The sequence below is a fragment of the Agrobacterium sp. AGB01 genome, from assembly GCF_014851585.1.
GTDB lineage: Bacteria > Pseudomonadota > Alphaproteobacteria > Rhizobiales > Rhizobiaceae > Agrobacterium.
On the sequence record NZ_JACVAB010000010.1, the window covers coordinates 57,672 to 114,686 of the forward strand.

General features: G+C 54.7%; 56 protein-coding genes and 2 tRNA genes (2 of these 58 running past the window's edge). 27 read left to right on the forward strand and 31 right to left on the reverse strand.

Annotated elements, in window-relative coordinates; genetic code table 11:
• On the reverse strand, positions 1 to 1,013 hold the 5' portion of the coding sequence (locus IB237_RS25020; RefSeq protein ID WP_192491463.1) for a M20 family metallopeptidase. It extends 421 nt beyond the left edge of the window; 1,013 of the gene's 1,434 nt are visible here — the first part of the coding sequence; it begins with the start codon at positions 1,011 to 1,013; the stop codon falls past the left edge of the window.
• A 213-nt stretch (positions 1,014 to 1,226) separates the two neighbouring features.
• On the opposite strand from IB237_RS25020, the gene pdxY reads away from it, so the two are divergent.
• Both pdxY and IB237_RS25030 read left to right on the forward strand, forming a co-directional pair.
• Positions 1,227 to 2,102, forward strand: coding sequence for a pyridoxal kinase PdxY (gene pdxY, locus IB237_RS25025; protein WP_192491464.1), 876 nt, complete (start codon positions 1,227 to 1,229; stop codon positions 2,100 to 2,102).
• Positions 2,103 to 2,263: 161 nt separating this feature from the next.
• On the forward strand, positions 2,264 to 2,905 hold the full coding sequence (locus IB237_RS25030) for a carbonic anhydrase (protein WP_192491465.1): 642 nt from the start codon (positions 2,264 to 2,266) through the stop codon (positions 2,903 to 2,905).
• 26 nt (positions 2,906 to 2,931) lie between these two features.
• Here IB237_RS25030 and IB237_RS25035 read toward each other — a convergent pair whose 3' ends face one another.
• Positions 2,932 to 3,747 (reverse strand): lytic transglycosylase domain-containing protein, encoded by an 816-nt coding sequence (locus IB237_RS25035; RefSeq protein WP_192491466.1) that lies wholly within the window; start codon positions 3,745 to 3,747, stop codon positions 2,932 to 2,934.
• Between the two features lie 196 nt (positions 3,748 to 3,943).
• Entirely contained in the window at positions 3,944 to 4,978 is a 1,035-nt protein-coding gene (locus IB237_RS25040; RefSeq protein WP_192491467.1) for an aspartate-semialdehyde dehydrogenase, read from the reverse strand.
• A gap of 499 nt (positions 4,979 to 5,477) precedes the next feature.
• Between IB237_RS25040 and IB237_RS25045 the strand changes: the two genes are divergently transcribed.
• Positions 5,478 to 7,364 carry an MFS transporter gene (locus IB237_RS25045; protein WP_192491468.1) on the forward strand — a complete coding sequence of 629 codons (1,887 nt, stop codon included), beginning with the start codon at positions 5,478 to 5,480 and terminating at the stop codon, positions 7,362 to 7,364.
• Between the two features lie 89 nt (positions 7,365 to 7,453).
• Here the strand turns inward: IB237_RS25045 and IB237_RS25050 are convergent, their stop codons facing one another.
• Positions 7,454 to 8,449 (reverse strand): nucleoside recognition domain-containing protein, encoded by a 996-nt coding sequence (locus tag IB237_RS25050; RefSeq protein WP_246788301.1) that lies wholly within the window; start codon positions 8,447 to 8,449, stop codon positions 7,454 to 7,456.
• Between the two features lie 121 nt (positions 8,450 to 8,570).
• Here IB237_RS25050 and IB237_RS25055 point away from each other — a divergent pair, with 121 nt between their 5' ends.
• Positions 8,571 to 9,023, forward strand: coding sequence for an Lrp/AsnC family transcriptional regulator (locus IB237_RS25055; RefSeq protein ID WP_192491469.1), 453 nt, complete (start codon positions 8,571 to 8,573; stop codon positions 9,021 to 9,023).
• Positions 9,024 to 9,034: 11 nt separating this feature from the next.
• On the opposite strand, the gene IB237_RS25060 is transcribed toward IB237_RS25055, so the two are convergent.
• The 6 genes from IB237_RS25060 to rutA form a co-directional block, all read right to left on the reverse strand.
• Entirely contained in the window at positions 9,035 to 9,559 is a 525-nt protein-coding gene (locus IB237_RS25060; protein WP_192491470.1) for a flavin reductase, read from the reverse strand.
• A gap of 116 nt (positions 9,560 to 9,675) precedes the next feature.
• Complete coding sequence (locus IB237_RS25065) at positions 9,676 to 10,266, reverse strand: malonic semialdehyde reductase (RefSeq protein WP_192491471.1); 591 nt, start codon at positions 10,264 to 10,266, stop codon at positions 9,676 to 9,678.
• On the reverse strand, positions 10,250 to 11,071 hold the full coding sequence (gene rutD / locus IB237_RS25070; RefSeq protein ID WP_192491472.1) for a pyrimidine utilization protein D: 822 nt from the start codon (positions 11,069 to 11,071) through the stop codon (positions 10,250 to 10,252). The genes IB237_RS25065 and rutD overlap by 17 nt, the downstream gene beginning before the upstream one ends.
• A gap of 5 nt (positions 11,072 to 11,076) precedes the next feature.
• On the reverse strand, positions 11,077 to 11,466 hold the full coding sequence (rutC, locus tag IB237_RS25075) for a pyrimidine utilization protein C (protein ID WP_192491473.1): 390 nt from the start codon (positions 11,464 to 11,466) through the stop codon (positions 11,077 to 11,079).
• Positions 11,467 to 11,501: 35 nt separating this feature from the next.
• Positions 11,502 to 12,242, reverse strand: coding sequence for a pyrimidine utilization protein B (rutB, locus tag IB237_RS25080; RefSeq protein WP_192491474.1), 741 nt, complete (start codon positions 12,240 to 12,242; stop codon positions 11,502 to 11,504).
• Entirely contained in the window at positions 12,239 to 13,330 is a 1,092-nt protein-coding gene (gene rutA, locus IB237_RS25085) for a pyrimidine utilization protein A (RefSeq protein ID WP_192491475.1), read from the reverse strand. Before rutA ends, rutB begins: the two co-directional genes overlap by 4 nt.
• Before the next feature lie 357 nt (positions 13,331 to 13,687).
• On the opposite strand from rutA, the gene IB237_RS25090 reads away from it, so the two are divergent.
• Both IB237_RS25090 and IB237_RS25095 read left to right on the forward strand, forming a co-directional pair.
• On the forward strand, positions 13,688 to 14,272 hold the full coding sequence (locus IB237_RS25090) for a GNAT family N-acetyltransferase (protein WP_192491476.1): 585 nt from the start codon (positions 13,688 to 13,690) through the stop codon (positions 14,270 to 14,272).
• A complete protein-coding gene (locus tag IB237_RS25095; protein ID WP_192491477.1) occupies positions 14,269 to 14,718 on the forward strand; it encodes an HIT family protein in 450 nt (149 codons plus the stop codon). The genes IB237_RS25090 and IB237_RS25095 overlap by 4 nt, the downstream gene beginning before the upstream one ends.
• Positions 14,719 to 14,781: 63 nt before the next feature.
• On the opposite strand, the gene IB237_RS25100 is transcribed toward IB237_RS25095, so the two are convergent.
• Entirely contained in the window at positions 14,782 to 15,396 is a 615-nt protein-coding gene (locus IB237_RS25100) for a biliverdin-producing heme oxygenase (protein WP_192491478.1), read from the reverse strand.
• Between the two features lie 272 nt (positions 15,397 to 15,668).
• Between IB237_RS25100 and IB237_RS26470 the strand changes: the two genes are divergently transcribed.
• Positions 15,669 to 15,797 carry a hypothetical protein gene (locus tag IB237_RS26470; protein ID WP_256435733.1) on the forward strand — a complete coding sequence of 43 codons (129 nt, stop codon included), beginning with the start codon at positions 15,669 to 15,671 and terminating at the stop codon, positions 15,795 to 15,797.
• A gap of 279 nt (positions 15,798 to 16,076) precedes the next feature.
• Entirely contained in the window at positions 16,077 to 16,664 is a 588-nt protein-coding gene (locus IB237_RS25105; RefSeq protein WP_192491479.1) for a hypothetical protein, read from the forward strand.
• A 224-nt stretch (positions 16,665 to 16,888) separates the two neighbouring features.
• On the opposite strand, the gene IB237_RS25110 is transcribed toward IB237_RS25105, so the two are convergent.
• Together IB237_RS25110 and IB237_RS25115 are read right to left on the reverse strand one after the other, a co-directional pair.
• Positions 16,889 to 16,964 (reverse strand) — tRNA-Ala (locus IB237_RS25110).
• A 151-nt stretch (positions 16,965 to 17,115) separates the two neighbouring features.
• Positions 17,116 to 17,499, reverse strand: coding sequence for a TIGR02300 family protein (locus IB237_RS25115; RefSeq protein ID WP_192491480.1), 384 nt, complete (start codon positions 17,497 to 17,499; stop codon positions 17,116 to 17,118).
• 226 nt (positions 17,500 to 17,725) lie between these two features.
• On the opposite strand from IB237_RS25115, the gene cmk reads away from it, so the two are divergent.
• Together cmk and rpsA are read left to right on the forward strand one after the other, a co-directional pair.
• A complete protein-coding gene (gene cmk / locus IB237_RS25120; RefSeq protein ID WP_192491481.1) occupies positions 17,726 to 18,361 on the forward strand; it encodes a (d)CMP kinase in 636 nt (211 codons plus the stop codon).
• A gap of 164 nt (positions 18,362 to 18,525) precedes the next feature.
• Positions 18,526 to 20,226, forward strand: a complete 1,701-nt coding sequence (gene rpsA, locus IB237_RS25125; protein WP_192491482.1) for a 30S ribosomal protein S1 — start codon at positions 18,526 to 18,528, stop codon at positions 20,224 to 20,226.
• A gap of 110 nt (positions 20,227 to 20,336) precedes the next feature.
• On the opposite strand, the gene IB237_RS25130 is transcribed toward rpsA, so the two are convergent.
• The 4 genes from IB237_RS25130 to IB237_RS25145 form a co-directional block, all read right to left on the reverse strand.
• On the reverse strand, positions 20,337 to 21,944 hold the full coding sequence (locus tag IB237_RS25130; RefSeq protein WP_192491483.1) for a hypothetical protein: 1,608 nt from the start codon (positions 21,942 to 21,944) through the stop codon (positions 20,337 to 20,339).
• A gap of 319 nt (positions 21,945 to 22,263) precedes the next feature.
• Positions 22,264 to 22,575 carry a hypothetical protein gene (locus tag IB237_RS25135; RefSeq protein ID WP_192491574.1) on the reverse strand — a complete coding sequence of 104 codons (312 nt, stop codon included), beginning with the start codon at positions 22,573 to 22,575 and terminating at the stop codon, positions 22,264 to 22,266.
• Positions 22,576 to 22,623: 48 nt separating this feature from the next.
• A complete protein-coding gene (locus IB237_RS25140; RefSeq protein ID WP_192491484.1) occupies positions 22,624 to 23,892 on the reverse strand; it encodes a hypothetical protein in 1,269 nt (422 codons plus the stop codon).
• 160 nt (positions 23,893 to 24,052) lie between these two features.
• On the reverse strand, positions 24,053 to 24,679 hold the full coding sequence (locus IB237_RS25145) for a ribonuclease D (RefSeq protein WP_192491485.1): 627 nt from the start codon (positions 24,677 to 24,679) through the stop codon (positions 24,053 to 24,055).
• A gap of 176 nt (positions 24,680 to 24,855) precedes the next feature.
• Between IB237_RS25145 and IB237_RS25150 the strand changes: the two genes are divergently transcribed.
• Together IB237_RS25150 and IB237_RS25155 are read left to right on the forward strand one after the other, a co-directional pair.
• Complete coding sequence (locus IB237_RS25150; protein ID WP_192491486.1) at positions 24,856 to 25,425, forward strand: nucleoside 2-deoxyribosyltransferase; 570 nt, start codon at positions 24,856 to 24,858, stop codon at positions 25,423 to 25,425.
• A 64-nt stretch (positions 25,426 to 25,489) separates the two neighbouring features.
• Positions 25,490 to 26,242, forward strand: coding sequence for an SDR family oxidoreductase (locus IB237_RS25155; protein ID WP_192491487.1), 753 nt, complete (start codon positions 25,490 to 25,492; stop codon positions 26,240 to 26,242).
• 458 nt (positions 26,243 to 26,700) lie between these two features.
• Here IB237_RS25155 and IB237_RS25160 read toward each other — a convergent pair whose 3' ends face one another.
• Positions 26,701 to 27,000 (reverse strand): hypothetical protein, encoded by a 300-nt coding sequence (locus IB237_RS25160; protein WP_192491488.1) that lies wholly within the window; start codon positions 26,998 to 27,000, stop codon positions 26,701 to 26,703.
• Between the two features lie 595 nt (positions 27,001 to 27,595).
• Entirely contained in the window at positions 27,596 to 28,759 is a 1,164-nt protein-coding gene (locus tag IB237_RS25165; protein ID WP_192491489.1) for a M20 aminoacylase family protein, read from the reverse strand.
• A gap of 201 nt (positions 28,760 to 28,960) precedes the next feature.
• Between IB237_RS25165 and IB237_RS25170 the strand changes: the two genes are divergently transcribed.
• The 3 genes from IB237_RS25170 to IB237_RS25180 all read left to right on the forward strand — a co-directional run bounded on the left by IB237_RS25170 (position 28,961) and on the right by IB237_RS25180 (position 32,556).
• Positions 28,961 to 30,025: a D-alanyl-D-alanine carboxypeptidase family protein gene (locus IB237_RS25170; protein ID WP_192491490.1), complete on the forward strand. Its 1,065-nt coding sequence runs from the start codon at positions 28,961 to 28,963 to the stop codon at positions 30,023 to 30,025.
• Between the two features lie 26 nt (positions 30,026 to 30,051).
• A complete protein-coding gene (locus IB237_RS25175) occupies positions 30,052 to 31,248 on the forward strand; it encodes a GTP-binding protein (protein ID WP_192491491.1) in 1,197 nt (398 codons plus the stop codon).
• 159 nt (positions 31,249 to 31,407) lie between these two features.
• A complete protein-coding gene (locus tag IB237_RS25180) occupies positions 31,408 to 32,556 on the forward strand; it encodes a GNAT family N-acetyltransferase (RefSeq protein WP_246788303.1) in 1,149 nt (382 codons plus the stop codon).
• 47 nt (positions 32,557 to 32,603) lie between these two features.
• Here IB237_RS25180 and IB237_RS25185 read toward each other — a convergent pair whose 3' ends face one another.
• The 5 genes from IB237_RS25185 to IB237_RS25205 form a co-directional block, all read right to left on the reverse strand.
• The gene (locus tag IB237_RS25185; RefSeq protein WP_192491492.1) at positions 32,604 to 34,220 is read right to left on the reverse strand and encodes an ABC transporter ATP-binding protein; all 1,617 of its coding nucleotides are present in this window, start codon (positions 34,218 to 34,220) and stop codon (positions 32,604 to 32,606) included.
• Positions 34,213 to 35,070: an ABC transporter permease gene (locus IB237_RS25190; RefSeq protein ID WP_246788313.1), complete on the reverse strand. Its 858-nt coding sequence runs from the start codon at positions 35,068 to 35,070 to the stop codon at positions 34,213 to 34,215. The genes IB237_RS25185 and IB237_RS25190 overlap by 8 nt, the downstream gene beginning before the upstream one ends.
• Positions 35,071 to 35,153: 83 nt before the next feature.
• Positions 35,154 to 36,068: an ABC transporter permease gene (locus tag IB237_RS25195; RefSeq protein ID WP_192491494.1), complete on the reverse strand. Its 915-nt coding sequence runs from the start codon at positions 36,066 to 36,068 to the stop codon at positions 35,154 to 35,156.
• 68 nt (positions 36,069 to 36,136) lie between these two features.
• Entirely contained in the window at positions 36,137 to 37,609 is a 1,473-nt protein-coding gene (locus IB237_RS25200) for an ABC transporter substrate-binding protein (RefSeq protein WP_371815411.1), read from the reverse strand.
• A 112-nt stretch (positions 37,610 to 37,721) separates the two neighbouring features.
• Complete coding sequence (locus IB237_RS25205; RefSeq protein ID WP_192491496.1) at positions 37,722 to 38,630, reverse strand: DMT family transporter; 909 nt, start codon at positions 38,628 to 38,630, stop codon at positions 37,722 to 37,724.
• A gap of 245 nt (positions 38,631 to 38,875) precedes the next feature.
• Between IB237_RS25205 and IB237_RS25210 the strand changes: the two genes are divergently transcribed.
• From IB237_RS25210 to IB237_RS25225, 4 genes are read left to right on the forward strand one after another with little or no spacing between them, the layout of a single operon-like run.
• Positions 38,876 to 40,045 (forward strand): exo-alpha-sialidase, encoded by a 1,170-nt coding sequence (locus IB237_RS25210; RefSeq protein ID WP_192491497.1) that lies wholly within the window; start codon positions 38,876 to 38,878, stop codon positions 40,043 to 40,045.
• Positions 40,042 to 41,004 carry a 4-hydroxythreonine-4-phosphate dehydrogenase PdxA gene (gene pdxA / locus IB237_RS25215; protein ID WP_192491498.1) on the forward strand — a complete coding sequence of 321 codons (963 nt, stop codon included), beginning with the start codon at positions 40,042 to 40,044 and terminating at the stop codon, positions 41,002 to 41,004. Before IB237_RS25210 ends, pdxA begins: the two co-directional genes overlap by 4 nt.
• Positions 40,991 to 41,902, forward strand: coding sequence for a dihydrodipicolinate synthase family protein (locus tag IB237_RS25220; RefSeq protein ID WP_192491499.1), 912 nt, complete (start codon positions 40,991 to 40,993; stop codon positions 41,900 to 41,902). The genes pdxA and IB237_RS25220 overlap by 14 nt, the downstream gene beginning before the upstream one ends.
• A gap of 12 nt (positions 41,903 to 41,914) precedes the next feature.
• The gene (locus IB237_RS25225) at positions 41,915 to 43,039 is read left to right on the forward strand and encodes an iron-containing alcohol dehydrogenase (RefSeq protein WP_192491500.1); all 1,125 of its coding nucleotides are present in this window, start codon (positions 41,915 to 41,917) and stop codon (positions 43,037 to 43,039) included.
• Between the two features lie 87 nt (positions 43,040 to 43,126).
• Here IB237_RS25225 and IB237_RS25230 read toward each other — a convergent pair whose 3' ends face one another.
• Together IB237_RS25230 and IB237_RS25235 are read right to left on the reverse strand one after the other, a co-directional pair.
• On the reverse strand, positions 43,127 to 43,852 hold the full coding sequence (locus tag IB237_RS25230; RefSeq protein WP_192491501.1) for a FadR/GntR family transcriptional regulator: 726 nt from the start codon (positions 43,850 to 43,852) through the stop codon (positions 43,127 to 43,129).
• Positions 43,852 to 44,907, reverse strand: a complete 1,056-nt coding sequence (locus tag IB237_RS25235; RefSeq protein ID WP_192491502.1) for a four-carbon acid sugar kinase family protein — start codon at positions 44,905 to 44,907, stop codon at positions 43,852 to 43,854. Before IB237_RS25235 ends, IB237_RS25230 begins: the two co-directional genes overlap by 1 nt.
• A gap of 750 nt (positions 44,908 to 45,657) precedes the next feature.
• On the opposite strand from IB237_RS25235, the gene IB237_RS25240 reads away from it, so the two are divergent.
• Entirely contained in the window at positions 45,658 to 46,428 is a 771-nt protein-coding gene (locus tag IB237_RS25240; RefSeq protein ID WP_192491503.1) for a helix-turn-helix transcriptional regulator, read from the forward strand.
• Positions 46,429 to 46,552: 124 nt separating this feature from the next.
• Here the strand turns inward: IB237_RS25240 and IB237_RS25245 are convergent, their stop codons facing one another.
• A complete protein-coding gene (locus IB237_RS25245) occupies positions 46,553 to 46,897 on the reverse strand; it encodes a hypothetical protein (protein ID WP_192491504.1) in 345 nt (114 codons plus the stop codon).
• 506 nt (positions 46,898 to 47,403) lie between these two features.
• Between IB237_RS25245 and IB237_RS25250 the strand changes: the two genes are divergently transcribed.
• Genes IB237_RS25250 through IB237_RS25270 form a run of 5 tightly spaced genes read left to right on the forward strand, consistent with a single transcriptional unit; the run spans position 47,404 to position 52,867 of the window.
• On the forward strand, positions 47,404 to 48,426 hold the full coding sequence (locus tag IB237_RS25250) for a UDP-glucuronic acid decarboxylase family protein (protein ID WP_192491505.1): 1,023 nt from the start codon (positions 47,404 to 47,406) through the stop codon (positions 48,424 to 48,426).
• Between the two features lies 1 nt (position 48,427).
• A complete protein-coding gene (gene galE / locus IB237_RS25255) occupies positions 48,428 to 49,411 on the forward strand; it encodes a UDP-glucose 4-epimerase GalE (RefSeq protein WP_192491506.1) in 984 nt (327 codons plus the stop codon).
• Positions 49,408 to 51,378: a glycosyltransferase family 2 protein gene (locus IB237_RS25260; RefSeq protein ID WP_192491507.1), complete on the forward strand. Its 1,971-nt coding sequence runs from the start codon at positions 49,408 to 49,410 to the stop codon at positions 51,376 to 51,378. Before galE ends, IB237_RS25260 begins: the two co-directional genes overlap by 4 nt.
• Positions 51,375 to 51,884, forward strand: coding sequence for a DUF995 domain-containing protein (locus IB237_RS25265; protein WP_192491508.1), 510 nt, complete (start codon positions 51,375 to 51,377; stop codon positions 51,882 to 51,884). The genes IB237_RS25260 and IB237_RS25265 overlap by 4 nt, the downstream gene beginning before the upstream one ends.
• A gap of 17 nt (positions 51,885 to 51,901) precedes the next feature.
• Positions 51,902 to 52,867, forward strand: coding sequence for a glycoside hydrolase family 26 protein (locus IB237_RS25270; protein WP_192491509.1), 966 nt, complete (start codon positions 51,902 to 51,904; stop codon positions 52,865 to 52,867).
• Positions 52,868 to 52,950: 83 nt separating this feature from the next.
• Here IB237_RS25270 and IB237_RS25275 read toward each other — a convergent pair whose 3' ends face one another.
• Positions 52,951 to 54,261, reverse strand: coding sequence for an MFS transporter (locus tag IB237_RS25275; protein WP_192491569.1), 1,311 nt, complete (start codon positions 54,259 to 54,261; stop codon positions 52,951 to 52,953).
• A gap of 240 nt (positions 54,262 to 54,501) precedes the next feature.
• Positions 54,502 to 54,586 (reverse strand) — tRNA-Leu (locus IB237_RS25280).
• 265 nt (positions 54,587 to 54,851) lie between these two features.
• Here IB237_RS25280 and IB237_RS25285 point away from each other — a divergent pair.
• Positions 54,852 to 55,367: a disulfide bond formation protein B gene (locus tag IB237_RS25285; RefSeq protein ID WP_192491510.1), complete on the forward strand. Its 516-nt coding sequence runs from the start codon at positions 54,852 to 54,854 to the stop codon at positions 55,365 to 55,367.
• A gap of 16 nt (positions 55,368 to 55,383) precedes the next feature.
• Here IB237_RS25285 and IB237_RS25290 read toward each other — a convergent pair whose 3' ends face one another.
• Together IB237_RS25290 and IB237_RS25295 are read right to left on the reverse strand one after the other, a co-directional pair.
• Positions 55,384 to 55,941 carry an HNH endonuclease gene (locus IB237_RS25290; protein WP_192491511.1) on the reverse strand — a complete coding sequence of 186 codons (558 nt, stop codon included), beginning with the start codon at positions 55,939 to 55,941 and terminating at the stop codon, positions 55,384 to 55,386.
• Positions 55,942 to 56,041: 100 nt separating this feature from the next.
• Complete coding sequence (locus IB237_RS25295) at positions 56,042 to 56,686, reverse strand: DNA-3-methyladenine glycosylase (RefSeq protein WP_192491512.1); 645 nt, start codon at positions 56,684 to 56,686, stop codon at positions 56,042 to 56,044.
• Between the two features lie 81 nt (positions 56,687 to 56,767).
• Here IB237_RS25295 and gluQRS point away from each other — a divergent pair, with 81 nt between their 5' ends.
• Positions 56,768 to 57,015, forward strand: partial view of a tRNA glutamyl-Q(34) synthetase GluQRS gene (gluQRS, locus tag IB237_RS25300; protein WP_246788305.1) — the 5' portion only. The gene runs 649 nt beyond the window's last position; the window shows 248 of its 897 coding nt (coding positions 1-248); the start codon lies at positions 56,768 to 56,770; its stop codon lies beyond the right edge, outside the window.

The window sequence follows — 57,015 nt, forward strand, 5'->3', positions numbered from 1 at the left end:
TTGCGGATTTCCGTGGCAAAGGCACGGTCCTGCTCATCAAACTCAGGCACGCCCAACTGCTCCCATATATCCTGCATGACATCCATTAGTGGCGTGTTGGGCAAAAGATTGGAAACGGCACTGATCACCCGGCTCTCGACCGAGGTTTCCGTCATCAGCGTTGCGCCTTTTGCAACATTTTTGACACGCTCGATCAGCGACAGCATACCGTCGAGTTCCGGCGCACGCACCACATAGCGCACCTTGGCGCGTGCCTGCACCACATTGGGGGAAATGCCGCCCGTATCCAGCACTGCGTAATGGATGCGGCAATCAGACGGCATATGTTCACGCAGATAATTGACCCCGACATTCATTAATTCCACCGCATCAAGCGCGCTGCGTCCCAGATGAGGGTTTGCGCCAGCATGTGCAGCACGCCCCTTAAAGGTAAAGTCGACGCGGGAATTGGCCAGTGTCGTACTACGCTGAACGCCCGCAAAATCGCTGGGATGCCAGCAGACGGCAACATCGACATCATCAAACACACCGGCCCGCACCATAAAGGCCTTTGCCGCGCCACCTTCTTCTGCCGGGCAACCATAATAACGCACGCGGCCGGCAATACCTGTGTCCGCCAGCCAGTCCTTCAACGCAGTCGCCGCCAGCAAGGACGCCGATCCAAGCAAATTGTGGCCGCAACCATGGCCATTGGCACCTTCGGTTTCAGGATCGTGGTTGGTGGCGCCCGCCTTCTGGCTCAAACCGGCCAGCGCATCATATTCACCCAGAAACACAATGACCGGGCCACCTTTTCCCGCTTCGCCCATCAACGCGGTTGGAATACCCGCCAGATCGGCCGTGACGTTGAAGCCCTGTTTTTCCAGCATGCTGCGGTGTGCGGCGGCCGATGCCGTCTCCATGTAACAGGTCTCGGGTGTTCCCCATACGGTGTCGCTAAGCTCTATGAAGTCCTGCTTTTTATCCTCCACAATCTGCCAGATACGTGGACGGTTGGAATCTTGCTGCGTCATGCTGAAATACTTTCGTGACAGTCCCGGAATAGGTGCTGGGCGTGACCATAGCTTTTGATTGTAAAATGAAAAGTGTCGCTTCAGGCCAGCCATGCGTAAACAACGGTGGAATATAATAAATTGCTATGCCATGAGAGGCGGCAATGAATGCTAAAGCCTGACAGAAGTGGCGCACCATCGCCGCTCCCGGGCTTCGATTGGAATGTGAGTGTCATGTCTGAAACCGTAAACGGCAGCGTCATCGCCATATCCAGCCAGGTCATGCGCGGTTCCGTCGGCAACCGCGCCGCGGCATTTGCCCTTGAAACACTGGGCTTTCCGGTTTGGTCCGTTCCCACCATTGTCATGCCATGGCATCCCGGCCAGGGACCTTCCACCCGGTTGCGTTTTCCCGACGCGGATTTTGAAAAGGCGATGGACGATCTGGCCAATGCGCCATGGACCGGTGAAGTCAAAGCTGTACTAACGGGCTATTTCGGTAGCGCTGCGCAGGTGAGAGCCGTTGCGCGACTGATAAAGACGCTGCGGGAAAAGAACCCGGACCTGATTTACGCCTGCGACCCCGTCATGGGCGACAAGGGCGGGCTTTATGTGCCGCTGGAAACCGCGCACGCCATTCTGGACGAGCTTATTCCACTTGCCTCGATTGCCACCCCCAATCGTTATGAGCTTGCCTGGATGAGTGGTGCAGACCTTGAAACCAATGCCACCATTATGGATGCGGCTCTGGCGCTTGGCCCTGCACGCATGCTGGTTACTTCGGCAGTGCCGATGATGGCAGGCGGTATCGGCAATCTGTTCCTCAGCGGTAAAGCCGCCTTGCTGGCTGAACACCGTTCGATCGACAATGTGCCAAACGGCCTGGGCGATTTGCTGGGCGCGCTGTTTCTGGCGCGGGTGCTGCAGGGCATGAGCGATGAGAAGGCCCTGCAACTGGCAACGGCCAGCGTTTTTGAGATACTGGCACGCACCATGAAACGTGGCATGAATGAACTGACGCTGGAAACCGACGCCTCAAGTCTTTCTACGCCCATGGCCATGGTACAAATGCGCCACCTGATGCATCCCGGCCGGCTGAAACAAAAATAACAGCTACTCGATCTGCCAAAAAGGTGTAGATCGAGCTCATTCAGAAAATGCGAAAATACAAAACCATGCGCATTTTTCGCAATCGGGCCTGTCCCTTGCTGCTTCGGGACAGACCTCACCAACTGATTGATATTCAGTCAAAGGAAGGATAATTCGAACCCATGCAGAATTTCCCCCCATCTCTTCTGTCTGGCTACAGAAACTTCATGAGCGGTCGCTACAAGGACGAAAGCGAACGTTATCGCGCCCTGGCTGAAACCGGTCAAAAACCTCAAACACTCTTTATTGCCTGTTGCGACTCCCGCGCTGCGCCCGAAACGATTTTCGATTGCGGCCCGGGAGAACTGTTCGTGATGCGCAACGTGGCTAACATGGTCCCGCCATTTGAACCCGACGGCCAGTACCACGGCACATCCTCGGCCATTGAATATGCCGTTCAGGTCTTGAAGGTGAAGGACATTGTTGTGATGGGTCACGGCCGCTGCGGCGGCATCCAGGCGGCTCTCGACCCCAATCTCGCACCCTTGTCGCCAGGCGACTTTATCGGCCGCTGGATGGGCCTTGTGAAGCCCGCTGCCGAGCAAATCCAGAGCAACGATATCATGACGGCTGGCGAGCGCCAGACCGCACTTGAGCGCGTCTCAATCCGCAACTCCATCAACAACCTCATGACCTTCCCGTTCCTGAAAACCCAGGTCGAAGCTGGCAAAACAAAAATTCACGGCGCATGGTTCGACATCTCGACCGGTGAACTGTGGATCATGGACAGCAAAACGGGCGACTTTCGCCGCCCGGATGTGTGATTGAACTGAAGTGGTGACGGCCAGACTTACTGGCCGTCGATCGCCTGACCAATATGGGCAATCGCCTGCTGGTAAACGCTTGCAGCATTCCAGCCCTGAATGGCGGCATAGCTCGGCTGACCGGGCTGATAACCGGCACCACGAACCCAACCGTGACCCTTGAGGAAGTTTGCCGTCGAGGCAAGTGCATCGGCGCGCGAACCAACCAGATCAACGCGACCGTCACGGTCAGCATCAACGCCGTAACGAACCACGTTCAGCGGCAAGAACTGCGTCTGGCCAATTTCGCCGTGTGCTGCACCCTTGGCACTGGTCGACAGTGAACCCTTGCCGACGAGCTGCAGAGCCGCATAAAGCTGCTCTGTGAAATATTCAGACCGACGGCAGTCATAAGACAGGGTCGCAACAGCGGACAGCGTGTGCTGGTTGCCCATGAAGCTGCCAAAACCGGTTTCCATGCCCCAGATCGCAATCAGCGGGCCAGCAGGAACACCATAAGTCTTTTCAAGCTGCGCAAACAGCGCGGCATTGTTGCGCTTCATGGTTTTGCCACGGGAAATGATTGTTGCGCCGCCACGCTTCTGCATGAACTGGTCGAAGGAAAGCTTGAAGCTGTGCTGGCCACGGTCAGCGCGAATGGTAGCGGTATTGTAGGTCACATTGGCAAAAGCGCGGTCAAGAACCGACTTGCTGACACCCTTGGCAGCGGCTTCACTCTTGAAGGCATCAACCCACTGCGGAAAACCAGCAGACGTATTGCCACATTGCGCAGCCATTACAGGCGCAGCCACCAAACCGGCAAACATCGCCACACCAAGGGAAAGTACCTTCATTGCCCGCATCAGAAATTCGTCCTCGATTGTTACTTCAGGGGAACTTCGCCCCTGACAGCGCACGGCCTTGTTGCCGCGTATAAATTGTAAAATGCCTGCTCATGGAAGAAGCGGCAAATAAACTGGCCGTGATGCGGCTAATTTAAAACCCGCCTCTTCTTAACTGAACAGGCGGGTTATATTCAACGTTTCTTACGAAAAAGTATCAAGCAGCAGCTTTGCGTGGCTTGATAAGGCCACGGTTGACCAGAAGCTCGGCAATCTGGATCGCGTTAAGGGCTGCACCCTTACGCAGGTTGTCGGAAACAACCCAGATGTTCAGGCCGTTTTCAACGGTTGCGTCTTCACGGATACGCGAGATGTAAGTCGCATCTTCACCAGCGCTTTCGACCGGCGTGATGTAGCCGCCGTCTTCATGCTTGTCGATAACGAGGCAACCTGGCGCTTCGCGCAGGATGTCACGGGCCTGATCGGCAGTGATCTCGTTTTCGAATTCGATGTTGACGGACTCAGAGTGACCGATGAACACAGGAACGCGAACAGCCGTGCATGTGACCTTAATCTTTGGATCAAGCATCTTCTTGGTTTCAGCCAGAACCTTCCACTCTTCCTTCGTGTAACCGTCTTCCATGAACACGTCGATGTGCGGGATAACGTTGAAGGCAATACGCTTGGTGAACTTCTTGTTCTCGACTGGGTCAGCCACGAACACTGCGCGGGTCTGCGTGAACAGTTCGTCCATCCCTTCCTTGCCAGCGCCGGAAACGGACTGATAAGTGGACACGACAACACGCTTGATCTTGGCAAAGTCATGCAGCGGCTTCAGCGCGACAACGAGCTGCGCTGTCGAGCAATTTGGGTTGGCGATGATGTTCTTCTTGCCAAAAGTATTGATGGCATCCGGGTTTACTTCCGGCACGATCAACGGAACTTCCTGATCATAACGCCATGCGGAAGAGTTATCGATGACGACGCAACCCTGTGCGCCAATCTTCGGAGACCACTTCTTGGAGATGTCGCCACCAGCCGACATCAGGCAGATATCGGTGTCGGAGAAATCGTAATTTTCGAGATTGGAAACCTTCAGCGTACGGTCACCGTAGGAAACTTCCGTACCCTGGCTGCGTGCCGAGGCCAGCGCCACAACTTCATCTGCTGGAAACCCGCGTTCTGCGAGGATATTGAGCATCTCGCGACCGACATTACCGGTGGCGCCTGCGATTGCAACTTTGAAACCCATAATCAAGCTCTCTTTCTTCTCTCCTCTTTTTGGTGAGGGGGAACCGCATTGCTGCGATTTCCTGTTCCCCAGCCAAACCGGGGAGAGAGCGGTGGCCAGAGACGTCAGACGGTTTTAATCGTCGTTTTGGCCATAATTCGGATAGAATAAGAAAAGCGTGGTAAAGCCCCGGCTTCATCAGCCGGTCTGTTGCATGCAGCAATGTCACAGACATTTAAATGCAAGGTCGCTCTCCCTTTCGAGGCAAGCTATTAGATGGTTTAGCGGTTCTGTCAAGGCTGTATCGGCTGAAAACTGGTCGCGAAACGCCTGTCGTCAGGCAAAAGCTGCGGCACTTTTGCACAAGCAAATTAGACTAAAGTCATAATGCGAAAGCATCGCTCTTCCTCTCGTTAATTTTCTGTCAATCTATTCACTGGTGCATCGTGCCTTTTGAGGCAACCCGGAGGAGAGTTGGGTTCACGCGATGCGACCATTTTACATCTGTGGAGGACAGAAAATGGCAAACGCAGCAGCCGTAAGCGGCTCGTCCCGTCCAATGACGGGAGAGGAGAAGAAGGTGATTTTCGCCTCTTCCCTCGGAACAGTTTTTGAGTGGTACGACTTCTACCTTTACGGTTCGCTGGCCATCTATATCGGCGCGACCTTCTTCAGCCAGTATCCGGAAACGACGCGCAATATCTTTGCGCTTCTTGCCTTTGCCGCTGGCTTCCTCGTTCGCCCGTTCGGCGCGCTGGTGTTTGGCCGCCTCGGCGATCTGGTCGGTCGTAAATATACCTTCCTCGTCACCATCCTCATCATGGGCGTTTCCACGTTCCTCGTCGGTGTTCTGCCGGGCGCGGACACCATCGGTATCGCCGCTCCAATCATCCTGATCATCCTGCGCATGCTGCAGGGCCTGGCACTGGGCGGTGAATACGGCGGTGCTGCCACCTATGTGGCCGAACACGCTCCGAACGGACGTCGCGGTTACTTCACCTCATGGATCCAGACAACAGCGACACTTGGTCTGTTCCTGTCGCTGGTCGTCATTCTTGGCGTGCAGTTTGCCGTTGGCAAGGAAGCCTTTGCTGCCTGGGGCTGGCGCATTCCGTTCCTTCTGTCCGTCGCACTTCTGGGTGTTTCGGTCTGGATTCGTATGAAAATGAACGAATCCCCCGCCTTTAAAAAAATGAAGGACGAAGGCAAGCAGTCCAAGGCGCCGTTGACGGAAGCTTTTGGTCAGTGGAAGAACGCCAAGATTGCCATTCTGGCGCTGATCGGTGCAGTTATCGGTCAGGCTGTGGTTTGGTACACAGGCCAGTTCTACGCACTATTCTTCCTGCAGAGCATTTTGAAGGTTGATGGGCAATCGGCGAACATCATGGTCGCCTGCGCGCTGATCCTCGGCACCGGATTCTTCGTCCTGTTCGGTTGGCTGTCCGACAAGATCGGCCGCAAGCCGATCATCATGGCCGGCCTTCTGCTGGCGATGCTGACTTACTTCCCGCTGTTCAAGACCCTGACATGGGCCGGTAACCCGGCATTGGCACAGGCGCAGCAGGATGTTCGTGCAACGGTGACTGCCGCACCGGGCGACTGCAAATTCCAGTTCAACCCAACCGGCACTGCCAAATTCACCACCTCATGCGATATCGCAACGGCGTTCCTGACACGCAACTCCGTACCTTACGATGTTGTGATGACAGCTCCGGCCGGTACTGCAGCAACGGTTGCCGTCGGTGGCGCCACGATCAACAGCTATGACGCTGTTGCAGCGGGCGATCAGGCAACGGCACTGAGCAACACCTTCCAGAAGCAGGTCAACATTGCTCTTCACGATGGTGGTTACCCGCTGGTCCGTGGCCCTGCAAAGGTGGCTGATGCCAAGCTGGATGCCTTCATTGCAGCCAACCCGGAACTCAATCTCAATGCAGAAGCGGTTCGCGCTGGCGAAAAAGCCGTGGTGCCGGCCGACAAGTTGGTGGCTGACAAGCTGGCAACGACGGCAGAACTGAACGGCGCACCGGAAATGGCGGTTTACACCATTGCCGGTGGTGGTGGCTTCACCATGGTTTCCGACCCGGCCGCGGTGAACTGGACAGTCATTATCGCTGTACTGACGGTTCTGGTGATCTATGTGACCATGGTCTACGGCCCGATTGCCGCTTTGCTGGTCGAGCTGTTCCCGACCCGCATTCGTTATACCGGTATGTCGCTTCCATACCATATCGGTAACGGTTGGTTCGGGGGTCTGCTTCCAGCAACGGCTTTCGCGATGAGCGCGGCCAAGGGCGATATCTATTATGGCCTCTGGTACCCGATCATCTTTGCAGGGATCACGCTGGTCATCGGCCTGCTGTTCCTACCGGAAACCAAGGACCGCGATATCCACGCGATGGATTGATCACCTTACACGACCAAAAGAAAACCCGGCGCAAGACGCCGGGTTTTTATATCTGCCCTTATGTCAGGACACAGTCCTTGAGCGACCTTTCATTGTATTGGCAGCGATTGGCTTTGCACCTCACCGCTTTGCATCCTGAACATCTGCGCAAAAAACTGTTCATCCGACAGGCGACGAAGCACCGCCGCAATCATCGCCGTTACCACCACCGCAAACACCACGCGCCCAACAAGAATGCCGTAAACGTCAGCACCAAGCGAAATCATGATCAGCGTATCCTCGATCACACTATGCGCGAAACCCATAAAAACGCAGGACAAAAAGATCTGACGCGGAGATACCGTTCCCGACCGGGCCTCACGGATCAGCAAGCCGGCACCATAAGAAATTCCAAGGAATAGTCCGACAGCCGTCAGATGGCCTGCCTCGCCTCGGATACCGGCAAGCCGCAACACCGGCTCAAGGGCTTTCATCATCCATGCCATCACCCCCGTCACTTTCAGCAGTTCAAGTGCCCAGAACAGCGCAAAAAGGATGACGAACATCAAGACCATGGTTTCGCCAAGGCTCCAGAAATATTCGCTCCATAGCGGCGTGACGCTGAGCGGGATCCAGGCCGGATTGACCGGAGCCGACAGCCAGTCCATGGCCTGCAAAACATGATGCAGAAGAAACGCGTAGAGCAGACCGCCTGCAACACGTAGCACGGTGGTGGCAACCATGCCAGGACCAGCCTTCTGGATAATCTTCTGCTCGATAGGCAGACCGTGCGCAAACAGGATCAACGCTGAGAAGACGGTGATATCCGCGACAGTCAGCGACGAGACCGGAACAAGCGCAAAAATAAGCGGCACCGCGCCCCAGATCCCGACCAGCATTGCCGTCAGCCATGCCAGACCAAGTTCATTGGGCAGGCCAACCAGGCTCATCACAGGGGAAAAGGCCGGTGCGACCGCCTCGATCACCCCCATGCGCGATAGAAGCTCCGTCAGAATGGCGATGGGAACGGTAATCCGGACAAGCAGCCAATAAATGTCGATGGTATCGCGCGTTTTTAGCATGAAGGTTGATAGCAGTGGCTGCATCAGAGGCTCCTTTGACTGTGCCTTGATCTGCTACCGCAGGACCATTCGAATTTTTGGTCAAAGATTGCAACTTCGTGCAATTTTATTGCAAATCCATTTTTATGAGCCTTATGCTGCCAGCATGGACAAGATCGATCAGAAACTACTCAACCTCATGCAACGCGATGCATCACGGACCAATGTCGAGATGGCCGACGAGGTGGGTCTTTCGCCGTCCAGCTGCCTGCGGCGGGTGCAGCGCCTCCACAAATCGGGGATCATCGATCGCATCGTGGCGATCCTCAATCCCTCGAAAGCCGGACGTGGCATCAAGGCATGGGTGACGGTTGAGCTAAAACTGCATGGCGAACAGCATATGCGCCGGTTTCTGGATCTTGCATCTGCGGAGACCGCCGTGACACAGGCCTATGCCGTTACCGGTGAAGCGGATGTCGTGCTGATGTTGCGACTGCGCGATATGGAAGAGTTCGATGCACTCTGTGAGCGGCTGTTTCGGGATCAAACCAATGTCGCAAGGTTCTTCACTATGGTCGTCATCCGCACGGCAAAAGAAGAAACCGCCATCCGTCTCTAAAGGACGCTGGGTTACAGCGTCCGGTAACTGCGGTTGAAATAGAGCAGCGCTTCACCTTGACCGTTATGGCGAATGCATTGCACATCGCAGATCAATATATCGTGGGTGCCACCATCATGAATGTCACGCACCACGCAATCCAGCGAAACCATGGCACCGTCAAGCACCGGTGATCCAGTTTCAAGCCGTGACCAGACACCGGCTGCGAAACGTTCCGCCATCGGTGTTTTTCCGCCAAACAACGCACTGAGGGTCTGATGCTCCGACGTCAGCGTGTTGATGCAGACAACGCGGTTTTTGATAACCGAGGAATGGGCGGACGAGGCCCGGTTGATGCAGACCAACATGGTTGGAGGATTGTCTGAGACGCTGCACACCGCCGTTGCGGCAAAGCCAGCCATGCCCCCTTCCCCGTCTGTTGTCACGATATTAACCGCTGCGGCCAGATGCGACATGGCATTGCGAAATGCCAAACTGTGCTCAGCCGAAGATGGTGTTGTATCCTGCGTGGTCACGGTCAGAATTTGTGCCTGCATCGGTTCATCCTGCTTTCACAACAACAGGCCCGAAATCGTATTTCAAAGGACCTGATTTCAATTTTGAAAATCGCTGCGCCAGTACCGTCGGAAACGAGCGCAGCGACGCTGTACGATCACGCCAGCATGCATGCCTCTTCAAAAGACAGGCGCGGCAATCGGCCGAACAATTTCGAAGGATCACCGTGGCCGAGATTGATCAAGAAGTTGGATTTCCAGCTTGTCCCGGCAAAAAATGTCTCATCGACCTTTGCCTTGTCGAAACCGGACATCGGCCCCGTATCCAATCCCAGACTACGCGCCGCCAGGATGAGATAACCTGCCTGCAAGGTTCCATTGCGGAAGGCGGTTTCCTCTGCAACGGCAGGGCTCGAGGTAAACCAGGACTTTGCATCCGCATGCGGGAAGAGTTCCGGCAGTTTCTCAAAGAACTGCTCATCGATTGCGGCGATCACCGTGACCGGTGCTGCCATGGTCTTTTCCAGATTGCCCGAAGACAAGGCCGGACGCAGCTTTTCCTTAGCCTCAGCCGAGCGCACGAACACAAAGCGCGCTGGCGAGCAATTGGCCGATGTTGGCCCCATGCGTGTCAGTTCGTAAATTTTTTGCAGTTCCGCATCGGTCACCGGCTGATCGCTCCAGCCATTATGGGTCCGTGCTTCGGTAAACAGCGCAGCCAGCGCGTTGCTATCAAGTGGCAATGTCATGACGTTCCGTTTCCGTTTTGATTGCTGCTTTATCCTGCAACAGGAAAGCCAGCATATCCTTATTGAAGCGTGTCGCTTCGGTGATGTTGACCGCATGGGCACCGAAGTCGGTAAGCAAAAGCTTGGCGTTGGGCAAGCCATCGGCAAGCCTTATAGAGCGCGTGTAGGGCACAAGCAGATCATCTTTTGTCGCGGTCACCCAGGTCTCAGTGTCGATCGCACCAAGTCGGTCATCGATATCGAATGCCCGCAGTGCCGCAATGCGCCGCAACACATTGGCCTTGCCCTGAAAATGGGCGATGCCGTGCGCTTCATCTGCAGCCATTCGCTCCGCATGTTCACTCATCCACACGGCTGGATAGAGAAAGAGCGGCTGCGCTTTCACAAACGCCTCGACACCGGAATTTTCCAGAAGCGAAATACGCGCATCGAAACACCGGCCCGAATGCGGATCCGCTTTGCTCCACGCATTGATCAGCAGAAGCTTGTCAATCATGCCAGGCTGGCGCAGTGCCAGCTCAAGTCCAATAAGACCGCCCAGCGCATGCCCCATGAAATGAAACCGCGTCAGCTTCAATGCATCGGCAATCTGCAGCACATCATCAACCATGGCGGAAATACCGCCCTGTTCGGGCACCTCTCCGCCGGTGCGACCCGTACCACGATGATCATAGGTCACAACGCGGAAATGTTCGGCAAGATCATCTATCTGTGGTGCCCAATAGCTGCCTGATCCCCCCAGTCCGGAAGACAGGAGGATCGTTTCGACATGAGCGCCCTGTTGGCCGTGAACCTCGAAATACATCGGGCCTATTTCCCACCAATATGGGCAACGGTTGCAATTTCCACCAGCGCATCTGGTTTGACCAGGCCGCACTGAATGCAATAGCGGGCCGGTTTGTCACCCGGGAAATATTCGGCATAGACCGTGTTGACGGCCTGATAATTTGCCCAGTCGGTGATGAAGATATGGTTCATCGTCACATCGTCCATGGTGCCACCGGCTGTCTCAATCACCGACTTGATGGTTTCCAGCACATGGCGCGTCTGCGCGCCGGCATCGCCCACATGCACAACATCGTTGTTCTTGTCGAAAGGCAGGGTGCCGGACACATAAACAACGCCATCAGCAAGAGTGCCGGGTGAATAGGGAGCAATCGGCTTCTGGGTGCCTTCCGGGACAATAATCGATTTCGGCATTTCAATTCTCCTCTTGGAACAGGTGATGACGAAGTTTAGGCGTTTTCCGGTGCAGCCTGCGAAATGACGGCGCAGAAATCATTGACCGTCGCGACCCAGCCGAAAAACTTTTCGATGTTGTAGACCGTGGCCTGCTGAATGAAGTCAGGGCCGAGATGATGGGTGGCGTCTTCCAGCATCACCCCGAAATATTCGAGGTGGAACGCATCTCGGAGCGACGATTCAACACAAACATTGGTGGCAATGCCGACGAAAACCAGGTTGCGAATGCCCCTTGACCGCAGCACGCTGTCCATATTGGTGTTGAAGAATCCGCTGTAACGGGTCTTTGGCACAAGGATGTCGCCCGGCTGGGGTTGCAGCTCGTCGACAATGGCGTAGTCCCAGGTGCCTTTGGCCAGTAACTTGCCCTGCAGATCCGGCCGCGCCCGCATGGTTTTCAGGGCATTGGACTTGTGCCAGTTGGGAGAACCCGGGCCACCCGCCTCGACATAGTCCTTGTCCCAACCATTCTGGAAATAGATCACCTGCACCCCGGCAGCCCGCGCCGCATCCAGCGTTTTGCCAATATTGGCAATGGTGGATTTGGCACCGGAAATATCAAAACCGGCCAGATCGACATAACCGCCTTCGGTTGAATAGGCATTTTGCATGTCCACCACCACGACAGCGGTTTCCGATGGCTTGAGTGTGATCGGCTCTGGTCGCGCCGGCAGCGTTACACTTTGTGTGCGGCTTTTTGGGGCGACATATCCTGCAACGACGGGCTCACTCATTCTGCAGCCTCCAGTGCAGGCTTGATGTGCTGGCGGCATTTCATTAGCGGCTGGATTTTGGTGCCAAAATCCTCAACGCCCTTCACAAAGTCATCGAAGGTCAGCAACACTCCGCCGGTCCCCGGCACGGTTGGAACCTCATCCAGCATCCTGGCCACCGTCTCATAGGACCCGACCAGCGTGCCCATGTTGATATTCACGGCAGAGACCGGGTCGGCCATCTGCCGAATATTGGTATCGGAGCCGGATTTGGTATCGGCAGCCCCCTGCAAACCGAGCCAGGAAATGGCCTCCTGATCAGCACCGGCCTTGTAATGTTCCCACTTGGCGCGAGCGGCCTCATCAGTTTCATCGGCAATCACCATGAACAGCACAAAGGATGACACATCACGGCCAGTCTTGGCGGTCGCTTCTATCAAACGTTCAGCGGCAGGTGCAAAAGCGGTGGGAGTGTTAACGCCAACACCAAAGCAGAAATTGTAATCGGCATATTTGGCGGAAAATTCCATGCCGGCATTGGATGAACCAGCACAGATGACCTTCATGTCAGCCTGTGGACGCGGGCTGAGACGGCAATCCTCCATCTTGAAGTAGTCACCCTTGAAGTCACTCTGGCCATTTTCCCACAACTCCCGCAGCACGGTGGCGTATTCGCCGAGATAGTCATACCGTTTGGAGAAATATTCATCGCCCGGCCACATGCCCATCTGGGAATATTCCGGCCTCTGCCAACCCGTAACCAGATTGAGACCAAAACGGCCATTGGAAATGCTGTCGATGGTCGAGGCCATGCGTGCGACGATCGCCGGTGGCATGACCAGCGTTGCTGCCGTCGCAAACAGTTTGATCTTCGTTGTGACCGCAGCGAGACCGGACATCAGCGTGAAGGATTCCAGATTGTGATCCCAGAATTCCGTCTTGCCGCCAAACCCGCGCAGCTTGATCATCGACAGCACGAAATCGAGGCCGTATTTTTCGGCCTTGAGCGTAATTTCCTTGTTCAGCTCAAAAGTCGGTTTGTACTGCGGCGCATTTTCAGACAGCAGCCAGCCATTGTTACCGATAGGAATGAAAACGCCGATTTCCATGTCAACACTCTCCTGTGCCAATGCCTCAAGGGCGAGAATTCTTGACAAAAGAGAAGCAGGTTCCGTGCCAGATTATAAAATCAATATATTTCAATAATTTGGACAATTGGTATTTCAGATTTTTTATCAGAAGATAAAATTTTTATCATTTGATAAAATATTTCCGCCCAATAAATCGCCCGAGGCCATTATTTAGGCATCCATCAGAAACCAGTCCGCCGCTACTCAATAAGCGTAGAAATCCGGCGCTTAAAAGCTGGTGATGCAAGCCTCAACAACGCGCCTGCAGGACGTGCACTTGTTTGCTTCATTCGCAGCACCCAGATAGCGTCTGACATTTATTGCATGCGAGTATCAATGAACGCCACACCCCATCCGCCCATCCGTACCGAACGCCTGACATTGCGACAATTCGCCAGAGATGATCTGGCCGCCTACAGCGCCTATCACACACGCGCTGATGTCTATCGCTTCCTCTACACCGCACCACCTGCGGCAGAAGCGCTGAAAGCCCAGTTTGAAGCAGTGCTGTCAGCACCTTTTGCAAATGATGGTGACACGCTGCGTCTGGCCGTGACGCGGTCCCAGGACGGTGCTCTGATCGGTGAAGTTCTTTTGAAAATTGCCAACAAAGCTGCCTTGCAGGCGGAAGTCGGCTACATCTTCAACCCCGCCTTTGCCGGTAAGGGATATGCAACGGAGGCTGTGCGCGCGATCATTGATCTGGGATTCGACCAGCTCGGCTATCACCGCATTTTTGCCCGTCTAGACACACTCAATCATGGATCGATTGGCGTCGTTGAGCGGCTGAAGATGCGCAAGGAAGCGCACCTCATCCAGAATGACCGGTTCAACGACACCTGGGGTGATGAGTTCATCTACGCCATGCTGAAATCCGAATGGCAGACCTCAAACGCCCAAGATGCGAGGAGTAATCGATGAACCTCATCGAAGAACGGGTGACCATGGCGCGCGCCGGTACAAACCCGTTTGTTATTTCCCGCCTGACCTCCGGATGGCTGGTGATTGGCGATGTGCAGCCACTTCCCGGATATTGTCTACTGCTGGCCGACCCAGTTGTTCCCAGCCTCAACGTACTCGACGCCAGACAGCGAATGGAATTCCTTCATGACATGGCTATGGTCGGCGACGCATTACTCGCGGTGACTGGCAGCGACCGCGTCAATTACGAAATATGGGGCAATACCGAACCCGCCCTGCACGCACACATTATGCCACGCTATGCGACAGAGGCCGATGGCAAACGTCAGCGGCCGGCCTGCATGGGATACTCCTGGAGCGATTCCCCCTCATCATCCGGTGATGAATATAAAGACCTCAAGGACAAGCTTCGGGCCTATCTGGAGCAGAAATATCAGACGGTCTGAGACCCAGATAGCAAAAGGGCGGGAAATCCCGCCCTTTCAAACATCAGAATTCTTCAGTCCAAATCAGCCGAGCTTTTCAACAGCATAAGCATGCACAGCGCGGAATGCATCCGACGCTGCAGCAACTGCGCGCTCTTCTTCTTCCTCGGTCAGCGCGATCTCATCGAGCGCTGCGGTAAATGTACGCCAATGCAGTCCACGCCCCTCTGGCGCACCAGCCAGGTGACGTGCGCCGAATTCCTCGTTCAAGCCAAGTTTGGCAGCATCCTTCAAAAGGAAGGCGGCGCCGAGATTGGAACCCTCGACCACATACAGCCAACCCATGGCTTCCGGCAGATCAAATGCACCACCCTTGGCGAAACGTGGCTCAGCAGATGGCACAGGAACTTCAAGCCCAAGATCGGCTAGATCCTGCCTGATAAAGTCAAGACGGCGGCGACCCAATAGGTCCGGCAACATGCCATCCAGCTTTTCATTGTAGAAAAATGCATCCAGATCGCGGTGGAAAAGATACTGCGTCTGCACAAACTTGCCGAAATTTTCGCGGCTGGCAAAAGGTGCTGCACCGGTAATGAACTTGTCGAGGACCTCATGCGCTTCACGGGTCGCAGCCTTCATGCGCTTGGTGCGGCTTGCTTCTTTTTCCTGCCCAGCGGCAGCTGCCTGCGTGATGTCCATAAGGTGTCCCTCTCAAATAAGCGTGTTCCGCAACGCAATAAATCATGAGCCTATTACTCCATTTAGAATAAAAGGCAAACCCGCATGCGGTTGCAGAGACGTTTCTCACCCGTTTTTGGCGTTCATCCTGCATTCACATTGCAAATCGCACATTCCCGCCCGGTCACACCGCCTATGTGGCCTTGCGAGACCCGGTCGGGGGACCAAAGCTAGATTGGGTCTCGCAGAAGACAGCATGCCGTCACACCAATAAAATATAAGGGAGGACGCTTGTGACGTACGAATGGGACACGCGGAAAGCCCGCAAAAATCTTGCATTTCGAATCTGCACAAAAATGCTGGCTGCCATCGTCATCACAGCCATGCCGGTTGGCATCATGCTGTACACGATCGCGCATTGATTTTCTTTATATCGAGAAGTTTTGAAGTTCGCCTGGGAAGATTTGGTTGAGCTAAGCGAAATCGAACCGCTGACCTCTTGCATGCCATGCAGGAGGTCATGCTTACCTCCAGTTTCCCTACCTATCCTCCATCACCCAAAAACGCTTTCATTTCAACGAATCCGGGTAAACATCATTCGAGATGTTTACCCTAGTTGTCGGAATTTATCGAACCGACTCGACAGTTATCTCAGCCCATGAGCAAATAAGGCACCCTGACACAATCGCGCTGGTGGTCTCATGAGAACTGTTCTCTCCGCTGTAATGATCGTCTGTATGGCGGCTTTGCCCGCTCGATCCGAAACCATCCTTTGGAAAGACGTCGGGAATTGGACGATCCGCATGGACCCCTCCATGGGTAATGCCTGTTACGTCTCTACCAGTTACGAAGACGGTACAATTCTCCGACTGGGGTTTAACTTTTTAGGCAATACGGGCAGGCTCTATTTTTCACTTGGCAACGCGAAATGGAAATCTCTGGAGGTTGGAAAGGATTACCCGATCCGAATTCAATTCGACAAGGAATCCCCATGGGAAGCGACCGCCTCGGTGATAGAGATCGACACGATTCGCCATTTGCACATCAACACTCAGAACACAAATTTTGCCCAGGAGTTTAGCAGGAAGCTCGGGGTTAGCGCCTATTACGCAGGCAAGGAGATTACCTCATTGAGGTTGCGGGGCTCTTCTAAGGCAATAAATGAGATGCTTGCCTGTCAGGACGTAACCAGTCAACTCATCACCAAAAAGAACCAAAAACAAAAAGAAGAAGACCCCTTCGCTGGTGACCCGCAAGTCAAAGCCTCGGATGACCCTTTCGAACTCTAGTTCGACTAAGCGCTGGCGGTTTCAGCCCCCTCACGGAATTTGTAGATGACTGGCACGTGTCAATGCGCTGCCTGGGCGGTGATGATATACCAGACTGCACCGCACCCCGGTCGTTATGACTAGGGGCATAAACCCGAAATTGCTACGCCGCGCTTCCCGATTCATAGTTCGAGAGTCCACAAAATCAGTTAAGTTTGTAATGCCTGCATTTCACTGGGAAGATTTGGTGGAGCTAAGCGGGATCGAACCGCTGACCTCTTGCATGCCATGCAAGCGCTCTCCCAGCTGAGCTATAGCCCCATCAAGGGTTCCGGTTTTTCATCCGGTTCCGGGAAACCGAAGCGGTTTGTTTCCGTTCGGTGGCGGCTTATTACTTCCGCTGTTGGAAGATGGCAAGCCAAAAAATTCACCCGATGACATTTTTCTGTCATCGGGTGATTTATCAACAGGATCAGACTTCTTCGTCGTCGCCAGTCACACCGATGATGCCGGACATATCGTCATCGTCATCATCTTCGTCGGCTTCGAGGAATGTGTCGTCGTCGTCGTCCAACTCGACGTCATCGTCACCGATATCTGGAATGTCATCGCCGCTGTTGTCGCCATCAGCATCTTCCAGCGACACAAGTTCGACTTCCGTGTTTTCGGTATCGACTTCTGCCACATCCTCTTCTTCTGCCTGCTCCAGCTTGGCTGCTGCTGTGCTTTCCTCGAAGAAGGACAGCGGCCAGGACTTGCCGGTGTAAGGAGAAACGATCGGGTCACGGTTGAGGTCGTAGAACTTCTTGCCGGTATCCGGGTCTACGCGCTTGGTTCCAAGTTCCGCTTTTGCCACTGTCAAAGCCTCAATTTTTTTGAATGAGTTCGGTCTGTACGCCGTGGTTCCGGCAGTAGACGATAAAATTTCTAGCCGGTCCCCATAATCGTTGCAGTGTTTCCTGTCAAAGATAAACTTCAATTACCGCATCATCGACAAGTTTTCGGCACGAACGGGATGAATGCAAGCCTTCTTTATGATATCGCCCCCTCAACAGACAAAATGCCATCAGGATAACTGCAGCATGACCTTTACCATTGCCATCGACGGACCGGCCGCAGCAGGCAAGGGCACTCTTTCGCGCCGCATTGCAGAAACATACGGGTTCCATCATCTCGATACTGGCCTCACCTACCGTGCCACAGCAAAGGCCCTGCTCGATGCCAACCTGCCGCTGGATGATGAGGCGGTTGCCGAGAGGGTTGCCTTGAACCTGGATCTCAGCGGGCTCGACCGCTCCGTATTGTCGCGCCATGAAATTGGCGAGGCTGCATCCAAGGTTGCCGTTATGCCAGCTGTGCGCCGTGCACTGGTTGAGGCACAGCGCAAGTTTGCGACAAAGCAGCCGGGAACCGTGCTGGATGGTCGCGACATCGGCACTGTTGTCTGCCCCGCCGCACCAGTGAAGATTTATGTGACAGCCTCGGCAGAGGTCCGGGCAAAACGCCGTTACGACGAAATTTTGGCCAATGGCGCGGCAGCAGATTACGACGCCATTTTTGACGATGTGAAAAAGCGCGACGAACGCGACATGGGCCGCGCCGACAGCCCTTTGAAACCTGCTGAAGACGCGCACTTGCTTGATACGACAGAAATGAGTATAGAAGCCGCGTTTAAGGCCGCGAAAACCATTATAGACGCAGCCTTGCAAAAGAATTGACGTGACGGCGGAACCGGATCATCCGGTTTCTCATTTCACGGTAATGACCCGAAACGCGTCCCCGCGCCGAATAGCCTTCTTTGAAGGCGGATGTGATTTTCGGGTGTGATCAACACCAACACCGGCGCTCATGTGTCCTTAACGGGGCACATTCAGGAGATTTCATGTCAGTAGCAAACCCCACGCGGGAGGATTTCGCAGCCCTCCTCGAAGAATCCTTCGCTTCCAACGATCTCGCCGAAGGCTATGTTGCCAAGGGTATCGTAACGGCCATCGAAAAGGACGTTGCAATCGTTGACGTCGGCCTCAAGGTTGAAGGCCGCGTACCGCTGAAGGAATTCGGCGCCAAGTCCAAGGACGGCTCGCTCAAGGTCGGCGACGAAGTCGAAGTTTACGTTGAGCGCATCGAAAACGCTCTGGGCGAAGCAGTTCTGTCGCGCGAGAAGGCTCGCCGCGAAGAGAGCTGGGTCAAGCTCGAAGCCAAGTTCGAAGCTGGCGAACGCGTCGAAGGCGTTATCTTCAACCAGGTCAAGGGTGGTTTCACCGTCGATCTGGACGGCGCTGTTGCCTTCCTTCCACGTTCGCAGGTCGACATTCGTCCGATCCGCGACGTTACTCCACTGATGCACAACCCACAGCCGTTCGAAATCCTCAAGATGGACAAGCGCCGTGGCAACATCGTTGTATCGCGTCGTACGGTTCTCGAAGAGTCCCGCGCCGAGCAGCGTTCTGAAATCGTTCAGAACCTCGAAGAAGGCCAGGTTGTTGACGGTGTCGTCAAGAACATCACCGATTACGGTGCGTTCGTTGACCTCGGCGGCATCGACGGCCTGCTGCACGTCACCGACATGGCATGGCGCCGCGTCAACCATCCTTCGGAAATCCTCAACATTGGCCAGCAGGTCAAGGTTCAGATCATCCGTATCAACCAGGAAACCCACCGTATCTCGCTCGGCATGAAGCAGCTCGAGTCGGATCCATGGGATGGCATCTCCGCCAAGTACCCAGTTGGTAAGAAGATCTCCGGTACCGTCACCAACATCACCGACTACGGTGCATTTGTTGAGCTGGAGCCGGGCATCGAAGGCCTGATCCACATTTCCGAAATGTCCTGGACCAAGAAGAACGTACACCCCGGCAAGATCCTGTCCACAAGCCAGGAAGTTGACGTTGTCGTTCTCGAAGTTGATCCGTCCAAGCGCCGTATCTCGCTCGGTCTCAAGCAGACCCTCGAGAACCCATGGCAGGCATTTGCCTACAACCACCCAGCCGGCACTGAAGTCGAAGGCGAAGTCAAGAACAAGACCGAATTCGGCCTGTTCATCGGCCTCGAAGGCGACGTTGATGGCATGGTGCACCTGTCTGACCTCGACTGGAACCGTCCAGGCGAACAGGTTATCGAAGAATACAACAAGGGCGATGTCGTAAAGGCTGTCGTTCTGGATGTAGACGTCGAGAAGGAGCGTATTTCGCTCGGCATCAAGCAGCTCGGCAAGGACGCTGTTGGCGAAGCTGCTTCGTCCGGCGACCTGCGCAAGAACGCTGTCGTTTCGGCTGAAATCACTGCCGTTAACGAAGGTGGCATCGAAGTGAAGCTGGTCAACCACGAAGACCTGACTTCCTTCATCCGCCGTGCTGACCTTGCTCGCGACCGTGACGATCAGCGCCCTGAGCGTTTCTCGGTTGGCCAGACTGTCGACGCTCGCGTCGTCAACTTCTCGAAGAAGGACCGCAAGGTCATGCTTTCGATCAAGGCTCTGGAAATCGCAGAAGAGAAGGAAGCTGTTGCACAGTTCGGTTCGTCCGACAGCGGCGCTTCGCTCGGCGACATCCTCGGCGCAGCTCTGAAGAACCGCAGCGAGTAATCGTTACGGCTTTCGTCAGAAAGCGTTAGAAACAAAGAACCCGCCGAACCATTCGGCGGGTTTTTTATTGGCTATCGCATAACAGTATCATGTCGAAGGTGGCCGATGCTTCAGGCCAATCCGCCCATACGTAAATAATAGGCTTCAGCACTCTCGCTATCGCTGGCTACAGTGCCATGATCATCAACTGTCTCATCGGTATTCTGCTCAGCCTCGGTTTGTTCATCCGGGGATTGCCCCTCATCGCCTTGCGCGTGAGCATCTTGCTGCCCTTCCTCACCGTCATCACTGGAAGACGGCCACCGACCGCGATGCGGAGACGAAGAATCCGGCTCATCCTTGGCCTGCGGATTGGCCACAAAGGGCATACCCAGACCTTCCTTGCTCAGACTAGCAAGAGCTGATTGCAGAAATGGTTGTTCAAGTGCGGCTTTGGCATCTGCCAAGCCCAGACCCTGCGGCACGCCGTCAGCACCATGACGTGCGGCAGGCAGTGGCGTTTCAGGATCCGATGAGGAAGCGGCAAATGCCGCCGCATTGGCCGCAACACCCGGTTTGCCGGTGTCCTGCTGTGTGCTTTCCAGCATCTGCGAAATAGCGGCGAGATAGGTAGAAGACCCTTCCGCCCGCTGCGGCAACTTCTGCCCCGCAAGCGATGTCAGCAACAGGTTTTCCAAATCCGTTTTGGTCAGTGTGCCCTTCGGATCCACGCGCCCGCCCGCTTCAGCATTTTTGGCGGTTTCAGCCGCGCGGCCATCAACATGCGCTCGCGGCAGAGCGCGTTCGTCACGGGAAACCAATGGCTCGGACGACGATTTCTCTCTCTTTGTTGCCGCAGCTTCATTGATGTTGCGGGTTGCCACCTTTGCAGGATTATCGTCCGCGACATCTTCTTGCTGCGAGGCCGGTCCAGCTGCATTGATCACGGCCGGTTTGGCACCAGTTGATGACGCTGCAGTATCCTGTTTCGTTGGTGCAGCAGAAGTACTCGCAGACGCAGCTGCGGCAACACCGTGGCGTCCTCCCGTCTTTGCGTCATCAACGGTATCATCAAGTGGAACAACTACGGCCGACAACGACGCTTTTTGCGCCTGCTCTGCCGCCTTTGCGCCGGCAGCCTCAGCCTGTGTCGGCGGCCCTTGCATGGTGGCAGGACGAGGCTGTTGTGATTGACCTGCAGCCTGATCTTTGACCGGCAATGCTGCAATAAGATCATTGCCGGTATTCTGGCGATAAGACGATACGACGGCCTTGGCCGCCATATCACCCTTATATCGGGTCATTTCCAAGAGAACAGCAAGCCGCGCAGCATCCGGACCTGCCGGATTTTTTAAAACCTCGGCAATGATCTTCAAGGTCAGTCCCTGCAAGACCTTGGCAAGTTGCTGGTTCAGCACTTCACGCTCGCTGGAAGACAGACCGCGAATGGCCTGGACAAGGCGATTGGCGTAATCATCAACACTCTCGGCGTCCTTGCGCGGAATATTGAGCATACGTCCCAGCGCCTCAGCCAGCACTGTCACACTTTGCGATAACTGCAACTGACCGGACAGCGCCAAAACGCTGGCGCGGCCAAGATTGGTATTTTCCTGTGGGGCAACATTGCTGGAAGCCCCGCTATTGGGCGTCATTGTGCTGGCCGCACCGCCCTGCTGCTGGCTGGTGTAGCTGTTAAACGAGATATCCGTATTCGCAACTGCACGGACAGGCGTAAGCATGACGCGCTCCATTCAGGTTGAGAGACTACCCGCAACAAATGACCTTGCGTCTGTGCTTGCTGAATGAGCGTATCGATGGTTACGTTCCATCGAAACAAAGCCGCACGGACGGTAAAATTCATGACCGCTCATGCGGGTGTCCCGGCCAGCGTCGCCCTTTTCAGATGAAAAAATCGAACCGTTTCCAACCATGGGACACGCCTGCGAATTCACAGCAGGCGCTTTGTGAATATAAAGAATCACTGATGTAAGGATGCGTTGAAAAACTTAATAATTCGCTAACCATAAACCGCTGGCTGTAGCTTTAGAGCTGCCACTCTTAAGGCGAGACGCCGACAAACATTCGGTAAAGGCCGTTATCGTCGGAATTGACAGACGAAATGCTGGCCTTTGGCGGCTCCACGCTGTCAGCCATAGTCGGCTGCTGCGGCAACAGCGCATCGAGCCAACTGGCCTTGGGGTAAAGGCGAACCCGCGCCTTGGGGCGCATGTCTTCCATTTCATCAAGCGGGGTGATCGAATATTCGTCAACCGAAAACGGGGCAGCGGCCATTGACGGTGCCACGACATCCATCATGTTGCCGGTGGTCGGGCTGTTATCAGCTTGAAGCATATCCAGAATGTCAGGCATTACAGAACTCACATCATGTTTCGTTCATGGCATCTGCGAATGGCCCAATCACGCTGCATTGCGCTTGAGCAATTCGTATAATCCGTTGTCATCCACGCTGACCCAGAAAGGCGCGTCGCTTTTTCCATCCTGCACGGCATCGAGAGCGTCAGCATAATCAGCCGCCTGCTCATCCAGACCCGTCTTTTCAGCATCATTATTGTCAGACGAGCCCGATGACTCCTCTTCCGCAGAGTCCGCCTCATTGTCATTATCAGCAGTGGTTGTTTTCTCGACCGACAGTCCGGCCGACAAAAGCTGGATCATCTGGGCGGCAGCGGCAGCCTCAGTATTGCCTGTGTCGTCGCCGTCCTTACCGTTCTTCGCCTGTTCCAGGCCCTCACGAACGGCCTCATGCATGTCGATAACATCATCCAGCTTTTGCGCGTGCTGGCGCTGCTCGATATCGGCTTCACGCTCAAGCTGCACTTCGGTGTCATTCACCTCGGTCGGTTCGCGTTTGGTCTTTTCCTGTTGCAACTCTTCAAGCGACTTGGGATCGGCAACATCTTCCAGACGCTGGATCACCTTGCGCATTTCAAGCGTCATACCCTGGTCGAGCTTGCTCTGCTTGTCCAGTATGCCCTTTATCTTCTGCGCGGCCTCGCCATAGGGACTGGCAACAGCGGAAATCAATTCGTTGATGGAAACACCCATGGCTTTCAGGCCGGTTGTTTCCTCAAACTGTCTGGTGTTTTCGGGCAGGCCTGCCCGCATTGCCGTCAGATAACCTGTCAGCTGCTCATTAAATGCGTCGGGATCATCAGTGGAAAGATTGCCCTGTATTGCCAGTCGCGCAATCAACTGCGTCGCCGCATCCGGCTTCAGCCCTTTTTCCTGGGCGGTACCATCCATCACGGAAATGATCGTCGAGACATCAACGTTCAGCGAAGAGGCGCTGACCACGGTTGCCTCACCGGAAGAATTTGACTTTGGTACCATCTCCATGAAGGAGACGGCTTCCTGCAACCGTCGTGCAAAGTAAAAACCGCTTTCGTCCACGCCCTGCGTAATGCCAAGCGCAGACGAAACCCGGCCAATCAACGCGGCCATCTGGTTGCCTTCCTGCTTCAGATTACCGAAGAAATAGGCATTGATCTTTTGATTGGCAGCAGCAGTGACCGGATCATGCGTGATCTTCTGTTCAGCCGCATCATCCTTCTTCAGGCCCTTGAGCTCGTTTTCACGCTCCTGACGCCGCTCTTCTGCTTCCTCAAGCATTGAACGCATCAAATCGGATGCAATGATCCCGGAACCTGTCTGTAATGCTGGCAGCATGCGAATATCCCGACTGCATCCCTGTAGAGAACACAGCCGAAGATAGGCACCAATCGTAAAGCAAGATTTAAAAGCCGGGCCCCAAAACTACCCCGCTTAAAGCAACGTAGAGCTTATCAGATGCGTTAGTACGCAGTGACTTCACGCTCCGGTACAGCCCTTAGCTATGGGCAAAAATATCAGTCTCTTCCCAGCCAAGAAGGTCAAGCTTCGCCCGAGTTGGCAGGAACGCGAAACAGGCGGTTGCATGGTCCTCCCGCCCGTCACGCACCAGTCGCTCGTTCAACTTGTCACGCAAGGCATGCAGGTAAAGAACGTCGGAAGCTGCGTATTCAAGCTGTGCCTGCGACAGCTTGGCTGCCGCCCAGTCGGAAGACTGCTGCGCCTTGGAAATATCAACCTCCAGCATTTCCTTTAGATTGTCTTTCAGGCCATGCCGATCGGTGTAGGTGCGGGTCAGGCGTGACGCAATCTTGGTGCAGAATACTGGGGCAGAGGTGACCCCGAAGGTGTGGAACAGCACGGCAATATCAAAACGGCCATAATGAAAGATCTTCTGACGCGCCGGATCGGCCAGCATCGCCACAAGGTTCGGCGCTTCGGTCTGCCCTGCCGCAATGCGAATAACATCCGCCGAACCGTCACCGGGTGAAAGTTGTACCACACATAGTCGGTCACGGCGCGGAACCAGACCGAGCGTTTCCGTATCGATGGCGATTGCCCCGGTATAACGCGCCGCATCCTCTGCACTGATATCACCCTCGTGACAGCGGATTGTCGTCGCCATTTTCTGCTCCAGACCTGATCTTTTCATCGTTCCGGCTATAGCGGAAACAGCGATGCGACGATACCGCTTTTATATATTTTCACCATTGCCAACACTCATCACCTAGCCTGGGCTTGCCTTCGTGCTTCATCGCACGATAGGTTGGCTCTCTTCCCTCAATTGCGACGAAAAACTCCATGACAAAAAAGCTTTATCTTGCCGGACCGGAGGTATTTCTCTCCAATGCGCGCGAAATGCTGGACAGAAAAGCGGCACTGGCCCGTGAGGCCGGTTTCATACCGCTCTCACCGGGTGATCTCGCCATTCCGCCTGCAGCAACCAAGACTGAGCATGGCTGCAACATCAACGCCATCGACGAGCAGATGATGCTTGAAGCCGACGGTGTGATTGCCAACCTCACTCCGTTTCGCGGTATCGCAGCCGATACCGGCACGACCTACGAACTGGGTTTCATGTGCGCACTGGGCAAGCATGTTTTCGCTTACACCAATGTCGCGGACAATCATTTCACCCGCATCATGAACCATTATCACGGCATCGCCGCACAGGACGACGAAGGCCGTTATCGCGGCGCGGACGGACTGTCGATCGAGAACTTTGACATGGCTGACAACCTGATGCTGCACGGTGGCATTTTGCGCCGTGGCGGATCACTGATTGTCGGTGATGCAAAACCGGACGAAATCTACACCGACCTCACCGCATTCAAACAATGCCTGAAGGTCGCCGCTGAAAAACTTCTGTAATAACAGAACCGGATAACGGGACTTTTGTTGGAAACGGCAAAAGTCCGGCAATGGAGACAACGGCATGAACGGAACAATCCTCATTACCGGCGCAACGGCTGGTTTCGGCCGCGCAACGGCAAAGCTTTTCATCGCCAATGGCTGGAAAGTCATCGGCACCGGCCGTCGCGCAGAACGCCTTGAGGCCCTGAAACAGGAACTGGGCGACAATTTTTACGGATCGGTTTTCGACATTACCGACGAAGCCGCCATGCGTACCGCACTTGAGGCGCTTCCCGAAGCTTTCCGCGACATTGATATCCTGGTCAACAATGCTGGCCTGGCACTTGGCACGGGAACCGCGCCGCAGGTTCCGCTAAAAGACTGGCACACCATGATCGACACCAACGTTACCGGTCTGGTGAACATCACGCATAGCATTCTGCCAACCTTGATTGAGCGCCGCGGCATTATCATCAATCTGGCATCGGTTGCGGCAAACTGGCCTTACACAGGCGGTAATGTCTACGGCGCAACGAAAGCCTTCTTGCGACAGTTTTCGCTTGGCCTGCGGTCCGACATGCATGGCAAAGGTGTGCGCGTTACGTCGATTGAACCGGGCATGTGCGAAACAGAGTTCACGCTGGTCCGGACCGGTGGCAACCAGGATGCGTCTGACAACCTCTATAAGGGCGTCAATCCGCTGACGGCCGATGATATTGCCAACACCATTCACTGGATTGCCACCCAGCCAAAGCACATCAACATCAACAGCATCGAGATCATGCCGGTCAACCAGTCCTTTGCAGGATTCCAGATTTATCGGGAAACCCAGTAAGACAAGGCTTTTTCGCCTGCAGTGATCAAAAACGATGCAGCAAATATCGACCTATGCAAAAATGCATTGCTGCGTTGCGAGACTTGCGCTGTTCATCGGCGGAGATTGGTTTATATATCTAGACATCGAAGCGACGCACTCCTCCTCCCAGCGTCGCTAGATGTGGATCGGCGATACTCCTCCTCCCAATTGCCGATCAAGTTTAAAGCCTGCCGCACCTCCTCCCGCGGCAGGCTTTTTCCGTTTCAGAGTCCTGAAAACAAAAATTCCACGCGCCATACCTTACGCCGACAACGGGACGATCAAGTCTGGTCGTAAGGGAAAATATTGATTGAATGAATGCGGCAAATACCATGGCATTCCCGCCTGCCCATTTTGGTTTGGGCGTACCCTAACAGCTTGAGACGGGCACACCTTGGCGGCGGCCCGAACAGCAGCGCCTAAAAGGCAACGCGAAGCTATTGAGCGACGTCGAGCGAATAACGATCGATACGGCCTTGAAGCGCAGTCACGACAGCAGACAGGAACTCACGGCGGCGGGGTTCTTCGGCTGTCTCCAGAGTCACGTTCAACCGGTCACAGATTTTGCTCATAAACCCCACATGGTCGAAACGGTCAGCTTTGATGTTGACCTCAACCTCGTCCATGTAATGGGCCAGATGCGGCTCGAACTCCAGGTTCACATCCATCTGGTAGTGGGTGGCCATCTGTTCGGCAAGCGTCCCCATCTGTACGTAGGGTCCAAATTCGTGTCTCATCAAGTCTCCTCTTGTCTGTCTGGCGACTTAGATAGGTGTTGCTTGTAACAGGTGCGAGATCAACTGCTCGATGAACATGAGACAGGAGCCGTAATCACAGCTTTGTGATCACGTGCCCTGTGGTGGCAAGGAAGCCGGATTTCTCCGCCAACCCGCAAACCAATTTAGTGTTTTGAAAATGGTTTTATTTCGTTGGTGTCCACGAGAGGATTCGAACCTCCGACCCCAGGATTCATACCACTTCGGCTTTAGCCGCCGTCCTCAGACGTTCGTGGTCTGGACTGTCCCTTCACCATGGACCTTTACGGCCTTTAGGTGCTGCCCATCCAGTCTCTACACCTTCACCGGATTTCTCCGGAGCTTGGCTCGGGATTGGCATGCTGGAAGCCCAGCGAAGCGTTCCCCGAATTTGAGCAGATCGATTGTGCGGTTTCCCGGCACAACCCCCAATTTTAACTTAGGAATCCTGTGCTCTATCCTGCTGAGCTACGTGGACACTCAACGCCAGCTTCTTAACCCGCCAAAATGATTGGATCAACCGCCTTGTTGGCGTGCGCCGCTGAAAATCAGGGAATGCGTGCCAAGGTCCATGGGATCAATCTGCCAGCCTCTGCTCAACCAGCCGTACCCAGTACGAAACGCCGTAAGGAATAACTTCGTCGTTGAAGTCATAGGCAGGGTTATGAAGGCCTGCAGTTTCACCATTACCAATGAAGATAAAGGCGCCGGGACGTTCCTTCAACATGTAGGAAAAGTCCTCCCCTGCCATCGAAGGATCGACCTCGGCATTCACATTGGTATCGCCAACGATCTGGCGTGCAACCGCTGCGGCATGATCCGTCTCAGCTGCATGGTTGAAAGTGACCGGGCAGGCACGCTCATACTCTAAATCCGCCGTTGCACCATGCGCAGCGACAAGGCCTTCCACCACCTGATGGATACGTTTTTCCGCCAGATCCCGAACCGTCTCATCCAATGTGCGCACCGTACCAGCCAGCACCGCCTCGTTGGGAATGATATTGAAGCTGGATCCGGACTGAAACTTGGTGACCGACACGACAATGGAGCGCACAGGGTCAGTATTGCGCGACGCGATCAGCTGCAGGCTGCCAACCAGCTGGGCGGCGATGGCAATCGGATCGATGGTGCTGTGCGGTTGGGCGGCATGTCCGCCCCTGCCCTTTACGGTAATGAAAAACTTGTCGGGTGCTGCCATGATGCCGCCTTTACGAATGGCAAATTCGCCAAGTGCAATGCCCGGCATGTTGTGCATGCCGTAAACTTCATCAATACCAAACCGGTCGATGAACCCGTCCTGAACCATAGCCAGCGCACCTGCGCCACCTTCTTCGGCCGGCTGGAAAATCACGGCAACGGAACCGTTGAAATTACGTGTTTCGGCCAGATATTTTGCAGCCCCCAGCAACATCGCCATATGCCCGTCATGTCCGCAGGCATGCATTTTGCCGGATGTCTTCGAGGCCCAAGCCTTGCCGGTTTCTTCCACCACAGGCAGCGCATCCATGTCTGCCCGCAGCCCGATAACACGGTCGCTGTCAACCTTGCCACGGATGATGCCAACCACGCCGGTGCGGCCAATACCGGTCACGATCTCGTCAACACCGAAAGATTTCAGTTTTTCCTCGACGAAGGCTGCCGTGTTGAATACGTCGTAGAGAATTTCAGGGTTCTCATGCAGATGATGCCGCCATCCGGTAATTTCTGCTTGCATTTCAGCGGCTCTGTTCAAAATGGGCATGATGAAAATTCCCGGGCCTTCAATATAAAAGTGTGAATCGTTCAGTTCGGTTGCGGATAGTGCGCCGCAGTATTGACGTAATCAATGTACTTTGCCATCCCTTGGTCATATATGGTGAATATTGCCAATCCCGAATTGAATACGGGAATTTGAGGACACGTCTTGCCACACGCACACAGATCACCTGCAGCACGCCGTCTAATGACGGCTCTGGTCGCCGCTTCTACCGGCCTGATGGCAATTGCCACAACAGCACAGGCAAACCCCAAAATGGTGGTGGACGTCAAAAGTGGCAAGGTCATCGCTCATGAAGAAGCGTTCCGCAAATGGTACCCGGCATCACTGACCAAGCTGATGACCGCCTACATAGCGTTCAGCGCCATGAAGTCCGGCAAGATCAGCCCTGAAACGGAAGTGATCGTCAGCAAACGCGCGGCCGATCAGCCCGCCAGCAAGATGTATTTCAAGCCCGGCCAGAAACTGACCATGGACAGCGCGCTCAAGCTGCTGCTGATCAAATCCGCCAACGATGTCGCCGTAGCCATTGCCGAAAGACTGGGTGGCACCAACGAAAACTTCGTGGCGCAGATGAACGCGCAGGCTGCACGGCTTGGCATGTCTTCGACCCATTTCATCAATCCGAATGGTCTGCCCGGCAAAGGCCAGTACACCACGGCCCGCGACCTTGCCGTGCTGGCGCTGATCCTCAAGCGTGAATTCCCTGAATATGCCGGTTATTTCTCGCTGGAAGGCGTGACCACCGGCAAGAAAAACTATGCCAACTACAACATGCTGGTCGGCCGCTTCGATGGCGCTGATGGCATGAAGACCGGCTTTATCTGTGCCTCTGGTTTCAATCAGGTATCGTCTGCAACACGTAACGGCCGCTCGGTGATCTCGGTGGTGCTTGGCGCAGACAGTCTCGGCGGCCGCACTGATGCATCGGCAGACCTGCTGCAGTTGGGCCTGACCTCATCCTCTGGCGCGGGAACCTCCATTGCGTCGCTCGCTGCCTATGGCCAGGGACAGGATGTCGTCACCGACATCAGCGCGGAAATCTGTAATCCCAAAGCCCAGAAGGTGCGCAGCGAAGGCCGCGACGATGCCGGGCGCATGATTACCCACTCGCCTTACATTCAGGAAATGACACGCCCACCGCAATATTCCTTTGCTGGACTCATTCCAGGCAGCGAAACCGTTGCTGCCAACGACACCAAGAGCAGTGCAGTCAATGTTCCCATCCCGATCCCGCGTCCGTCATTCTGACTGAGCGCACAAGACAACATCGTATCATGGCACAGACACGCATTCCCGTTTCGATCATCACCGGTTTCCTCGGAGCCGGTAAATCAACGCTGCTCAACCACCTGCTGAAAGATCCTGTGATGCAGGATGCCGCCATCATCATCAATGAATTTGGTGATGTCAGCATCGATCACATGCTGGTTGAATCCTCCAGCGATGCGATTGTCGAACTGGCCGATGGCTGCCTGTGCTGCACCGTGCGCGGTGAACTGGTGGATACGCTTGCCGAACTGATGGACGGTATCCAGACCGGCAAGATCAAACCGATCAAGCGCGTGGTCATTGAAACAACTGGGCTGGCCGATCCGGCCCCGGTAATGCAGTCCGTCATGGGCAATCCAGTCATTGCCCAGAACTTTGTCCTCAACGGCATGATCACTGTTGTCGACGCTGCCAATGGTGCACAAACCCTCGACAATCATATTGAAGCGGTAAAACAGGCGGCTGTCGCCGACCGTCTGATCATCTCAAAAAAAACACTCGCCGACCCTGAAAAGCTCAAGCTGCTGATGGAGCGCCTGAAGACGATCAATCCGCGTGCCCCTGTTCTGAATGCGGATGACAAGGCCAACCTGACATCTGCCATTCTCGAGAATGGCCTTTATGACACGACCAGCAAACATGCAGATGTAAGCCGCTGGCTGGGTGAAGAAGACCACGCCCATCACCACCATGAACACAGCCACAGTCATGGTCACCGGCATGAGCATGAGCATGAGCATGAGCATGAGCATGAGCATGAGCATGAGCATGAGCATGAGCATGAGCATCATGGCCACCACCATCATCACGATGTAAACCGCCATGATGATAGCATCCGCTCTTTTTCGATCATTCACGACCGCCCGATAGAGCCTGCGGCTATCGAGATGTTCATCGACCTCTTGCGCTCCGCCCATTCCGAGCGATTGCTGCGCATGAAAGCCATTATCCAGCTGTCGGATAATCCCGATCGGCCTTTGGTCCTGCATGGTGTGCAGAACATATTCCATGCACCGGAGCGGCTTGCTGCATGGCCAGACCGGAACGACCGCCGCACCCGTATGGTGATGATCACCAAGGATCTGCCGGAAGCATTTGTGCAGGATCTTTTTGGCGCCTTCGTCGGCAAACCACGCATCGACAAGCCGGATGCGCAGGCTTTGAGCGACAACCCGCTTGCCATTCCTGGCATGCGGATGTGACGCACCGACTGTCTCATTCAGGGTCGTAATTGCAGCTATGCTCACCCAATAGGGTGAGTATTTTTTTACTTTCCGACCCTATGCTCAACATTCGAATAATCACCTATTCGAAGATAATGCGATGAACGCATACGATGCACTCGATCGGTAATCGCGCATATGACGACAACGGGCTTGAAGACCGTCACATCACAGTCGACAGTCACCGCAGCTGATGCGGCAGCGGGTATCCGCGCCATGTGCAAAAGCGATATCGATGCAGCAGAAACATTGTTCAGCGCCGCCTTTCGCAAAAAAACACCCCCAGCCGGCTCGGAACTGCGCGCTTACATTGCCAGCCTGTTTTTTGACAGCCCACCCTATACGACCGACAATGGCAGCATCGTTCACGACGATGGCAAGGGTAACATCGACAGCGCAATCTTTGCCCTGCCCATGACATTTCACACCGTCGACCGCACGACGGTGGCACGTCTGTTATGCGCCTTTGTCTCTAGCGGTGCCAAAGGGGCACTGGGTGCTGCGCGTCTGGCCCGCAACGTGCGCGCCACCCAGCAGGACATGTGTTTTTCCGACACCTCATCGGCCACCAGTGCGGACCACTGCATTGCCGCCGGCGGCATTATCCTGCCAATACAAAGCCTTGACTGGCACCGGGTATTCCAGCCTGTCTCCGCGCTGGCTCTACGGCTGCAAAAGCGGATAAACCTGCCCGGTATCGATCTGATGTTACCGCTCTGCCGTGTGTTCGATAGGGCACTGGCCAAATGGAAGCCCGGTTTCAGACCGGTCGGTGAATTCGGTTTTCAATGCAAACTTGAGGAGCCATCGGCCTTTTTTGAACATATCGCCCCGATGACTCGCCGTTTTGCCATTCGCCCTGAATGGACGAAAACCGAATTTGACTGGCTGATTGAAAAGGCAAAATTGAACCGTAAACTCGGCAAGCTGCAATGCGGCATCGTTGAGCACCGCCAAGGCACTGTTATCGGCGCCTTCCTGTTTTTCGGCAATAAAAAGCGGGTCGCCACGGTTTTGAACATTCTGTGCCAACCGGGCATGGAACTGGACATGACGCGGGAAATGTTCGCGTTTCTCAATCTCGCCGGTTACGCAACCTCACAGGGCATGGCGCAACCCTTCCTGATGAACGCGCTTGGTCGACAGCGTTTGATGAGTTTCCGGCACCGCGGATATTTCTGCATCAGCACACGTCATGACGACCTGAAACAGGCAGCGCTGCTAGGCGACATTTATATTGGCGGTCTGGCATCCGAACAATGGAGCCGGATGCTGACTGATTTCTAGCCGCCACCAACGCGTCAGAACTCCCGCAGGAAACATGAGGGGGGGTCTCATGCATGCTGCAAACGTTTTTCCCGACGCTGCGCCTGAATATGCGGATCAGGATCAAGCCCGGCATCCAGAAGACGACGTGTATAGTCCTCACGCGGGTTCTCGAAAATCTGCCGCACGGTTCCGCTTTCCACCAGTTCGCCTGATTTCATCACCATCACATGGTCGGCAAAGTCCCGCACTACGGGCAGATCATGCGCGATGAAAATAAACGCGATGCCCAATTCACGGCGCAGCTTGTCCAGCAGGGCGATAACTTGCGCCTGTATCGACACGTCAAGCGCCGACACGGCTTCATCACATACGATGAGTTCCGGTTCCAAGGCGAGTGCGCGGGCAATGGCAATACGCTGGCGTTGGCCGCCAGAAAATTGGTGCGGATAACGATCGGCATGGGATGCAGAAAGACCAACCTGCAGCAGCAATTCTTCAACGCGTGCCCGCCATTTGTTTTTCGGCAGGATTTCCGGATGGATGACCCAGGCCTCCGAGATGAGCTGATAGACGGACATGCGCGGGTTCAGCGACTGCGTCGGATCCTGAAACACCATCTGCAACTGCCGGCGCAGACTATAAAGCTCCTTCTTCGGCATGGTCAGCAGGTCACGCCCTTTCCATAGTGCCTTGCCGGAATCCGCATCTTCCAACCGCAGCAAAGCCCGCGCCAGCGTCGACTTGCCAGAGCCGCTTTCGCCAACCACAGCCATGGTTTCACCTGGCATGAGGTTGAAGGAAACACCTTTCAGCGCATGAAAGGCACCATAGGTCTTGTAGAGGTTTTCGACCTTTAACAACGGTTCGCCGGTGGCAACAGGTTCATGCATTTCACCCTGACCGGGAGCGGCTGAAATCAGCTTCTTGGTGTAGGGATGGCGTGGGTTGTGATAGACCTCATCAGGTGTTCCCGTTTCCACGATCTCACCGGAATTCATGACAACCACACGGTCTGCAATTTCCGCCACGACGCCAAGGTCGTGGGTGATCAGCAGCAGGCCCATGCCGGTTTCTTTCTGCAACTCACCCAGCAGCGCCAGAACCTCGGCCTGAACAGTTACGTCAAGCGCCGTTGTCGGTTCATCGGCAATGACGATATCCGGCTTCATCGCCAAAGCCATGGCAATCATCAGGCGTTGCCGCTGGCCGCCGGAAAACTGGTGCGGATATTTACCCATGGCGGTTTCAGGAGATGGCAGGCCAACGCGCTTCAACAATTCCAGTGCCCGTGCCCGGGCCGCATCCGCGTCCACACCATGAATGCGCATGACTTCGACGATCTGCCAGCCAACCGTGTAAACCGGATTGAGATGGCTGAGCGGATCCTGAAACACCATGGCGATCCGTTTGCCATTGATGCGCTTGCGCGCATCGTCAGTCATTTTCAGCAGGTCCTGTCCGGCAAACAGGATTTCACCACTGGTAATTTCCGCCGGTGGCATGTCCAGCAGGTTCATGATTGTCGACGCGGAAACCGATTTGCCGGATCCGCTTTCGCCGAGAATGGCAAGCGTTTCACCACGGTCCAGATGCCAGCTGATATTGCGTACCGCCTGCACGGTGCCAGTCGCCGTATGAAACTGGACAGACAGATTGCGAACCTCGAGAAGATGTTCAGCCATTTTTCTTGCCTCCGATTTCAAGTCTCCAGCGCTGCACAGGATCAAGCACGATGCGCATCCAGTTGGAAAGGAGATTGAGCGACAGGGTGGTGAGGATGATTGCCAGGCCTGGCCAGAAGGCCAGCCACCAGGCATTGGTCAAATATTGTTTGCCCTGCGCGACCATCAGGCCCCAGGTCACTTCAGGTGGTTGGATGCCAATGCCCAGGAACGACAGAGACGATTCTGCCAACATCACAAAGGCAAAATCCAGGGTGGCAATGGTCACAAGTGTCGGAATAACCATCGGCAGGATGTGACGGAACACGATGCGCATCGACGATGCACCCATAACCTGCGCCGCCTGCACGAACATGCGCTGGCGAATTTCCAGCACTTCAGCACGGGTGGTACGCAGATAGATAGGAATACGGGTGATCGCGAGAACAATAACGATATTACCGACCGAAGGCGCCAGCATGTAGAGAACTATCACGGCCAGCAGCAGTGACGGGAACGACATGATGACATCCGCCAGACGCATGATGACATTCGACACGCGTGGCGAGGAATAACCGGCAACCAGCCCCAGAAGTGCGCCAATCACGCTCGAGCAGATTACGGCAGCAGCCGCGATCATCAGCGTGTTCTGTGCCGCAACAACAATGCGTGCCAGAAGCGAGCGGCCAAGCGCGTCTGCGCCCAAAAACAGCAGCCAGCCATTTTCCAGCGAAAACGGTGGCAGGTTACGTGCCCGCAGGTTCTGCGCAACGGCCGCATCTCTCAGCAGCATTGGACCGAAGATCGCGCAGAATGTCGCGAGGATCAGGAACAGGGCAGCAAAGAACGCGAACTTGTCACGCCACAACATGCCAAGCAGCACCGAAGCCTTGTTGCGAGGTTTGGCTGAAACAGCCTGCACATTTGGAAGAGTATTGGTCATGGACATGGCCTTCAGGTCCGCAAACGAGGATCGAGCAAGCTGTAGATGATGTCGATCAGCAGGTTCATGATGAAGATGGCGAGTGCCGTGACCATGATCGCGGCAAGGATGACATTGAAGTCGCGCTGCAGGATGGAATCGATCATCAGCTTGCCGACACCGGGGAAACCAAAAATCGTTTCAACAATCACCGCACCGTTCAACATCGCTGCGGCCTGATCGCCGATAACGGTGATGACCGGCAGCATGGCGTTGCGCAGTGTATGAACGAAAATGATGGAGCGGTTACCGACACCCTTGGCGCGGGCAGTCTTGACGTAAGCCGAACCGAAGGCCGTCAGCATCGAGCCACGCACCACCTGAAGAATGAGGCCGAACGGGCGAATGAACAGCACGGCAATCGGCAGGATCCAGTGCCAGATCGTACCGGTTCCAGAGGTTGGCACCCAACCGAGCGTCACCGAAAATACCACGATGCCAACGATGGCAATCCAGAAATCAGGCGCAGAAGCACCGATCAACGACAGCAGTGAGACAAGCCGGTCAAATACACCGCCGGGACGGAAAGCCGCCAGTGAACCAATGACAATTGCCGCAACAGTCACAAGTATGATGGTGATGAGTGCAAGCTGCAACGTCCAGGTAAAGGCTTCCAGCACCACATCGATGGCGGGACGTGCCTTGCGGATGGATTCACCAAAATCAAGCTGCATCACATCGCGCACATAACGCGCAAACTGCTCGATCAGAGGATCGTTCAAACCATGCAATTCACGGAACTTGTCGAGCATTTCCTGACTGGCATCGATCGGCAGGAACAAGGCCGCTGGATCACCTGTCAGTCGTGACAGGAAGAACACGATAACGATAAGCGTGATCAACGAAAAAAAGCTCGCCACGATGCGCGTGAATATCTTTTTTCCCATCGCGTCTACTCCCGAAAGAAACGGAAAGGCGAAGACAATTCTCCGCCTTTCCTGGAGGGTGGAAAGGCTTATTTGAAGCCGATTTCAGACAGTTGAAGCTGCGAGTTGGTCGCGATGGTTGGGGTGAAATCGATACGCGGATTGACGCGAGCGAAACCAACCATGTGGAACATCATCACATCTGCAACGACATCGTTGTAGAGATAGGCAATTACCTTCTTCCAGTCTTCCGTGCGCTTGTCGCCAGTTGCAGCGGTGGCATCAGCAATCATCTGGTCGACCTTCGGGTCGGAGATACCGGACTGACGGCCCTTGCTGTCATACTTGAAGTACATGGAGAACACCGGGTCACCGCGCGAATTGTCGTGCTGGGCAGCAACGAGCTGTGGCCCACGGTTTTCCGGATAAGGCTTGGAATACTGCTTTTCGAATTCGGCCACTTCATACATTTGCAGCTTGGTTTTGAAACCGACAGCTTCAAACATCTGCTGGGCAGCTTCCAGAACTTCAACGACGTTCGGGAAGTTGTTGGTGCGGCCAACAATGGTGATTGGCGTATCAACGGCAACACCGTCAGCCTTGGCTTCTTCCAGCAGCTTCTTTGCACCTTCCGGGTCAAACGGCAGTGGCTTTACATCCGAGTTCCAGCCAAGTGTGCTTGGAGGCACCATGGCAACGGCCTTGACGGCACCCTTTGGCAGCAGCGTGCCGATGAAGGCGTCGCGGTCCAGTGCCATGTTCAGAGCCTTGCGAACACGAACGTCATCCAGCGGCTTGATGGATGTATCGACGCGCATGTAGAAAGTTTCAGAGTTCAGGTAGCTGAAGTCCATCTTCGGATCGGTGGCATCGAGCTCCGAAATATTAGTTGCCAGATCGGCTTCACCGGCGGCCACCATGGCTGCGCGAACCGCTGGGTCAGCGCGGAAGACATAGGTTGCCTTGGTCACAGCAGGCGCTGTGCCCCAATAGTCGTCACGGCGCTCAAGCGTAATGCTCTGGCCAGCCTTCCATTCGGTCAGCTTGTATGGACCGGTGCCGATTGGCTGACGGGTAAACTCGATTGGCGTTTCCGAAGGAACGATGGTTACCAGCGTCATCAGCAGTGGCAGAATTGGCTGTGCGGGCGTCGCGGTAATGTCGATTGTGTTGTCGTCGACAACCTTGGCTTCGATTTTGGTATCACCGAAATAACGTGGTGTTTCGCACGAGATCTTGTCGCTCATCGCGCGTTCGATGGAGTGTTTGACGTCGGCAGCATCAAATGCCGAACCGTCTGAGAACTTGGCGTCCTTGCGCAGATGAAAACGCCATGTGCCAGGCTGGCTTTCTTCCCACTTTTCCGCCAGTCGTGGCATCAGGCCCTTGTCGCTGCGCACATCCAGTTCGGTCAGCGTTTCGGATACGTTCTGCAGAATGATACGGCCAATGTTCGAGCGCGTTGCCATGCACGGCTCAACCAGATCGACCTCTTCATCCAGAACGACAGTCACATCCTTGGAAGCCTGCGCATAACCGGTCGTGACAACCGAAGTGGCCATCAACATTCCGAGTAAAATCCGTTTGCCTTTCATCTGTTCCTCCCTTTTTGATGCAGCACCTTGCGATTTTCCGCCCACGGCTGCGCTGCAAATGCCGTTACGAATTTTCAAGCTAGATATCGCGCTCGGCCGCAGCCTGCGCACGCCGTTTGAGGCGCCCTCCTCCCGCCACGGCCAGCGTGGACAGGAAAATCACTCCGGCGCCGATCCAGGTTGAAAAACCTGCGACCTCGCCAAACAGAACCCAAGCCATGACCGCAACAAATGGCAGACGCAGGAAATCCATAGGCGCAATATGCGACGCCTCTGCCATGCTGAAGGCCTTGGTCATCAGTGTCATGTTGATCGCACCCATCACACCTTGCAGCGCAAGCAACAAAAACTGCCGAAGATCGGGCGTCGCCCAGAAGAACAGTGCCGGAATGGCCGCCAGCGGCACGGTGACGATGAGGTTCCAGGCCACCAGCGTTTCCGTATTGTCCTTGTCCGACATGCGCTTGAGCATCAGTTGCACCAGCGCCTGAAGCGCCGAGCCACCCAGCGCAAACAGCAGGGCTGGCGCAACGGCACCGGCGGCACCGGGCTGAATAATGACAAGTGCGCCGAGAAACCCGGTGACCACGGCAAACAGCTTTGTCAGCGTGAAGGCCTCACCCAGCCACAGCCATGCACCAATCATCAGAAAGATTGGCGTCATGAACATGATCGCCATCGCATCAGCGAGTGGCGCTGCGGCAAACGCCACGAAATAACAAACGAGTGCCGCCAGCTTCAAAGCGGCGCGGCTGACGTGCTGGAACCTGTAACCCGATTTCAGAATGTGCGGTCGCGTCGCGATCAGCGGCAGAATAACTGCCAATCCGAAGACACTTCTGAAAAAGCCAATAACGAAGGGATGCACTTCGCCGGCAAGAAGACGGATCACCGCAGCGTCCGCAGCGGCCAGCGCTGCAGCCAGTGCAACGTAGCATGACGCCACCATAATGGTGCGATCATTTCGCTGGACATCCGCCGTAACCATGATTTCTCCCTGTGCATGCTCCCACATTCACCGACACAAACTTGCTACAACATAGACAATTTGTCAATTCGTTCGATATTAATGTTCGAATAAGAATTTTTTCAAAAAAATAAATATATGATATTAAAAAATAAAATTTACTCAAAACCTCGAAATCGACAAAAAACAAAAACAGACATAACTTGACAACATATCAAATTCAGCAATGATGAACGTGAAAAAAGCATCATAGGGAGGATGCGTAAGTGACACCGGAAGAAATAGCCGCCAGCATGGATGGGCGCATCGCCGCATCCGAAGGCGGACTGACGCAGGCATTTCTGCCCTCACCGAAAATTCAGAACCACGCAGCCTTTTTGCGGTTCCTACCTGACGGCACACTTGCCTGCGCATGGTTTGGCGGCACGCTGGAAGGAAAGTCCGACATTTCCATCCACGTCTCGACGCTGGCACCACAGAGCAATCAATGGTCTGAAGCCAGCCAGCTGAGCGACGATCCGAACCGCTCCGAACAGAACCCGATGCTGTTTGTCGAGCCGGACGGTGCCATCAGCCTTTTTCATACGGCGCAGCCTTCCGGAAATCAGGATGAAAGCCGCGTTATCGCAAGGCCGATCTCATTCGAGGGCACGCTGACGGCTGGCAACCCACGCGACATTGGTCTTGCAAATGGCACCTTCATCCGCGCGACCATCGTGGTGCGCGATGATGGCGCTTGGATGTTGCCTCTGTTCCTGTGCAATCCACGCCCCGGCGCACGCTGGACCGGCACTCACGACACCGCAGCCGTCGCCGTCAGCACCGACAACGGCAAGACCTGGAGTGTGACGGATGTGCCCGATAGCTTCGGCTGCGTGCATATGACGATCGTGCCACTGGACAATGGCAGGATGGTCGCCTTCTTCCGTCGCAGGCAGGCCGATTTTGTTTATCGCACGCAAAGCCTTGATGGCGGCAGAAGCTGGTCAGCACCAACTGCCACTGACGTGCCCAACAACAATTCATCGATTGCCGCCATTCGACTGCGGGACGGACGTGTGGCGCTGTTGTGCAACCCGGTATCATCAGCCGAATTTTCGCAGCGTCGTGCATCGCTCTACGACGAGTTGGAAGAACAGGACGATCGGCCGAATGCCGAAGGTGGGATCGTGCCGATCTGGGGTGTGCCACGTGCGCCCGTCACGCTTTGTGTTTCAACGGATGATGGCCACACCTTCCCGACGCGTCGTATCGTTGAAGACGGCACCGGCAACTGCCTTTCCAACAATTCTGTTGACGGACACAACAAGGAAATGTCCTACCCGGCCATGGTCGAAGACGGACAGGGCAACCTGCATCTGGCCTACACCTATTATCGCCGCGCCATCAAATATGTCCGGCTGAACAAGGGCTGGATAGACGGAGAAACTGCATGAGCACACTCGTTGGAATAACCATGGGCGATCCCGCAGGCGTTGGCCCGGAAATCACCATCAAGGCACTGTCCGAAATGAGCCCTGAGGATCGCGCCAATACGCGGGTCTATGGCAACCTCAAACAGCTGGAAGCAGCCAAGGCAGTGCTCGGCATCAATCTGGACCTGACCGGACTTGTCGTTGACGTGGAAGTGGAAGGGGCACCCGTTGCCTGGGGTAAACTTAGCGCCATCTCCGGCGATGCCTCATTCCGCTTCATCGATACTGCCGTGAAAGATTCAATGGCCGGCAAGATTGGCTGCATCGTCACCGCGCCAATCAACAAGGAAGCACTGAATTCGGCCGGCCACCACTATGATGGCCATACCGGCATGCTGACGTCACTGACCGGCTCGAAGTCCGCCTTCATGTTACTGGCGTCCGACCGGTTAAAGGTGATCCATGTTTCGACCCATGTGTCGTTGAAGGACGCCATCAACCGCGCCAAACCAGAGCGTATTCTGGCGACCATCAAGGCCGGAAATGATCACCTGAAACGTATCGGTTATGCCAAGCCGAAGATTGCCGTGGCAGGAATTAACCCGCATTGCGGTGAAAACGGTCTGTTCGGCACCGAAGACGATGAATTCATCGCGCCGGCCGTTGCCCAGGCACGCGCCGAAGGCATTGATGTTTACGGCCCTATTTCGGCGGATACCGTGTTCCACCGCGCCTATCAGGGCGGGTTTGATCTGGTGATTGCCCAGTATCACGATCAGGGTCACATCCCGATAAAGCTGGTGGCCTTCGATACGGCCGTCAACGTCTCCGTCGGCCTGCCGATTGACCGCACCTCTGTCGATCACGGCACCGCCTTCGACATTGCCGGGACCGGCAAGGCCAATCACGTCAACATGAACGCAGCCATCGCCTATGCGCGCAAGCTGATAGCCGGGAAAAATGCACATGGCAAAGTTTGAATTCAGCGGCGTTTATTGCGCAGCAACCACCCCGGTTACTGCGGATGGCAACCCGGACTTCCAGCTGTTTACCGCCCATTGCAAAGCGCTGCTGGACGAAGGCTGCGATGGCGTGGCTCTGCTTGGCACCACAGGCGAGGCAAATTCCTTCGGCCTGAAACAGCGTATGGATATTCTGGAGAAGGCGATTGCCGGTGGCGTAGCACCTGAAAAACTGCTGCCCGGCACCGCCCAGACGGCCATTGCCGACACCATTGAAATGACACGCCATGCCGTTCAGGCCGGTGTGCACGGCGTGGTGTTGCTGCCGCCATTCTACTACAAGGGTGTCAGCACCGAAGGCATCTACCGTGCCTATGCCCGTATTATCGAAGGCGTGAAGGACAACCGTCTGAAAGTGGTTCTCTATCACATTCCACAGGTGTCGGGTGTCGCTATTCCGCATGAGGTTATTGCCCGCCTGCGCAAGGATTATCCCGGCGTCGTTGTTGGCATCAAGGACAGTTCAGGCGATCTGGAAAACATGAAGGCGATGATTGCCGCATTCCCGGATTTCGGCGTGCTGGCAGGTGCCGATCCGCTGCTTCTGCCGCTGATTCAAGCCGGTGGTGCAGGCTGCATTACCGCCAGCTCCAATCTTGTCGCCGCTGAACTTCGTTTCGTGTTCGACAATTGGAATGTGCCGGGCAAGGAAGCCGCAGTCAAAGCAGCACAAGACAAGATCGTCGCCTGGCGCGAACTGACCAACGCCTATGTACAACTGCCGACCGTGAAAACCATGGTTGCTAAACGTCGCGGCGACAACGGCTGGCTGCGCGTCACACCACCGCTGATCGAACTGTCAGACGCAGAACGTGCAGATGTCTGGTCGCGCATGGACGCGCTTGAAAGAGCTTGAGGGAGAACCGCCATGGATGGAATGGCTAGACCGATCACCCTGCATCAACCCAAGCGCCTTGAAATAGGCGCTGGCGCCTCTGCCAAGCTGGGCGAATGGGCCAATGGCGCATCACGCGTTCTGGTGATTGCCACCGAACACACACTTGGTTTTGTCGACAGACTGAAGCTGACTGGCGCGATCACCGTCTTTGCCGACATTCCGCCGGAACCGGATGACAAAGCGCTCAATGCAGCCATTGAAATGGCACGTACCGTTCAGCCGGATCTGGTGGTGGGCCTCGGCGGCGGCTCGGTTCTCGATGTCGCGAAACTCGTTGCCGCTCTCTGGGACGGTCCGCAGGCGCTAGATGACGTTGTTGGCCCCAATAAAGTGGCCGGTCGCAAAACAGCGCTGGCTCAGGTGGCAACAACAGCTGGCACCGGGTCTGAAGCAGGTATTCGCGCGCTGATTACCGACAGTGTCAGCCATTCCAAAAAAGCGGTCGAAAGCCCCTACCTGCTCGCCGACATCGCCATTCTCGACCCGGAACTGACCTGGTCGGTACCACCGGCAGTAACCGCCGCCACCGGCATTGATGCTATGGCTCACTGTGTGGAAGCCTTCACCAATATTCGTGCCCATGACCTGATTGATGGTTATGCGCGCATGGGCATCCAGCTGGTCGGCAAATATCTGGCCCGTGCCGTGGAAGACGGCAAGGATACCGAAGCCCGTGCCGGCATGATGCTGGCCTCCTATTATGGCGGCATCTGCCTAGGCCCGGTCAATACTGCAGCAGGACACGCACTTGCCTATCCGCTCGGTACCCGGCTCGGCCTGCCGCATGGGCTGGCCAACGCCATCATCTTCCCGCATGTACTGGCCTATAATGTGCCGGTGCGGTCAGAAAAAACTGCCGAAGTTCTTGATGCGCTTGGCCTTGCTATCTCCAAGGATCCGGCCGCCGTGCTCACCGCGGCCTATGGTTTCTGCCAGGCACTTGGCGTGGAAATGAAGCTTTCGGTACATGGTGCGCAGCAGGAGCACTTGCAGAACTGGGCAGATGAAGCCCATGCCATCCGTAGACTGATGGATAACAATCCACGGGACATGTCAGCAAAGGATGTGCTGGCAATCTATAACGCCGCATTCTGAAAGCCGCCTGTCAGTCACTTCAAACTCAAAACAGCAAACAAACCCCGGTCAAAAGCCGGGGTTTTTATATGCGCATAACAGAAAGCCTTATGCCCCCTGGGCAAGTTCAGGCCTGCGCCCCTCAAACAATCGGTCACGCGAACCACGAAGGTGCTGGCGCATCAGGTTACGGGCCAGATCGGAGTCGCGCGTGCGGATTGCCTCGTAAATCGCGGCGTGTTCGTCAAAAACATGTCGCAGTCCACTGGCTGAATTCTTCAGCGACAGGCCATGGAACTGCATTCCAATGGCAATATGATCTTTCAAGGCCTCCATGGCCGTTGAAAAATATGTATTACCCGAAGCCTGCGCAATCGACAGGTGGAACATGAAGTCGGCATCTTCGCGGTGCCTTTGCCGGCTCGTTGCATCCTGCAATGCTTCAAGCGCCAGACGAATGACCCGGATCTGCGTATCGCTGTGCCGTTCGGCAGCGCAGGCCGCCGCTTCCGGTTCGACGGTAATGCGGAATTCATAACAGTTTTGCAGATCGGCAATATTTTCCAGTGGCCCGAACCCAAGGGGTTGCTTGACCCCTTGTATGCGCACGAAACTGCCAGCCCCCTGACGCGAATAAACAAGCCCGAGATCGCGTAACTTCTTCAGGGCATCACGCACTACCGGGCGCGAAACCTCAAATTCCGCCGCCAATTCATGTTCGGTAGGCAATCGTTCATCGCTCTGATAGGCGCCGGATTTGATGGCATGTTTCAGCCGTTCAAACACCACCTCGCTCAGGCTTTTACGATGTGAAATCTGCTCCACTGTCCGCATTATTTCACGCCTTCATGTCCCAGAATTTTCTCCGCCACCTGCACCAGTGTTTCCGCATCGCCGAAACCGCCCGACTTGGTGATGAAATGACGATCGCCATATTTGGCAACGGGCAAGCCTGGCATAATCTCACCCAGCAAGGTCAAAATGCGAATACCCTGCTTGTCGAAATAGGCTTCCGCCGACGCACCGCCCGACAGGAGCAAAGTGTCATAACCCGCATCAAGCGCCGCAACCGATGTTGCAAGATTGTCCGCGACTTCAACGGACGACAGTTCCGTTGCACCATCAACCGCCTGAACGAGGGTGAGCGCCGATGAAAGTGGCGCGGCAGCAACGGCTGTTTTCCCAACAGCACCACCTGGCGCAGCAATGTAATTCAGATGAGAAGCCACATCGCGCAAGGTACCAACTTGCGAAACGGTAATCGGATCGCGCGACCCGATGGCAATCAGCAGCTTGTTGCCTTTCACGCCGACACTGTCCTGTCGCGGGCGACCCGATTGTGCCGCCAACGCATTTGCCAGTGACAATGCGCCAACCAAAAGATCATTTTCCTGCAAAAGACCCAATGCCGCCTGCATCGCCTCAACGGTGCTGGTGTCTGGGATGATCGATCTTTCAGCAACGGCCCCCAGCCGACCAGCAATGGCGATAGGTGTTTCAACACCGAAACCGCTGATCATGCCATTGGTCACAACACGACCAAACTCGGGAATGGCAGGCAAAACAACTGCACGCTCGAACTCAAGCGCTGAAATCTCGGCCTCGACATTGCCTTTCAGCCGTGAGTCGACCTTTTTCAAAAGCGCCATGCGGCTGACCAGCTGTTTTTGTGCGAGGGCCACACGGTTGGCGGCTTCATCCGGTGCAATTTCCCGGCTGCGGGTGGTCACGGCAACCACATCTGCGCCGCCAGCAACTGCTTCACCAAGCGCGGCCTGATCGGTAACGACCGCAACGGAATAACCATGAGCCGCGAAAGGAGCGGCGGAATCCAGCGCACCCGTCAAATCATCCGCAACGATCATTAATCTGTCGACTTCAAACTTCATGCTGCTTTACCGATTTTACAAATTTTCTATAAATTGGACTCTCAAAGAGCCGCAATTTCTTTGGTAAATCATCGCATAACGGGAAATGAAAACAACAAAAATTTACAAGTCAAAAACAAATTATCGCAACTTGTGTGGCGGAATGTGACCTAAATGCACATCCTCTAAACCACCAAAATATTGAGGCAGAAAACACTGTATAGCAGCACCGGGCAACGCACAGACCAAGCGCCAGCAATTCCCCACCAAATAGCCAGAGCGTAGAACTAAAAAGGCCCCGAATTTATGGCGTCGGACAGCGCCGGAGAAAAAAGAGGCATTCTATTTAAACTTAAAGAAAACTTCGCAAGCGCGACTTCGGAGCAAATTTCACGAAGTAAAGGAATTGCACGCGACAGCCGAAAAATAAAAATCAGGCAAAGAAAACCATTCTCAAGCGCTCATATTAGCGCAAAAAACTCATTCCCCATATAAAATACAACCCGTAATTTTATATATCAAAAATACCAACCTTGAATTTCCAAATCACCTGGTGACTCGCCACAGAATGAAAAATCTTGAAATATCGGCACGTTAATCACGTTTACAAAATTTTAATCACCTAATCCTTTCGGGTCATTTCTTTAATTAGGTTTTCATATTAGCATAATTAACAAGTGATTAATAACAATGGACATGCATCATTTCGGAGATTCGAAATAATAAACATAATAATAAAGTAAAAAATGCGTATCGCTCAGGGAGGCGTAAATGTTCATGGTATCTTCTAGAATAACTCATGCAGAACGCATAAACAACACATCAGTAACAAACCAGACATTACTTTTAATCGCGGATGCGGATCTGTTTTCCGAATGCCTGGTTGAGGCACTCGGCAAAAAGTTCCCCATGTGTAATGTCATCAGCATTAACCAACCACAAGCAATCGAAGACGGGTATACATCCGATGTGAAACTGGTCCTGCTGTACAGAATTGCTGGCCAGCAGTTGCAAGATGCCCTGAACAACATCCGGGAAAAACATCCGTCAGCATCGATCGGCTTGGTTATTGATGCCGTCGGCATGCTGGAATCCTATCTCAAACAACTGGTTGAAACACGGATCATTGATGGCGTATTGCCACTCAGCCTGAGGCTTGATGTATTCATGGCCGCAGTCGATCTGTTGATCAAGGGCGGAGAACATTTCCCGTCCGCGCTGCTTGGACGTCTTGTTGAGACCAAGTCACCAACCAATTCCATGCCGCATGCCGGCACGCCCATTGGCTTGGCGTCGGCTGCAAAGCAGCATCACCATGACTTCAACGGCCTCACGACACGGGAAGTCCAGATTTTGGATCTTCTGTGCAAGGGAACCCAGAACAAGATCATCGCGGACAAGCTGCATCTGTCGGAAAATACCGTCAAAGTACATGTGCGAAACATCTATAAGAAGATGCATGTGCGTAACCGCACGGAAGCCGCATCACGCTTCTTCGCATTCGACCATGCCGAAATGGCCCATCACGAATGGAAAAACTGAGCGTACTCGTACAAAAGCTGCAGTAGCTTTTGTAGAAACTCCCCTGAGATCGTCACGGCTCAATGAGCTTTTTGTGAAGCAACATTGATCCGCGACACCCCGTTATGCCTGACAGCGGCAAGTATTAGCGCAGGTAGCAGCGAGCCTTCTGGCCAAAACCGCTCGGCGAGCAGGTATAAGGCGATGAGCCGAGATCATTGACCTTGGTAACGGCAACAGCAGGCTCGCTCTCCGCTTCAACGCTTGAGACCAGCGTGACAGACGCCTTGTCATAGGCATAGGACTTCTTCGGTGCGGATACGCGATGACTGACTTCGTTCTGAATTTTCGGTGCGCTGTTATCGGACAGAAGCGGGGTCTCAACGGCGGAACAGGACACAATGGAAAAAGCAACAACGGCAATAGAGCACGCCATTTTGGCAAGGCGCGCAGGGTTCAATGCCCCGGCGCGGTGATGAATAATAGACATATTTGTCCCCAATGCCGCAAAGTGCGGCCAGCTGCGATGCGTTTGCGGCAAACAGCCCGTCAAACACACTCGTGTTGATATTTAACTCATGCACCTCTGACCAAGGCAAGCATGTCACACCACACACAATCGCTCCCGGTGGCCAGCACACCGAACGCCGTTTCAGGCTCGGCACGCACGCTACCCTAACCTCAATCGATTGAGTGAGGCTTGCGCTCTTGCTTGATAAGAAAGGCATTATGTAGGCATGGTTAAAAATACGTACACAATGGGATTAATCAATGTATTTCCCCGGTAATCAATTGTAATATTTCAGAATTTTCGCATTGACGAAAACAAATAACAAAATATGATCTTCTTAAAAGAATAAAAAAATGGCATGAATCAAGTAAAGTCGGCCCACAACAACAAGTAATAAAGCCGCCGGAATTTCAAAAAAATCAAAACGAGCGACACAACTACACGGAAACGGTGCTGCTGTTTCCTGGTAGGAAGGAGTGTGTGTAATGCGTAAGTTCGTTCCCGATAACAATGACTCCAACGTAAACATCTATTCGAACTGGAAACCGGGCCTCCGGGCACTTGTCAATGGCGGCGCAGGTTTTCTCGGTTCACACCTGTGCGAAAGGCTGTTGCAATGCGGCCATGAGGTTATCTGCCTCGACGACTTCTCCACCGGCAGACGCACCAATATTGAACATCTGACGTCCAATAGAGGTTTCACTGTGGTGGAGCACGACGTGCGCAACCCCTATGATCTCGATGTATCTGTCATCTTCAATTTTGCGTCACCCGCATCCCCACCTGATTACCAGAAGGATCCGGTAGGCACGCTTTTGACCAATGTGATCGGTGCCCTGAACGTGCTGGAACTGGCACGTCGCACCGGTGCAACAGTTGTCCAGTCCTCCACATCGGAAGTCTATGGCGACCCTCTTATCAACCCGCAGCCGGAAACCTACTTCGGCAACGTCAATCCCATTGGCCCGCGTGCCTGCTACGATGAGGGAAAACGCAGCGCTGAAACGCTGTTCTTCGATTATCACCGCAATTTTGGCGTCGATATCAAGGTTGGTCGCATCTTCAACACCTATGGCCCGCGCATGCGCCAGGACGATGGTCGTGTTGTTTCCAACTTCATCGTGCAGGCCCTGCAGAACAAGGACATCACCATCTATGGCGACGGCAAACAAACCCGTTCCTTCTGCTATGTTGATGACCTGATTGAAGGTTTCCTGCGCTTCTCGGTCAAAAGCCCAGAATGCTGTGGCCCGATCAACATTGGTAATCCTGCAGAAATTCCGGTGCGGCAACTGGCAGACATCGTCATTGCCATGACCAACTCCAGTTCACGCATCATACACCTGCCAGCCGCAGTGGATGACCCGCAACAACGCCGGCCGGATATTACCCGCGCCAAAGAAGAGCTGAGATGGCAACCGCGCGTCAATCTTGAGCGGGGCCTCGCAAAGACCATCCACTATTTCGATGCGCTGCTCAGCGGTAAAAAAATGGCGGAGGCTGTATGAGATGCCCCGCTACATCCTTGTCACAGGCGGAGCCGGCTTCATAGGAAGCCATATCTGCAAGGCGTTATCGCTGTCCGGCATGGTGCCGGTGGCTTATGACAACCTGTCCACCGGCCACAGCGATGCTGTGCGCTGGGGACCGTTGATCACGGCTGACATTGCCGATCACAGCATGTTGCGGGCAACGCTTTCCGAGTTTGCCCCTTCCCACGTCATCCATTGCGCTGCCAATGCCTATGTTGGTGAATCGGTAACCGACCCGCGCAAATATTACCGCAACAACGTGGCCGGCAGCCTGACACTGCTGGAAGCCTGCATGGACCACCATGTCGAAGGACTGGTCTTTTCCAGCAGTTGCGCCACCTACGGCATTCCGGAAATCCTGCCGATCCGTGAGGAAACGCCACAAATACCGGTTAATCCCTACGGCCGTACCAAGCTTATTTTTGAAATGGCACTGGAAGACTATGCCGCAGCCTATGGGCTGCGGTTTGTCGCCCTGCGCTATTTCAATGCCGCAGGGGCTGACCCGGGCGGAGAGCTTTCCGAACGGCATGAGCCTGAAACCCACCTTGTGCCACGGGCGCTTCTGGCCGCCGCACACAAGGTTCCGCAACTGGATGTGTTCGGCAATGATTACGACACGCAAGACGGAACCTGCGTGCGTGACTACATTCATGTCAGCGATCTGGCTGACGCTCATCTCGCAGCGATCCGTTATCTTGTCGGTGGTGGCGAGACTCTGCGTGTCAATCTGGGCTCTGGCCGTGGCGCATCGGTTGCCGAAATCGTCGGTGCCATTCACCGTGTGACCGGCCAGCAGGTACCTGTCCAGTACGGCCCGCGTCGCGCCGGTGATCCACCCTCACTGTTTGCAGATATTGGTCGCGCCAAAGCCGTGCTTGGCTTCACACCATCACGCTCGGACATCGAAACGATCATCCGCACTGCTGCACCGACGTTCGGACTGGAGACCAGCCGATGAGCACGACACAGTTCATCACAACCGTTAACACCCAAAAGGCCAAACATAAGGTCCATGCCACGGTGTCTGACGCACTGTTCGACCCGGTCTTCACCGGGTGGAACCGTATTGCCTATCTGCTGGGTATCGCAGGCTGGCTGGTAACCTTGGTTTATTTCTGGGGCTGGTGGCTGGATCCTGACCACATGCTGTCGATGCCCTATTTCATCGCCGTCAGCGTCTCGGTGTTCTACGTCACCATCCTGCCTGCCTATTTCGTGCTGATTTTCCTCAACGCGAAAGTCGTCAAACCGGAGGCACCCTTGCCCGAGGGGCGTGTTGCCATGGTGGTGACCAAGGCTCCATCAGAGCCCTTCTCGGTGGTCAGAAAAACAATGCTGGCCATGCTCGAACAGAAAATACCGATAGAATACGATGTCTGGCTGGCAGACGAAGATCCGACACCGGAAACCAGACGCTGGTGCGGCGAACATGGCGTGTTGATTTCCACCCGCAAGGGTGTGGAAGCCTATCACCGTGCACAATGGCCGCGCCGCACACGCTGCAAGGAAGGCAATCTTGCCTATTTCTACGATCATTATGGATATGACCGTTATGACTTCGTGGCACAGTTCGATGCCGACCATGTACCGGAAACCGACTATCTCCATGAAATTCTGAAGCCTTTCGCTGATCCCGCCGTCGGTTACGTGTCGGCACCCAGCATTTGTGACGCCAATGCCGACGAAAGCTGGGCGGCACGCGGCAGGCTATACGTCGAGGCCGGTCTGCATGGCGCATTCCAGACCGGTTATAATAACGGCTGGGCACCTCTATGTATCGGCTCACATTATGCCGTGCGCACCAAAGCCTTACGCCAGATCGGCGGTCTCGGGCCTGAATTGGCAGAAGACCATTCCACCACCTTGCTGATGAATGCGGGTGGCTGGCGTGGAGTGCATGCCTTGAACGCTATTGCCCATGGTGACGGACCTTCAACCTTCACAGATCTTGCCGTGCAGGAATTCCAGTGGTCGCGTAGTCTGGTTACAATTCTTCTGCAGTATTCCAAGGACTATGTGCCAGCACTGCCAGCCAAACTGCAATTCCAGTTTCTGTTTTCGCAGATGTGGTATCCGCTGTTTTCCGTTGTCATGGCAGTCATGTTCGTCATGCCGGTTATCGCCCTTCTCGCAGGCCGTCCACTGGTCAATGTCAGCTACCCGGAATTCATGCTGCATTTCCTGCCTTCAATCTTGATGCTGACGGTGTTCACCTTCTTCTGGCGGGCAACCGGAACCTTCAGGCCGCATGATGCACGGCCGTTCTGCTGGGAAACATTTGCCTTCCTGTTCCTGCGTTGGCCTTGGTCGCTGGCAGGTTGCCTGGTCGCCATACGTGACAGGCTCAATGGTTCCTTTGTGGATTTTCGCATCACACCCAAGGGTGGCGAAAAGGCCGGATGCCTGCCGCTGCGCATCGTCGCCCCCTACATTGTGCTGGCCGGCTTCACAGCGCTTGCCATGATGCTGGCGCCGGACAGCCGCAGCACCCAGGGCTTTTACATTTTCGCAGCCATGAACGTGACGGTTTACGCCTTCCTCGTTCTGCTTTTGATGTTCCGACACGCTTCGGAAAACAGCCTTTCGGTATTGCCACGCACATGGGGCAATGCACTCGCAACAGTGTCTTCCTTCATCATCATTGCCAGTGGAGTGGTGCAACTCAACACCCATGGCCTTGGTGGCCTGGAAGCGCTGTCGCACGGCCAACCCTATGTCAGCTTTACCGAAACACGCTTCAACGCTTCCGGTGCAGGCGTTGGTGGTACCAAGACCATAAAGATGAAATTCCGGGTGAAATGGCACGGCATCCAGCCTGAACAGGAAGTGCAGGTAAAGCCGCAGCCCACTCCACCACAATACGGAATCATCATGCTGGCCAAGGCCAGACAGGATGGGTCCCTCGAGAAAGGAAGACTGTCATGAAAACTATAATCAAAAACCTCAGGCTTCCAGTCCTTCTGCTCAGCATGAGCATGCTGACACCAAGTCTGGCGCTTGCCGCAAAAGAGGTCAAAAAATCCCCACAGCTTCTGACAGCATCGGAAGTGGTGAATATGTACAAGGACAAAACCTGGCGCTGGCCAAGTGGCGGCGGACGGTTTGATTCGCAAGGTCGGCGCTTTACCGCAATGACCGAAGAAAACGGCAAGAAGTCCATCGGCGAAGGCACATGGTCAGTCGATAACCTCGGCAAGATGTGCATGAACGCCACTTGGACGACGGACGGCGAGGCCGCCAAGGCAAGGACATGTTTTTCCCATGGCAGGCTTGGCAACGTGATCTACCAGAAGCGTTTGCCAATGGGAGATTGGTACGTGTTTCGCAGTGCCAAACCCAGAGCAAGCGATGAATTTTCGAAACTTGTGAACACCGACAGCGTAACCGTTCAGGCGTTGGCGGCCAAACAGGTCATGTCAGTCAAAAAATAGTTGGAGAGGAGAAAGCCATGAAGAAGCTGAACAAAAAAATCCTGTCCGCAGCGGCTATAGCAATCCTGTTTTCCGCCGCGGCCTACCCGGTGGTCCAGTCACAGGCACAAAATGCCGCAGGCATGACAGCCGCCACCTTGCGTTCCATCACGGACAAACGCCCGACACTGCATGCCGATGGCATAAAGTTCGGTGCCTATGATCCACATGGCGACTTCGGTCAGCAACAGGGTGTAGCGACCGAACACCTCTTCCTGCCCTGGGAAGACGTGGATCTGGATAGTTTGAAAACGGCCGATGCCTATGCGTTGGAACGCAAACGCAATGTGCTGATTACCGTTGAACCCTGGTCGTGGGACGTCAGCTGGCGCCTGACCTCCGATGAGTTGCGGCGGAAAATCCTGCAAGGCGGGTATGACGAAAACATGCACGCCATTGCCCGCATGGTCTCGCAAATGAAAAGCCCTGTCATCATTCGCTGGGGCCAGGAAATGGAAGATAAATCCGGCCGCTTCTCGTGGTCCGGTTGGGCACCGAATGACTACATCACTGCCTACCGTCACATGATGGATATCGTGCGCAAGGAAGCACCCAATGCCAAACTGATGTGGTCTCCAAAGGGTGAAGACGGCCTGCAGGCCTATTATCCCGGCGACAACTATGTCGACTTTGTGGGGCTGTCGGTGTTCGGTCTCGAGGCCTTCGACAAGATCGAACATGGCGGCCCATGGACCTTCGGACAATCCCTCAAAAAGGGATACAGTCTGGTGGAAAAATACAACAAACCGATATGGGTCGCCGAACTGGGTTATGAAGGCAATGATGCCTACATCAAACCCTGGATGAACGACGTGACGTTGAAAACCACCGAGTTCCCCAAGCTGGAGGAAGTCGTCTATTTCAACGACAAGGACGTCCATCCATGGCCGCATAACCTTGGAAAACCCGACTGGCGCGTGGTGCGCAACGACCAGACCAACTGACGCGTTGCCATGCCAAACCACCCATAAAAAAGCCCCGCACGACAGGCGCGCGGGGCTTTCTGTCTAGGGCGATACAGCCGCAATCAATCCTCTTGGATATGGCTCGTATGCTTGGTGTCGCGCATGCGGATGTAAACGATCAGCGATAGGCCAATCATGATGGTGACGTACCAGAAAAACCACTCTTCATGGCCGAGCTGCTTGAACTTCAGGGCCACGAATTCTGCCGTACCACCAAACACCGTGTTGGCCAGCGCGTAAGGAAGTGCAACGCCAAGTGCACGGATGTGCGCCGGGAACAGCTCCGCCTTAACGACGGCGTTGATCGAGGTGTAACCAGTCACGATCAACAGACCCGCAAGAACCAAAGCGAATGCTGCAAAGGCATTTGTCGTTACAGCCAAAGTCGAGAAAATCGGATAGGTGCACAACAGACCGAGCACACCAAACCCGACCATCAGCGGCTTGCGACCGATCTTGTCGGAAAGCGCACCGGCAACAGGCTGGAACAACATGAACACGAACAAAGCAGCTGTGGTAATTTCCGTCGCACTTTCCTTGCTGAAGCCCGATGTGTTGACGAGGAACTTCTGCAGGTAGGTGGTGTAGGCATAAAAGGCCAATGTACCGCCGGAAGTAAGAGCCATTACCATCAACGCTTCACGCGGATAATGGCGGAACAGGGCCCAGCCACTGGACTTCGGCTTTTCAGCCGTATCAGCCTTGGCATTTTCAAACGACTGCGTCTCAACCAGACCACGACGGATGTAAAACACCGCAATGGCAAGGAAGCCGCCAATCAGGAACGGAATGCGCCAGCCCCACGAGCTGAGCTGTTCCGGCGTCAGCACACGCTGAAGAACCAAGAGAACCGCCAGCGCCAGCAACTGACCGGAAATCAGCGTGACATATTGGAAGCTTGAGAAAAAGCCGCGACGGTTCTTGCCCGCCATCTCGCTGAGGTAGGTGGCACTTGCGCCATATTCACCACCAACACTGATGCCCTGCAACAGACGTGCAAACACCAAAATGGCTGGCGCCGCAATGCCAATGGTCTCGTGGCCCGGCGTAATAGCAATCAACAACGAACCGAGACACATCAGCGTCACCGACAGTGTAAGGCCAGCCTTGCGGCCCTTGCGGTCTGCGTAGGTTCCCATGAACCAGGCACCGATCGGGCGCATCAGGAAGCCGACCGCAAAAACGGCCGCTGCGCTTAACAATTCGGCGGTCTGGTTGCCGGACGGAAAGAAGATCGGCGCAAAATACAGCGTAAAGGCCGAATAAACATACCAGTCATACCACTCGACGAGATTGCCTGCGGAACCGCCAATAATGGATTTCAAACGGGTTTTCTGATCCAGGACTGGAGTACCAGCCGGACTTGATGACATCTTATTCACAGTAACTCCAATTCGTAATTATCTGGAGATGAGGCGCGCGGAAGGTATGAGATGCGATATTTTGCCGCGCCATAAGACGGCTATACACCCGGATTGCTGCGATGCGCAAGTTTATGCTGCGACGCAGCAATATCACATTAGACCAAAGAACTAGGCGCGAAAAACAAGTATAGTGCCGAACAGGAATTCGTTCCTGCGGCAATCTTTATCAAATTATCGATGTGAAGATTTTGGTGCCCCTTGCCGGAATCGAACCAGCACTCCTCTCGGAACCTGATTTTGAGTCAGGCGCGTCTACCAATTCCGCCAAAGGGGCAACAGGAGCGAAGTCCTGTGGTATGGCGCCGGACTATACGAATGAACCGGTTCCGGTCAACCGGTTTTTACAAAAAACAGCAATTCACGAAACTTTGCTTGATCACCGTGTCGGGCGGAACCTTCACCACATTTACATTCCCGCATGTACTGGATTACAGGTTACAGCCATGATGCCGGGCAGGACGGCACCCATATACCCCTCCTTTCCTGTCTCATGCGTGGGCAACTTTCATCACGCAGATACCAAAGCAAGAGTGAAATCCATGGCACAGACACAATCCGCGCAATCCGGCCTTACAGTTTCTTCAGTTCTGGTCACCGCAGGTATGATCTTCACTGTCGGCTCGGCGCTCGGCTTTCAGCACATTGGCGGCTATACGCCCTGCGCACTTTGCCTCTTGCAGCGTGATCCCTATTATTACGCCATTCCACTCGGCATTCTCGCCATCCTCGCAAGCCTTCTGAAGCTGCCCTCATGGACCGTCAAAACACTTCTCTTACTGATTGGTATTGCCATGCTGATCGGCGCTGGCATGGGCGTTTACCACTCCGGCGTTGAATGGGGTTTCTGGGAAGGCCCGACGACCTGCGCCACCGGCGCACCGTCCATCACAACCAATGCCGGCAGCCTGTTGAGCGATCTCAACGCCATCAAGGCACCATCCTGCAACACCGCAGCATTGCGCGTGCTTGGTCTTTCCTTCGCGGGCTGGAACGTGATTGCAAGCGTAGCGCTGGCCGCAATCGCCTTCTACGGCGCAACCCGCAAAAAGATCTGACCGGGAACCGGCTTCATCAAGGCTGAAGCTCGGTATCCCAGTAAAGATAGTCCATCCAGCTTTCATGCAGGTAATTGGGCGGGAACAACCGCCCATTATTATGCAGGTCCTGCACGGTTGGCTGGTAGGGTCTCTGGTGCGGAAGCATGCCAGCCTGTTTCGGCAATTTACTGCCTTTGCGCAGGTTACATGGTGAACACGCCGCAACGACGTTCAGCCATGTGGTTTCACCACCATGCGCACGCGGAATAACATGATCGAATGTCAGGTCGTCATGAGAGCCGCAATACTGGCATTGGAACTTGTCGCGCAAGAAGACATTAAAGCGGGTAAAGGCAGGATTTCTGGCCGGTTGCACATAGGTTTTGAGGCTTATGACACTCGGTAATCGTATCGAGAAACTCGGCGATGAAACCGAGTGATCATACTCTGCTATGATATTCACACGATCTAGAAAAACCGCCTTGATCGCGTCCTGCCATGACCAGAGCGACAAGGGATAATAACTCAGTGGCCTGTAGTCAGCGTTCAGAACGAGCGCTGGCAAAGCCTGTGGGGAGACTGCAATCGTCAAGGGCTTCTCCTGATCGATTCGGCATCTGCATTGTGTATATTAGGTCTGTTGTTACAGTATTGTGAAGCCTATAAATGAAGCGCTCAAAGAAAGGCATATTTCAGGCGATTGGCAGCGCCTCACGCCGGGTTATTGCAGCGTAATAGGACCAGAAAAGCCGGGCCGCCACCGAGCGCCAGGGCGACCATTTTTCTGACAAAACAGCCAGTTGACGAACGGTCGGACGCGCCTCCATGTCAAGCGCATGGGCAACCGCAGCCTGCAAAGCAACATCCCCGGCCGGAAAAATATCCGCATGGCCACCACAGAACATCAGATAGACCTGCGCCGTCCATGGCCCTACTCCTTTGACGGCGGTCAATTCGGCCATCGCAGTCGCGGCATCAATCTGGCTCAAAGCTTCGAGATCCAGACCACCTTCGGCAACCGCCGTGGCAATACGTTGCAAGGTCTGCGCTTTGGCACGGGAAAGGCCAAAACCGGCGGCAATATCCGGGTGAACAGCCAGATATCGGTCCGCCGTCATCACCTGCGTCCCCGCGACAATCCGACCCCAGATCGCATCAGCACTGGCACGTGATACCATCTGAGACACGACAATACTGGCAAGACCGGCAAAGCCGGGTTCGCTGAGACGTAACGGCACCGGTCCACATCGGCTGGCAATAAGGCTTAAGGATGGATCAAGCGCAAACAGGGCCGTAAGCCCGTTGGTAATATCGTCATCCCCATGAATAACCGTCATCGAATTTCCCAGTCAAACCACAGCCTATAGAGGGGCCTAGGGTCAACACGTCCACCGACCCTTGGCAAACAGAAAAAAATAATGCCTGTAGAGATCATGTCTGATCTGCCACGTCAAAATTGCGTTACCCGTTTTGCTCCAAGCCCCAATGGGCGATTGCATCTGGGTCATGCTTTTTCTGCCTTCATGAATGCCGACATGGCCAGAAAAGAACTGGGTCGTTTTCTGCTGCGCATAGAGGATATCGATCAGACCCGCTGCACTCCACAGTTTGAACAGGACATTTACGACGATCTATCCTGGCTTGGCCTGTCATGGGAACAACCTGT

Bases quoted from the DNA above. Each gene is read 5' to 3' on its own strand.
- pdxY (WP_192491464.1), top strand. From the start codon at position 1,227: ATGTCTGAAACCGTAAACGGCAGCGTCATCGCCATATCCAGCCAGGTC.
- IB237_RS25030 (WP_192491465.1), top strand. From the start codon at position 2,264: ATGCAGAATTTCCCCCCATCTCTTCTGTCTGGCTACAGAAACTTCATG.
- IB237_RS25035 (WP_192491466.1), bottom strand. From the start codon at position 3,747: ATGCGGGCAATGAAGGTACTTTCCCTTGGTGTGGCGATGTTTGCCGGT.
- IB237_RS25040 (WP_192491467.1), bottom strand. From the start codon at position 4,978: ATGGGTTTCAAAGTTGCAATCGCAGGCGCCACCGGTAATGTCGGTCGC.
- IB237_RS25045 (WP_192491468.1), top strand. From the start codon at position 5,478: ATGGCAAACGCAGCAGCCGTAAGCGGCTCGTCCCGTCCAATGACGGGA.
- IB237_RS25050 (WP_246788301.1), bottom strand. From the start codon at position 8,449: ATGCAGCCACTGCTATCAACCTTCATGCTAAAAACGCGCGATACCATC.
- IB237_RS25055 (WP_192491469.1), top strand. From the start codon at position 8,571: ATGGACAAGATCGATCAGAAACTACTCAACCTCATGCAACGCGATGCA.
- IB237_RS25060 (WP_192491470.1), bottom strand. From the start codon at position 9,559: ATGCAGGCACAAATTCTGACCGTGACCACGCAGGATACAACACCATCT.
- IB237_RS25065 (WP_192491471.1), bottom strand. From the start codon at position 10,266: ATGACATTGCCACTTGATAGCAACGCGCTGGCTGCGCTGTTTACCGAA.
- rutD (WP_192491472.1), bottom strand. From the start codon at position 11,071: ATGTATTTCGAGGTTCACGGCCAACAGGGCGCTCATGTCGAAACGATC.
- rutC (WP_192491473.1), bottom strand. From the start codon at position 11,466: ATGCCGAAATCGATTATTGTCCCGGAAGGCACCCAGAAGCCGATTGCT.
- rutB (WP_192491474.1), bottom strand. From the start codon at position 12,242: ATGAGTGAGCCCGTCGTTGCAGGATATGTCGCCCCAAAAAGCCGCACA.
- rutA (WP_192491475.1), bottom strand. From the start codon at position 13,330: ATGGAAATCGGCGTTTTCATTCCTATCGGTAACAATGGCTGGCTGCTG.
- IB237_RS25090 (WP_192491476.1), top strand. From the start codon at position 13,688: ATGAACGCCACACCCCATCCGCCCATCCGTACCGAACGCCTGACATTG.
- IB237_RS25095 (WP_192491477.1), top strand. From the start codon at position 14,269: ATGAACCTCATCGAAGAACGGGTGACCATGGCGCGCGCCGGTACAAAC.
- IB237_RS25100 (WP_192491478.1), bottom strand. From the start codon at position 15,396: ATGGACATCACGCAGGCAGCTGCCGCTGGGCAGGAAAAAGAAGCAAGC.
- IB237_RS25105 (WP_192491479.1), top strand. From the start codon at position 16,077: ATGAGAACTGTTCTCTCCGCTGTAATGATCGTCTGTATGGCGGCTTTG.
- cmk (WP_192491481.1), top strand. From the start codon at position 17,726: ATGACCTTTACCATTGCCATCGACGGACCGGCCGCAGCAGGCAAGGGC.
- rpsA (WP_192491482.1), top strand. From the start codon at position 18,526: ATGTCAGTAGCAAACCCCACGCGGGAGGATTTCGCAGCCCTCCTCGAA.
- IB237_RS25130 (WP_192491483.1), bottom strand. From the start codon at position 21,944: ATGCTTACGCCTGTCCGTGCAGTTGCGAATACGGATATCTCGTTTAAC.
- IB237_RS25135 (WP_192491574.1), bottom strand. From the start codon at position 22,575: ATGCCTGACATTCTGGATATGCTTCAAGCTGATAACAGCCCGACCACC.
- IB237_RS25140 (WP_192491484.1), bottom strand. From the start codon at position 23,892: ATGCTGCCAGCATTACAGACAGGTTCCGGGATCATTGCATCCGATTTG.
- IB237_RS25145 (WP_192491485.1), bottom strand. From the start codon at position 24,679: ATGGCGACGACAATCCGCTGTCACGAGGGTGATATCAGTGCAGAGGAT.
- IB237_RS25150 (WP_192491486.1), top strand. From the start codon at position 24,856: ATGACAAAAAAGCTTTATCTTGCCGGACCGGAGGTATTTCTCTCCAAT.
- IB237_RS25155 (WP_192491487.1), top strand. From the start codon at position 25,490: ATGAACGGAACAATCCTCATTACCGGCGCAACGGCTGGTTTCGGCCGC.
- IB237_RS25160 (WP_192491488.1), bottom strand. From the start codon at position 27,000: ATGAGACACGAATTTGGACCCTACGTACAGATGGGGACGCTTGCCGAA.
- IB237_RS25165 (WP_192491489.1), bottom strand. From the start codon at position 28,759: ATGCCCATTTTGAACAGAGCCGCTGAAATGCAAGCAGAAATTACCGGA.
- IB237_RS25170 (WP_192491490.1), top strand. From the start codon at position 28,961: ATGACGGCTCTGGTCGCCGCTTCTACCGGCCTGATGGCAATTGCCACA.
- IB237_RS25175 (WP_192491491.1), top strand. From the start codon at position 30,052: ATGGCACAGACACGCATTCCCGTTTCGATCATCACCGGTTTCCTCGGA.
- IB237_RS25180 (WP_246788303.1), top strand. From the start codon at position 31,408: ATGACGACAACGGGCTTGAAGACCGTCACATCACAGTCGACAGTCACC.
- IB237_RS25185 (WP_192491492.1), bottom strand. From the start codon at position 34,220: ATGGCTGAACATCTTCTCGAGGTTCGCAATCTGTCTGTCCAGTTTCAT.
- IB237_RS25190 (WP_246788313.1), bottom strand. From the start codon at position 35,070: ATGTTGTGGCGTGACAAGTTCGCGTTCTTTGCTGCCCTGTTCCTGATC.
- IB237_RS25195 (WP_192491494.1), bottom strand. From the start codon at position 36,068: ATGGGAAAAAAGATATTCACGCGCATCGTGGCGAGCTTTTTTTCGTTG.
- IB237_RS25200 (WP_371815411.1), bottom strand. From the start codon at position 37,609: ATGGCCACTTCGGTTGTCACGACCGGTTATGCGCAGGCTTCCAAGGAT.
- IB237_RS25205 (WP_192491496.1), bottom strand. From the start codon at position 38,630: ATGGTTACGGCGGATGTCCAGCGAAATGATCGCACCATTATGGTGGCG.
- pdxA (WP_192491498.1), top strand. From the start codon at position 40,042: ATGAGCACACTCGTTGGAATAACCATGGGCGATCCCGCAGGCGTTGGC.
- IB237_RS25220 (WP_192491499.1), top strand. From the start codon at position 40,991: ATGGCAAAGTTTGAATTCAGCGGCGTTTATTGCGCAGCAACCACCCCG.
- IB237_RS25225 (WP_192491500.1), top strand. From the start codon at position 41,915: ATGGATGGAATGGCTAGACCGATCACCCTGCATCAACCCAAGCGCCTT.
- IB237_RS25230 (WP_192491501.1), bottom strand. From the start codon at position 43,852: ATGCGGACAGTGGAGCAGATTTCACATCGTAAAAGCCTGAGCGAGGTG.
- IB237_RS25235 (WP_192491502.1), bottom strand. From the start codon at position 44,907: ATGAAGTTTGAAGTCGACAGATTAATGATCGTTGCGGATGATTTGACG.
- IB237_RS25240 (WP_192491503.1), top strand. From the start codon at position 45,658: ATGTTCATGGTATCTTCTAGAATAACTCATGCAGAACGCATAAACAAC.
- IB237_RS25245 (WP_192491504.1), bottom strand. From the start codon at position 46,897: ATGTCTATTATTCATCACCGCGCCGGGGCATTGAACCCTGCGCGCCTT.
- IB237_RS25250 (WP_192491505.1), top strand. From the start codon at position 47,404: ATGCGTAAGTTCGTTCCCGATAACAATGACTCCAACGTAAACATCTAT.
- galE (WP_192491506.1), top strand. From the start codon at position 48,428: ATGCCCCGCTACATCCTTGTCACAGGCGGAGCCGGCTTCATAGGAAGC.
- IB237_RS25260 (WP_192491507.1), top strand. From the start codon at position 49,408: ATGAGCACGACACAGTTCATCACAACCGTTAACACCCAAAAGGCCAAA.
- IB237_RS25265 (WP_192491508.1), top strand. From the start codon at position 51,375: ATGAAAACTATAATCAAAAACCTCAGGCTTCCAGTCCTTCTGCTCAGC.
- IB237_RS25270 (WP_192491509.1), top strand. From the start codon at position 51,902: ATGAAGAAGCTGAACAAAAAAATCCTGTCCGCAGCGGCTATAGCAATC.
- IB237_RS25275 (WP_192491569.1), bottom strand. From the start codon at position 54,261: ATGTCATCAAGTCCGGCTGGTACTCCAGTCCTGGATCAGAAAACCCGT.
- IB237_RS25285 (WP_192491510.1), top strand. From the start codon at position 54,852: ATGGCACAGACACAATCCGCGCAATCCGGCCTTACAGTTTCTTCAGTT.
- IB237_RS25295 (WP_192491512.1), bottom strand. From the start codon at position 56,686: ATGACGGTTATTCATGGGGATGACGATATTACCAACGGGCTTACGGCC.